The following is a 57,671-nucleotide window of genomic DNA, read 5'->3' on the forward strand; positions in this document are numbered from 1 at the left end:
CACCACGACATAAAACACGATGCACATCACCTACCATGGCTGCAATCCAACGCATGTTGAAGTTACGAGCGCGTGGGCCTGTTTCGCCAGCCATTAAGTCATCAATGTAACTTTGCATAGCTGGTTGCCAATGGCGTTGGTTTGATGCGTTAATAGCGTATTCGTTGGTGTCTTCAGGTACTTGTGCAAAATCTTGAGTAAGTAAAAATGTGCCGTGCGTTTTATCAAGGGTGAAAAAACGTGTACCTTTACCGGTTGTTAGCGCAAGAGTAGTGCATGGGCCATATAAAACATAACCCGCCGCAACTTGATTTTTACCCGGCTGCATAAAGATGCTCTGATCTGCTGCATCTGAACCTTCAGGTGCTTTCATGATAGAGAAGATAGTACCGACTAATGAGTTGATATCGGTATTTGATGAGCCGTCAAGCGGGTCGAATGCGACGATATATTCAGCGTCAGGGTTACCCGCAACGGTGTAATCTTCTTCTTCAGAGGCAATCGCTTTTACGTAGCCTGATTCCAGTAATATGTCTTTGAGGAGCTGGTTGGTTACTACATCAAGTTTTTTTTGTGTTTCGCCTTGAATGTTTTCATCAAGTGTTGAACCGAGTACGCCTGAAAGTGCACCTTGGCCAACACGAAAAGAAATTTCTTTACATGCAGCTAAAATGGTTCGGATCAAAGAAATTAATTCTCTTGGGCAACCGTCTTCAAGTAAAACCGGTGGAAGTCTACGCATTCTATTTTCCTGATAACGTTATGGGCTGTAATAATCTTTTTATGTGAGAGCGACTATGACAGCAAGCGCTGAATTTCGTCTTAAATAACTGTATTTTAGATGTAACATCCTATACTGGAAGTACCCATACAATCTTAAAACGCGAATAACAAAGATAAGATTATGCAAAAAATACCATTGATACGTTACATACTCTTTACTGTGTTGCTAACTATGATAACCCAAGCGCACGCAGCAATTAAGTCTATAAATGATTTTACTGAACAAATGAATCATTTTCCGGGCTATTTCTCTTTTTACTACGATAATGAAAACGGTAAAATTTACTTAAAAGTAGATAAACTGAAACAGCAATTTTTACTACAGCAAAGTTTACCTTACGGTGTTGGCTCTAACGATATTGGCCTGGACCGAGGCCAACTTGGCAATACACATTTAGTGCAGTTTGAGCGCTTTGGCGACAAAGTGATGCTCAGAGCAATCAATACTTATTATCGTGCAAATACCACAAATAAAGCTGAACAAAAAAGTATAAAAGAAGCGTTTGCATCAAGTATTTTAGCGGGTTTTAAAGTTGTTGCACAAAACCCACAAGCCGTATTGATTGATTACACTCCTTATTTATTGAGTGATGTACATGGTGTAAGCCGAACACTCGCTGCGCGTAAACAAGGTAACTTTAGTTTAGACGAAAATCGCAGTGCTGTGCTTGTTGAACGTTCAAAAGCGTTTGTTAAAAACACTGAGCTTGAGGCTGTACTCACTTTTAAAGGCTCTCAACCGGGGGAATTTATACGTCAAGTAAGTGCCGACCCTTATGCATTAACTGTGCATATGCATCATTCATTAATTCAATTACCTGATGATAATTACACACCGCGTAAATTTCACCCTCAATCTGGGTATTGGAGTATTGAACACAAAGACTATGCAGCGCCTTTGAGCGAGTCAATGCTGGTACGGTATATACCGCGTCATCGTCTTAGTAAAAAAGATCCCTCATTACCGATAAGCGATCCTGTTGAGCCGATTACTTATTATTTAGATCCAGGTGTTCCTGAGCCAGTAAAAACCGCTTTATTAGACGGTGCTAAGTGGTGGGATGATGCGTTTGCTCAAGCGGGTTATAAAAATGCTTTTATTGTAAAAGTGTTACCAGATGATGCGGATCCGATGGATATTCGCTACAACGTTATTCAATGGGTACATCGTGCTACACGCGGATGGTCTTATGGAAGCTCCGTAATTGATCCTCGCACCGGGGAAATTTTAAAAGGCCATGTAACGCTTGGCTCGTTACGCGTTCGCCAAGATATATTAATAGCAGAAGCCTTAGCTGCGCCTTACTTAGAGGGTAACGAAGTTGCTAAAACCCTACAAGCAATGGCTTTAGATCGTATTCGCCAGCTTAGCGCTCATGAAATTGGTCATACCCTTGGTATAGCCCATAACTTTTCAGCATCAGTGGCCGATCGCGCATCAGTGATGGATTACCCACACCCATTATTAAGCTTTACAGATAAAGGTGAACTTGATGTTAGTCGTGGTTATGCACATGGTATGGGGCAGTGGGACACGCAAGTTATAAAATATGGTTACAGTGATTTCACTAATCTTGATGAAGACGCTGAACTTGCTGCTATTTTGGCTGATAATAAAGCCAAGGGGCTTGAGTTTATTTCTGATACCGATGCGCGTGCAAAAGGCGGTGCTCACCCAACAGCACACCTTTGGGATAATGGGGCATCGCCAAGTGATGAGTTAACGCGTGTACTGGCTGTGCGAAAACTCGCTTTGGCTAATTTTGGTATTAAAAATATTAAAACGGGCGTGTCGATTTCACAGTTAGAAGAAATGTTAGTGCCACTTTATTTATTTCATCGTTATCAAGTTGAGTCTGCGGTTAAATTAATTGCAGGTGTTGATTATGACTATGAAGTACGGGGTGATACCGCGATAAAAGGTGCGCAAGTTGTTGAAAAACGAACTCAGCAGCTTGCTCTAACAGCTATCTTTGAAACATTACATGCAGATAATTTAGTGTTGCCTGAGTCTATTTTAGCGCTGATCCCACCAAAGGCGTATGGTGAGTCTAAAAATCGAGAAAGCATTGTAGGTCGCACGGGGTTAACGCTTGATGCCATGGCACTTCCTGAAGTGGCGGCGCAACATAGCTTATCTTTATTGCTTAATAGCCAGCGTTTAAACCGTTTGGCGCAACAACAAGTGCGCAGTGATGCATTTTTTAGTCTGGATGAATTACTTGCAAAAGTGTATCAGCAAGTGTTTTTAATTCAGAGTAAAAAAGGCATGGCAGGTAAAATTGACCAGCGAGTACAACTTCTTACTGCCAAACAGTTCGCTGACTTAGTGGCCAGTGATAAAGTAGCGCCAGAAGTGCAAGCTCAGCTGCGTTATTACTTAATAAAATTGAATAAAGTCTACCAGCAGGATTCACTACTAAGCAGTGCCAGGGTAGGCGATAGTGCGTTTAAACAGTATTTAGCTGATCAAGTAAGTCAATTTTTAAAAACAGGGCAATGGCCTGAAAACTTTAAAGCATTACCAATTCCACCGGGTTCACCTATTTAAATGTAGGCGCGGGTTTATCCCGCGCACTTGAGGCACCCATGCGCGATGTAAAATCGCGCCTACCATTTTTCTTGCATAAAACTGGTTTTTTGTTAACCTAGCCACCTTCCATTTTTAGTCTTTTTGAGGTGTTTATGGCGTTTTTATCTCGGTCGATATTGGCGTTATCTATAGCACTTTCAAGTCTGCATCTTTCTGCCCAAGCTCAGTGTGAAGTTGAATTAGGTCATGGTTTAATCATCACCGACGATATTATTCGTATTGTTGATAAAGGCCAAACACGCGTCCAAATTAATAATGATAATCAATTGTTTATCCGTGGTTATTGGATTGACTTAAGTAATGAGGAAAGTTTGGTTTTAGCCCAGTTTAGTGCCGGTATTCGCGATACTGTGCCTGAGTTAGTTGAGCTGGCTACTGATGGTGTTAATCTGGGTTTAAGTGCGATTGAGCAGGTTGTTGAAGGTATGTCTGATAAAGAACCTGAAGTACTAAAAACACAACTGCAGTACGTAGAGCGTGCATTAATGGATAAATTTAAACGCGGTGATGACTTCTTTTTCATCGCGCCGCAATCATTATCTAAAATTGATGATTTTTTTACCGAAGAGATCAGTAAAAAAATTCACTCAGCGGTACATGGCTCATTAGGTGCAATTTTGGTTTCACTTGGTGATGCGTTTAAGTCACGTGAAGGTAATATTGAAGATCGAATCAACGACATGGGTTTACGTATGGATATTATTTCGAAAGAAATTGATAAGTCACTCCAGAAAAAAGCGCACCAACTTGACTTAAAGGCCTCTGAATATTGTGAATGCTTAAACTCGTTAGATGTAACAGAATCGCGTTTGCAAATGATTGTACCAAGCTTAGCTGATTTTGATTTAGTGCAAATAAAATCCTAAGCACGGGATGCTAAATAGCTAAAAAAAGCCCGCTTTTATTTTGCGGGCTTTTTTATGGGAAGTAAATAAGTGCTTATGATCTAAACTTACCGGCTTCAGCTTCAAGGTTGCTGGTGAGGCCTTTAATTAAATCAGTTGCTGCGTGCGCTTGATGCGATACATCAGCTGTTTTTGATGCCGTATCAGATATTGTCACGATACGCCTAGCGGTGTCTTCTCCTGCGTCAAGCTGCTCTTTAGCTGCTGTGGCGATTTGGTGGCTCATTTGTGCAATGGCACTAAGGGATGATGCAACGCGTTGTAGTTCTTCACTGGCATTTTTAGACTTCGCAACCGTTTGTTCGCTAGTCGCAATACTCAGGTTTACAGATGTTTTAGCGTCTTGCGTAGCCGTTTGTAGTTTGCCAATCATATTACGAATTTCTTCGGTGCTGGTTTGCGTGCGTTGTGCGAGTTGGCGAACTTCATCGGCCACAACGGCAAAACCACGGCCTTGCTCACCGGCTCGGGCCGCCTCAATTGCAGCATTAAGTGCAAGTAGGTTAGTTTGTTCGGCAATACTTTGAATGACACTCAGTACATTGGCAATGTTGTTAACTTCGTCATCAAGTGTTTGGATATTATTACCAGCGCTGTCAATTTGCTTTTCAAGAAGTACAATTGTTTCCGCCGCTTCGGTTGTTAAATCGTTGGCTTTTTGCCCTTGATTTTCAGCTTCTTGAACAGAGTAAGCTGCTTGTTCTGCATGCTCAACAACAGTTTGCGCAGAGGCCGTAAGCTCAGTGATAGCTGATGCGACCATATGCGTTTCTTCATTTAGGCTCAGTGTTAGTTTATCAAGTTCAGTTGAGCGTGACTCGTTATCAAAGCTTTGACTTTTAAGGCTATCAGTGACGTCTTTAATACTGCCTACTACACCACGTAAACCTTGCTGCATATATTGCATGGCTGCAATAATGCTCTCAGGTGGCGCGTCTGTACGAATATGTGAGTTTAAATTGCCACGAGACACTTGTTTTACTATATCTATAACTTCAGTGACCTCGCCGCCAAGTGCATTGCTCAAAGCAATACCAAAGCGAGCAATTGCAATAGTTAAAACAATTGCAATAACAAGGGATAAGCCTAGTAACCACTTTGCGGTATTCCAATAACGCTCGTCGACTTCTTTAGCACTAATGCCAGTACCTACATACCAACCAAAGTAGGGCGTTTTCTGTACTACTGAGGTCAAATCAACTGTTTCGCCATCACGGACTGAATCCCAGTGGTAAGTAATAATTTTATTCGTTTGACGACCAACTAATTGCTCAACCATACGACCAATACTTTTACCGCTGGCATCTTTAAAATCATTAAAGCTCGTACCATGCAGTTGGGGATCGTGAGGAGTGGCAATAAAGTCAAGCTCGTCATTTACCACGTAAACATATTCAGAATCATGGTATTTGTTTTCACGAAGCATGTTAGTTGCAAATTCGCGGGCTTGTTCTTGGGTTAATTGTCCATTTTGAGCGAGTAACTCAAATTGTGCGACAATATTGCTGGTACTTTTCATGAGCTGATTTATACGCGCAATATTATCGGTTTCGCTAGCATGGCGCAGCGACTGTAAGCCAAGTAATGCAATAGCATTAAGTGCTATAAACATCGCCCCAGCAAATAGGATAGTTTTTGTTCTTAATGCTAAACCTGACAGCACATTGAGCCCCTTATTTATATTATGACCCTAAATTTCTACCATGTTTATCGACCCGTTGTCAGATTTAATTAATGATTATTAGGGAGTTTTACGTGATTTTTACTCAAGTTAAAAAACTTGCTGAATTAAAGATTAACCTCTTCAGCCGTTAATTGTCGATACTCACCACTTTTTAAAGAGTGCTCTAGTTCAATACCGTCTATTTTCTCTCTATGTAACTCAACAACTTTATTGCCTACGGCTGCAAGCATTCGTTTAACTTGATGGTATTTACCTTCGCTAATTGATAAGCGTAAGCTAAAAGTAGCAAGTTGCTCTGCAATGGCTGGCCTTGTGATTTCTTTTTCGTTATGTAGTTGTATACCTTGACGAAGTTGTTCTAGTGCATCTTCAGTTATTGGCTCTATTGTTTCAATTAGGTAAGTTTTAAACTTATTGTGTTTTGGTGAGGTAATTCTATGAGACCAATCGCCATCGTTGGTGATCAAGACTAATCCTGTTGTATCGATATCAAGGCGACCGGCAACATGAAAATCACTCATGTTAGGTTCATCAAATAAATCAAATACGGTGGGATGCATGTCATCTTTGTTGGCACATATATAACCCACCGGTTTATTTAGCATGAAATAGCGCTTACCCAAAAATACAAGAGGCTTGCCTTGCCAGGTTACTTCATCTGTTGCTTTGATTGATAGATCAGGTGCGGTCGCGAGTTCTCCATTAACTAATGCAAATTTGCTTTTAAGCCCGGCTTTGACTTTTGTACGTGGGATCTCAGCAAGGTGGCTAATGAATTTATCTAAGCGGCAAGGGAATTTCATTGGGTTCACATTTTTAGTCGGCTACAATGGCGGCGATTATAGCCGATAGTGATATACCATGACAGTATCAAGCGGACAAATATTACAGTATTACAATACACAAATCACCATGGGTGAACTTGAGCTTGATACTGCGCAGTTAAAGGCTGTAACGGCACTTGATGAGTTAGCAAACGCTTTACAGACACCCCTAAAATGGTGGCAGCCACCACTTGTTGTAAAGGGGGTTTATTTGCATGGGCCTGTCGGGCGAGGCAAATCGATGTTGATGGATGTATTTTATACTCGCGTGATGATTTCACAAAAAACGCGTCTACACTTCCATCATTTTATCGCGCAAGTACATCAGCGTTTAGCGCAATTACAAGGAATTAAAAACCCGTTAGATCAAATAGCCAAAGAGTGGTCAGCCAATCTTAAATTAATATGTTTTGATGAGTTTTTTGTTTCTGACATTGGCGACGCGATGATCATGGCTGGGTTATTTAAAGCATTATTTGCAAGACAGGTCGTGCTTGTTGCAACTTCTAACTGTCAACCAGAACAGCTTTATTACAATGGCCTGCAAAGGGCGCGGTTTTTACCTACGATAGAATTAATTAAGCGGCATTGTCATATTATAGATGTAGCGGGAGAGGTCGATCACCGTTTTAGATTTGGCCAATTGGCGACGCATTACTTTGTTGGGGCTTTAGGGCGCACATTGATCTCGCACTTTAAAAGTTCTGAAAACCATATAAGGCAAGGCTCAAATATTAGCGTCTGTGGTCGTAATCTGACGTACTTAGTGCGCAGTGAAAATGCCATTATGTTCGACTTTATGGCGCTTTGCTCAGGAGCTCGTAGCACCGCAGATTATATTTATTTAGCGCAACATTTTACGCGTATTTATATTGCAAACGTGCCAGTTATGGGAGCAAGTGCGACAAATAAACAAATAGTGCATGGTATTGAAGATAGCTATCAACGTGAGAAACAAGATTTACAAGAGCATACACTCGATGACGAAGCGAGACGTTTTATTGCGTTAGTGGATGAGTTTTATGATCGTGGTAAGCTATTGGTGATTGGTGCCGATGTTGCTATTGCACAGCTCTATCAAGGTAAAAAATTGGCTTTTGAATATGCACGAACTGAATCTCGATTGGTTGAGATGCAAAGTTGGCCACTTATAAATTAAAAAAGTTGGCCATTTATAAATTAAAAAAGGCAGGCTTTTTCAAGCCATGCCTTTGGTAACAACCTAGTAGGAATATAATCTAGCTCAATTTAAATCGAGCTAGGTATAAATTTATAAAGCTAATTATATTTTTAATATATTTAGCTATCCATCGATAGTCACAATGCTAGACATTCACTTCCACTAAAAAGGATGAGAATTATTTTATTATCTAAGGCTGTGACTGTTAGTACGCTCACTACTTTGGACGGGCAGAACAAAGATTTAGTTAACGTTTTAACGAATAGATTTGTACAGGCAATGTTTTATGCAATTGCGGACAAAAACTCAATAAAGAATGGCTCGTTTATTTCCCTATTTTATATCTATTTTATATCTATTCATTAAAAAACAAATGGTTACCTGTTTATTTTTTTGGTAGCTCTTAAAACACGTTTATTTAATTTGTTGAGTAACTTTGCTTTTTGTCACTATAAAAGGGTATCCTTTCTGGTATCTAAATTGGAGGTGTTAATAGCCGTTTATGAATATGAATCAGCCGTTTCTGTTAGGACCTTGTCGAGTTTTACCCTCTGAGAATAAATTAGGTTGTGCAAATGTTGAAGTGGTCTTACAACCAAAGTTCATAGAGCTATTGTGTTTTTTAGTTTCTCGCTACCCAGAAGCCGTTACTCGTGAAGAGTTAATTGAAAATGTATGGAATGGTAATAGCTATGTAGGTGAAAAAGCACTTACGAATGCTATTTGGCACCTGAGAAAAGCATTTAAAGAGCTTGACCCCGATACTATTTATATTGAAACACTTCGTAAAACAGGGTACCGAATTACGCTAACGCCATGCTCTTTAACCCAAAATGAATTTGTACCAATACCCACTAAAAAAAGTATATTTTCTCGTTTTTCATCAATGCAAGTTATATGTGCTGTTATTACAGTTATTGTGTTTGTTACTAGCCCCTTTTATTTCCTACATGATAACTCTAGCAAAACTCGCAATTACAAAACACGCTTAACTGATCATATTGAAACACTAACTACAAGCCCAGGGCGAGAGCTGTTTCCGGGGGTATCAAACGACAACCATTTATTAGTGTACTCATGGGGAGAGCCGGGTGAACTTGCCAACCTTTATTTACAGGATTTATTTTCTCCCGAGCAAGCTGCTATTGCTTTAACAAATAGCGATGGTATTGAAGGGCGTGCCGTTTTTAGTCCTGATCAGCAACGTATTTATTATTATCGGCGTTCAGATGGTGGTAAATGTGACATTATTGAACAAACACTTAGTGGTGCAGCTACAAAGTTGCTCGGTAGCTGCGCTGTAAATTTTACGACAGATTTAGATATTAGCGCTCAAGGTGATAAGTTGGTCTACATCAGCGAGCGAACAGTTGACGGGACGCTCAGTTCAGAGCTCAATATTATTAACTTATCATCAGATAAAGCCGTTAGCCAAGTACCGTGCAAACAAGCGTGTAATATTCAGGATGAATCAGTGGCTTTTTCTCCAGATGGTACAAAATTGGTTGTTTCACGCAATTTACCCGATGGCCACGAAGAATTATTTTTAATCGATATTAGTAGCGGTGATACACAACAACTCACATCAGGCTTTTTGGATCTTCGAGGGGTAGATTGGCATCCCCAAAAGAGTCAGCTGGTATTCTCTGCGGTAGAACATGGGCAGCGCCAAGGCTACTTTTATCATTTAGATACAAATATTATTCAGGATTCAAAGGTTACAGGGCTAAGTTACCCTGAATATGCAGACGATGGGACTTTATATTTTCATCAGTGGCATACAGATTCAACGCTTATGCGGGTTGAGTTGGGGGACAATGTTGCCAGCTCTCCATTTCCAGTGCTATCCACTGATTTTAATATGCGTTATGCAGATTTTAATGAATTAAAAAATAAGTTCACGTTTATCTCTAATGAATCTAATGAAAGTGAATTATGGATAGCGGATCAAGATGGTACAAATCGACGGCAGTTAACTGATTTTAAGTCGGGTATTTTTAATCCTATTTGGTCACCTGATGGACGTTACATTGCTTTTACGTTATTCATAAAAGGCAAAAATCAGCTTTATATATATGATTTTGAAAAACAAGTAAGTGAGCAGTTAAAGACCGGTTTTAAGTACCATGCAAAAGTGTCATGGGGGAAAGACAGTCAAACTGTTTTAGTGTCGGATAGTAAATATGTGCATCGTTTTAACCTTAATGGTAAAAACTTAGGCAAAATGATTGAGCAGCCTGCTTATTATGCTTATGAAACGCAGCAAGGTGATTTAATTTTTGCTAAGCCGAGCGCTAAACAGCTTTGGGTTAAATATGCAGATTCAGGTAGGGAAGAAGTGCTAGTGCCAAATATAAACTTGTCGAATGATTTGGCATGGCATTATGTTAAAGCGGATGAAACAAGCCTTGCGCGGATTTATTATTTTAATGTAGATCGGGCTGATTACCGTTTGAGTTATTACGATTTAGCAAACCAAAGCCATCATGATGTTATGCGCTTACCCGAGCGGGCATTTAGCCGAGCATCAGGGCTGACTTATATAGCTCAATCTGGTTGGTTAGTTTACAGCGCTTATAAATCACCACAAATAGATATAAAGCGCATTAAAGCTCAGTATTTACCTTGAGCTATATCGATTAAAAAGTACCGCTAAGTGCATTTGCGGTAGATATCGTCAGACATATCATGAACATTGACGCTTAAACTATCTGATTCTCGGCAATAGGTTTTTAGGCATGCTAGTAAGTGTTCACTCAATTGTTGTTTTTGCGCTACGGTACGACCTTGCATAATATGCGCCCCAACATGGATAAAGCCTTCTTTCCCGTCTCCTAATTGATAATGGGTATAGGCGATTGCCCGCGTCTTTATTGAGTCGAGTTCGAATAGATTACTTTCAAACGCGGCTTGGTGAATTTTTTCGACCAACACCTGTGGTAAAATGGGTAAGTCTTCAGAGTGTTCAATAACAATATGTGGCATTACTGGTTCCTTTAAATGATCGTTGAGTTTATCTTAGCAGAATACAAATGCATAAAGACACACAAGCTAGCTGGTGGGCAATATCATTGTAAATTTGTTTTATAGTTACAAATACGTTTAGTGTTAGTATTGAAAAATAGTTGAAATGAAATAAATACCCAAACTACCTCAAGAAGCTGAATTCAGCGTTTCACAGGGGCTTAATATCAAGGCGTTACTTTGCAACAATGGCAGTCCCTTTTAAGAAGTAACAACGAGGAGAGTAAGTGCCTGTGAAACGCCCTACGGGTTGGTTTAAAAGCGATTTATACTGCGTTACTTTTATAAGGGATTGATTTTAATAATAGAGCCACTATTACTTGTAATCAATGCCTTGCCTAAATCGCTTTTAACTCCAACTGAAACTGGCATCTTGAGGTGGTTTGGGTATAAAAATCCTACTCTTTGAATTACGTTAAGGAACAGTATGAAATACTTAAAAATGGGTTGCTTACTGGCTGTTATTTTTACAGTGTCGGGGTGTTCTGATGATGCCGCGTCAGTCAGCTTAGGCTTATTTACCACGAAAGACATTAAAGTTAATTCGCAACAGGATCCTCTTGTTAAAGGTGTTACTTGTCATATCAGCCATATTGAGGCTAATTTAGATTTTGCAGATCCTTCCGATATGTCTATTGCATGTCGTCAGACGGGACCAATCACCGCCGACCAATTACAAGCAATAGATCGTAGTAAATCAGGTGAGGTGGTTTTTAAGTCATCAAAGAGTATTTTATTTAAATCATTAAAAGTCCGCCGTGTTTATGATGCACAAACGCGTACTTTGATGTACTTATCATACTCAACAAAAGAGTCGACAGGCAGTCACCATCACGCATTATCTACTGTGCCGCTGTATAACACACAAGCGTGGACGTGGGCACAAGCGCAACAATAACTAAAAGAGCAGATTATGTTAGCCTTATTTAAAGCAAAACCATTATTAGATGAGCAAGAACAGCAGTGGCTGATCGATACTTTTGTATGGGCAATTGAAAATTTCGACAGTGATTATTTTATAAATAATACAGATATAGTATTGCCAAACCATCAGTTCTTTCCCGATGCGGTATCAAGCATTGAGGAAATGGCGAGTAACGTTTTTGAGCGTGTAACGAATTATGCGGGAATGCACGTTTGGCCGATTCAATTGGTGGGGCCTGCGCAATTACAACCTCAAGTATTTCCTCATTTTGAGCTTTCTAACTCGCTTAGAGGTGCACAAAGTAAATTAATGGTGACGCCTGCGCACCGTGTTAATGTGTCATTTAATCCAAATCAAATTAACCAGCCACAAGATTTAGTAGCAAGCTTTGCCGGTACTTTAGCGACTATCATGATCCACCATGTTGGTGTGTTACCACCTGGGGGAAAGGAGTTTTTACCTCAGGCCAGTGATGCACTTGCGTGCTTTTTAGGCTTTGGTGTCATGATGAGTAATACGGTGTATCAATTTAAGGGCGGATGTGGATCATGTTACAACCCCTATGCTAATAGACAAGCGGCCTTGAGTGAATCGCAAACGTTATTTATGCATGCACTTATTTGCCACTTTAAAGGCCATCAAGAGTCTAAAAAATATCTAAAATCGCATTTACGTGGTCAATTTAAAAAAGCGCAAAAAGAAATTAAAGCATTGGTAAATGACACTGCTAATCCACTGTTACTCGCGCTTGATGAGAAAAAGGCAGGGTAATTAACGTGGCTTATCTTGATGAATTTTTACTAATTGCATTGGCACATTTTTTTGCGGTAGCAAGCCCGGGTCCTGATTTTGCGATTGTGCTCAAGCAGAGTATTCAGCAAGGGCGGCGAAATGCTTTGTGGACTAGTTTTGGGGTTGGCTTAGCAATATTATTACACGTTACTTATTGCTTGTTAGGGGTTGCTGTTTTACTCGCGCAATCACCGACTATTTTTATGGCATTAAAATATTTAGCCGGGGCTTATTTGGCTTATATTGGTGTGCAAGCACTAAGAAGTGCCAAACCGGCCACAGCAGAGCAGGATAATTTAGTACCATCTGCCTCAACTGAATCTGACTGGGTAGCATTTCGCCGTGGCTTTTTAACAAATGCATTAAATCCAAAAGCAACGCTATTTTTTATGTCGTTATTTACTTTGGTGATCAGTCAATCAACACCGTTAATTGTTCAAGCTGGTTATGGCCTTTATATGGCTTTAGCAACGTGGGTATGGTTTTCGTTTTTATCCTTGGTGTTATCAAAGCAAAGTGTACGAGATTTCTTTCAAAAAAGTGGCCATTGGTTCGACCGTGGTATTGGTGTGATTCTTATCGCGTTAGCAATAAGAATAGTGGTGTAAAAATCATCAACTAATACGCCAATACAAGAGCAGGTAAATATGACTATATATAATTTTTCTTTTGGTTCCAATATGTCTTCTAACCGTTTACTCGCGCGTTTACCTAATGCTAAGCGTGTTGGTACGGCGATCCTAGATGGCTATGAACTGACTTTTGATATGGTGAGTCTTGATGGGTCAGGCAAAGGTAATGTTCGTCCAAGCAATGACCAAAATACGCAAGTATATGGTGTTGTTTATCAACTTAACCATGATGAAAAGAGCGTTTTAGATGATATTGAAGGCCCGCGTTACGATTGTGTGGATGTTCAAGTAACGCTGCTTGATGGGCAAGTTCTCAATGCTCATTGTTATATTGCAAATACTACTAATGAGGACATATTACCTTATGACTGGTATATGCAGCACGTTCATCGCGGGGCGCTTGAAGCTTGTGTGCCAAATGAGTACAGTGAAGCCATAAAATCACGACAAACATGTCGAGATAGTAATAGTGAACGTGCTGCAATTGAGTTTGCCGTGCATCAACAATAATAAAAATTAAACTAGGACTGTTATGAAACTAACTAAATTAGCCATTGCCGCCACGTTATTTACAGGGTGTGCATTTAACAGCTACGCTGATATTGATACGAACAATATTAACCAAGTAATCGAAAACTCGATGGCGCGTTTTGATGTGCCTGGCATGGCTGTGGCGATAGTTGAAAACGATAACGTGGTGTTTGCCAAAGGCTTTGGTGTAAGCCATTTGGAAACTGGCAACAAGGTAAATAAAGACACGTTATTTGGTATCGCATCAAATACCAAAGCATTTACGGCTGCGGCATTAGCTAAATTAGTTGATGAAGAGAAGCTAAGCTGGGACGATAAAGTGATTGATCACTTACCTGAGTTTCGTCTTTATGATGCATATGTAACCCGTGAAATGACCATTCGAGATTTACTTAGCCACCGTAGTGGTTTAGGTCTTGGCCAAGGCGATTTAATGATTTGGCCAGATACGAATAAATCAATTGAAGAAATTTTTGCCGGTTTAAAGTATTTAAAACCCGCCAGCAGCTTTCGCAGTAAATATGCTTACAACAACTTAATGTTTGTTACTGCTGGTGAGGTGGTTGCTCGAGTGTCAGGTATGAGCTGGAACGATTACATCGAAAAAAATATTCTACAGCCACTTAAAATGGGTAACTCACGAGCGGGGTTTTCGCGTATCCCAAGTAACAATAAAAACTGGGCAACGGGGCACATCCCAATGGATGGCAAGTTACACCCTTTCTTTGTTAACTACTTAGAGGACTTTCGTGGAGCTGGCGCAATAGCATCAAGCGTGAGTGATATGAGCCAGTGGTTACGTACTCAACTTGCTGGTGGCACAATGCCTAATGGCGAACAATTATTTAGTGATAAACAACAAACACAAATGTGGCACCCGCATATTACCTCTGTTGCCTCTAAATCGGCTTATGAAGCGTATCATCAACAGTTTAGAGGATACGGCTTAGGTTGGAGTATTGAGGACTATCACGGTGTTAAAAAGCTTGCACACGGTGGCGGGATTTTAGGCATGGTATCGCAAGTGACATTAGTACCAGAGAAAAACCTCGGTATTGTCATTTTAAGCAATCAGCAAGCATTCGGTGCGTTATCGGCAATTACTCATGAGGTGCTCGAAGATGCACTTGATCTTGAAGATAAAGACTGGGTTGAAGAGCTCGCTAAAAAGCACTTTGAAGGCAAGCAAAAAGCGTACGCAAATGCTAAGCCAGAAGCGCCTGCTGACTACCAGCCACAGCTACCGAATATTAGCTACACAGGTACATTGAAAGACGATTGGTATGGTGATGTTATTATTGAAGAGTTAGACGGTAAACTGCGTATTGACTTTACTCACACCAAGCGTTTAAAAGGCCAGCTAGAGCACTACACAGGCAACACATTTATTGTTAAATGGGATGAAAAACTACTTGAGGCTGATGCGTTTATTACGTTTGATATGACGACTAAAAATCGTGTTGAAAGTGCCAAAATGAAAGCTGTTTCAACGGCTGTTACAGATTTTAGTTTTGACTTTAGAAACTTAACACTAAAAGCAAAAAAATAATTAGTTAGAATTTTTATTTTAGAATAGTAAACCAAAGTCGCAAAGCCACCAATCGGTGGCTTTGTTATATACCCAAGCCACCTCAAGATACAGACTTCAGCGTTTCACAGGTGCTTAATATCAAGGCGTTACTTTGCAATAATGGCAGTCCCTTTTAAGAAGTAATAACGCTGAGAGTAAGTGCCTGTGAAACGCCCAAAGGGTTGGTTTAAAAGCGATTTATACTGCGTTATTGATTTTAGCAAGGGAGCAACCATTATTTGCAATCAATGCCTTGCCTAAATCGCTTTTAATTCCAACTGAAACTTGCATCTTGAGGTCGCTTGGGTATAGTTGCCACTTGCTGATACAGATGGAGCTTTTATGCGTACCGCGATTATTTCACATCCTTTTTGCCGCAAACATAAAATGATTGAAGATCACCCTGAATGCCCTGAGCGTTTAGATGCGATATCAGATCGCTTATTAGCCAGCGGGTTGGATATTGCAGTACAGCAAAAACAGGCCCCAAAAGCACTTAGAGCGCATTATTTGTTAGCACATGATGAAGCACTGGTAAAACAAGTTGAAAGCATTATTCCAGTTCAAGGGCTTGCATCACTTGATGGTGACACTTGGTTATGTCCAGAATCACTTATGGCGATTGAGCGCGCAGTAGGGGCTGGCATATTGGCGGTAGATGAAATATTAGCAGATAAGCTCGATGCTGCTTTTTGCTCAGTACGTCCGCCAGGGCATCATGCGAATAGAACCACCTCAGCTGGTTTTTGTGTGTTTAATAATTTAGCCATTGGCGTTAAATACGCACAAAGCAAAGGCGTAAAGCGCATTGCGATAGTCGATTTTGATGTGCATCATGGAAATGGTACACAGGATATTTTTATTGATGATGACAATGTATTATTTTGCTCGTTATTTCAGTATCCGTTTTACCCTAATACGGCAATAGAAAATAACGCAACACTCATCAATTCGCCTTTACCGATTGCCAGTGATGGCAATGATTTAAAAGCGCTGTATAACCAACAGTGGCTGCCTAAATTAACGCAGTTTAAGCCTGAACTTATTTTTATTAGCGCCGGTTTTGATGCTCATCTTGAAGATGATATGGCAAGCTTAAAATTTGTTGAAGATGACTACGCATGGCTGACTGATCAATTGGCAAAGTTAAGCAAAGAGCTCGGTTGTAAAGGAATTATCTCTTATTTAGAAGGAGGGTATTCACTTTCAGCACTTGGGCGCAGTGCAATTTCTCATGTAAAAGCGTTAGTTGATAGCGAGTAAATCAAACGCTTGTTGTGGGCTTAATTGTTGAATTTTACTCAAGCAACATTGCCCTTCATTTGCTAAATAATGCTTTACATATACACCTAACTCATCAGCACTTAATGGCTGGCATGCTTTTCCTAAAAGTGTGTGGTAGGTACCACTTTCCTCTAGTACTCTCACATTTTTTTGTTCATGCTCGCTGATCCCATATAAAAAGTAATCTACGTCACTTTGCTGATGCGCAATTTCTATTTCCTCATTATAAATGATGATTTTTGGGTATGACATGCTGGTTTATTGTCCTAAATCAAATGGTTGGTAATAAGCTTTATTATACTTTTCGGTTCGTGCCAAACAAGGGAGCTATGATGCCAAAAAGTAGCCGTTACCAAAAAGTATGTGATGTGTTTACAAATAAGGTTATTTCGTGTGTTAAGCACACGCATCTTATCGAAGCTGTGAGGTTAATGCGAGCACATAATGTCAGTGCTATTTTTGTTCAAGAGCATCGCTCTATTTGTGGAATATGGACAGAAGCTGATTGTATGAAGCTTGATTTTAATAATCCACAAATAAAAAGCGTGGAAATAGCATCAGTAATGTCGAGCCCCGTTATTAGTATTTCGAGCCAGCGATTGCTTAGCGATGCCGCTTTAGTTTTTCATCAATACAGTGTACGACACCTTTTAGTGACAGATGAAAGCGCTCTACCATGTGGCGTGATTAGCATCACGGATATTGTCCGCAATCAAGGTTTGGATCACTATTTACAATTTCGCCCTGTGAATGAGCAATACAGTAAAAATATATCAATAGTGCCTGCAAATATGGGCGTGAGTGAAGCTGTAAAGCTAATGTATGAGCGCAACGAAAAAGTTATTTTGGTATTCAATAAGCAGCAAAACGAGCATGGCATTATTACCCAGCGTGATTTACTGCATTTAATTATTGAGCATGAAAGTAAGCATTTTTGTTGGGATTTTGCGAGTTGGCCACTTTATCAAATTAGCCCAAAAAATAGTTTGTTCGATGCTTATAGATTAATGTCAGATAACAATGTGCGTCATTTAGTGGTGACTGACACTCAAGAAATTAAAGGGGTTTTATCGCTTGAGCACTTAATTAATGAAATCGAAAGCGCATATTGTAGCGAACTTGAAAAAGTACTCGCACAACGAGACATCGCTCTACAGCATTCACAGCGTAACCTATACCTTGCTAATAAAATAATCGACGCTTCGCTTGATGGCATAATGATCACTCAACAAGATGGCGTAATCATTCAAGTTAATCCGGCCTTTACGACGTTAACAGGTTACCAAGAATATGAGGTAATAGGTAAACAGCCAAAAATCCTCAGTTCAGGTAAGCACGGTAAAAGTTTTTATATAAAAATGTGGCAATCTATTGCGGATAAAGGTGTTTGGCAAGGGGAGATATGTAACCGTAAAAAAAACGGTGATTTATATACTGAATGGCTCAGCATTATTCAAATAAGAGAGCCAAATTGCAGTGAGGTTGTGTATGCAGCAATTTTTAGTGATATTACAGAGCGAAAAAATGCAGAGGAGAAGATAGTTCAACTCGCTTACTTTGATGAGCTAACGGGTTTACCCAATAGACGCTTATTTAATGATAGGTTAAGCATGGCATTGGCAGCTGCACATAGAAATAACGACATGCTTGCCGTAATGTTTATTGATTTGGATCGTTTTAAAGAAATTAACGACAGCTTAGGGCACAGCGCCGGTGATGAATTATTAAAAATGGTGGCTAAACGTTTACAAGCATTGCTATGTGAAGGGGATACGCTAGCACGATTAGGAGGCGATGAATTTGTGGTGTTATGCGAGGTTGATAATATCGCATCGGTGATTAGTTTGGCTGATCAGATACTTAACCATTTGAATATCCCTTTTCAGCTGGAAGGATTGGAGGTGGGCGCAACCGCTTCAATTGGCGCAGCAATTTATCCGGAGGATGGACTCGATAGTGAGACCCTTTTAAAACATGCAGACATCGCAATGTATCGCTCTAAAGAAATAGGGCGTAACTCTTTTCAGCTGTTTAAGTCATCAATGAATGCGCGTTCTTTAGAGCGTTTAGCCATGATGAGTCGTTTTCAGCATGCGCTAGAGAATGATGAATTTGAGTTATACTTTCAACCTAAGCAATGTTTAAAAACACAAACAATAAAAGGCGTTGAAGCATTACTTCGTTGGTATGATCCTACATTAGGGATGATTTCTCCCGCACAATTTATCCCATTAGCGGAAGAGTTAGGCTTAATTGTAAAACTTGATTTATGGGTGCTAAATAGTGCCGGCATGCAACTGGCATTGTGGCAGCAAAAAGGTATAAAAGCAGGGCGGCTTGCAGTCAACGTTTCTGCGTGTCATTTGAGCCAAGGGAAGTTATCAGAAAGTGTTGAGCAGATGCTAAAGCGTTATAATTTGTCTGGGGACTGTCTTGAAATAGAGTTAACTGAAAGTAGTTTTATAAGTTCCTTTAGTCAGGCGAAAAAACAATTGCAGCAGCTAAAAAAAATGGACGTGCACATTGCGCTTGATGATTTTGGTACAGGGTATTCGGCACTGAGTTACTTAACTAAACTTCCAATAGATACCTTAAAAATAGATGCCAGTTTTATTGCCAAAATACCTGATGAGTATGGCAACAGTGAAGTCGTGGCTGCTATTATAGCGATGGCTACGAGCTTAAATCTATGCGTTGTAGCGGAAGGAGTAGAAAAGCAAACGCAGTATAATTATTTGCAAAGTTTAGGTTGTGATGTAATACAAGGTTATTATTATTGCCGCCCTTTAGCACAGCGGCAATGGTTTGAGTTTTATGCCCAGCTTACCCCAGCGTAACATCGTAAGAGGTGAACTTACGGATGTTTATTACGCCTGTATCAAAGATTAAATACTGCCCTTTGATACCATTTAAAATACCACTGACAACGGGCTCTTTATCGAAATTAAAGGAGCTAATCTTGGTTGGGTACTCTGTAACAGGGAACTGTAAATCAACAACGTCCTCATTGAGTTGCTCAATGGCTGTTGCGCCAAATAGCTCAGCCAGTTCATTGAGTTTATCTGCAATTTGCGGAATAAGCTCAGCGGCGGCTGCTTTTAAGTCGAGTACATCATTTTGCCCTTTAAGCATGTTGCGCCAATTTGTTTTATCAGCAATAAACTGTGCTAACGCGACTTCGACTAAACCAGATTGTAAGCGTGTTTGCACTTTAAAAATAGGCAGTGCTTGGGTTGCCCCTTGATCAATCCAGCGGGTTGGAATTTGCGTGTGGCGGGTTATGCCGACTTTTAAACCCGATGTATTCGCGAGGTAAACATAGTGTGGGATCATGCAGTTTTCTTCCCCCCATTGCGGCTCACGACAGGTGCCTTGATCAAAATGACAGGTTTCAGGTTTCATAATGCACATATCGCAGCTAGCAAGCTTGCGCATACACACGAAACAGTGTCCTTGAGAGTAACTTTTTTTGGTTTTTTTACCACAACTCGAACATAAAATAGAGCCGTTAAAAGTCAGTGTTAATTGTTTGCCAATATAGGCATTGAGATCAACTAACTCATCACCAATTGGCAGATGATATTGGATCGGCTGAGTTAGCGATGATTTTAATTTTTTAATTGTGCCTTGCATCTTTACGCCCCTAAAGATGTGAAAAGGGGATTTTAACATGTAATTGCACTGACTGATTATTTAATGTGAATGACAAGGGCGTGTTGATCTTTGTGGATTAAAATTTGTTCAATCTCGGGGCGATTTAATCGCGGCGCGAGGTTTGAAATCGAGTGGGCTAAGTAAAAACCGAGCAAAGCTTCCGCGTCCTGCTCACGCCCCTTACCTACATCCGTGTAGGTAACAAAGAGTTAATCGCCCCTAGGAAGAACCCTTTGGGCAGCGCATATTTGGCATTTATACTGCGTTATCGCCTATTAATGGGGAACAAACACACAGCATAGGCGCTGCCTTGCCTAAATACCAAATAGACTGCTGCAAAATTAATCACGAAAGGTCAACATGCCCTAAGCCACTGCAAATAATCTGTGATGGGTATGGCTTTGGAATAATAGTAACCTTGGGTATTATTAGCACCCATTTCAATTAGTAATTGATGGGTTCCTTTATCTTCAACGCCTTCTACCGTAACACTTAGCCCTAGATTGTGCGCCATATCAATTGCGGTTTTGACAATCACTTGATGGGATTGATTCGTTGTGAGATCCAATACAAATGATTTATCAATTTTTAAGTTTGAAAAGGTGTAATTAACTAAATAATTTAGTGAAGAGTATCCAGTACCAAAATCATCAAGGATGACGTGAACACCGAGCTTTTGTAGCTGCCCCATAAAACTTTTCATTTGTTGTTGATTCTCAACGAGTGCCGTTTCGGTCAACTCAAATTTAAGCTGTTTAGCAGGTATGTTATACGTTAATAAAGCGTTTTCAATTTTTTCGGCGAGTTTATTAATACTTAAGTTTTTAGCGCTTAAGTTTACACTAACAGTGTGCTCATTAAAGCCATGCTTATTTAGTTCTACAATATCCTGACACGCTTGTTCTATCACCCATAAAGTAAGCTCATTAATAAGTCCGGTCCGTTCAGCTAATAAAATGAGTTCTTCTATATTAATATGTTGATGCTCAGGCGTTGGCCAGCGCAGCAGTACTTCACTACCAATAACTTGATTGGTACGCACGTTTATTTGTGGTTGATGGTACATTGCTAATTGATTGCTTTTAATTGCTTGTTGTAGTTTTGCAGCAAGCCCTATATCCATCGTGATGTGTGTATTTTGTTGTGAGTTGCTGATATTGCTGGTGCTATTTTTAGCTTGTTTTAAAGTCAGGTAGCCGCGTTGTAAACTAGCTTCAAAATTGCCGTTCGTTTTTGAAAAACTGATCCCTACAGCGTATTTAAGTTGTAAATTTAATCCTTGAACCTCATATTGCTTTGGTAAGCTTTTTACGGTTTTATTTAAATAAAGAGAGAGGCTTTCTCCACTTTGTGTTTTTGTTGAGATACACGCAAATATACCCGTGCCAAGATCGACAATTTTAGAGCTGCTATCTAAATTAAAATCTAGGTTAATAAACTGACGCTCATTACTTAACTGAAGCTCGAGTGCTTTTGCAACGTGGATAATTAGCCCGTTCGCTTGAGATGGGCTTAATATAGTATTAAGAGAATTAAAATAGCGCAGTTTAATTAAACAGATCGTGTTTGGTCGTTGTTCTTGCTCAAGGTTCATATAAGCTTGCTTTAACATTGCACTATTAAGTAGTTTTGTTTGTTGAGTATGGGTTGCATGATACAGCGCTCGCTCACGTTGATAGCGGACACGATCTGCTAACGCCATTGCCATGAGTATTACTTCACATAAAATAGCCGCTAAAAAAGCATGGCGCGTTGCAAAGCTATAGGGCAATACACCTGTTAACTCTAATGGTTGGATTGCTGCACCAATAATTAGTGGGATCCAAGAAATAACATAAAATTTAGCCCAACGAAAACCACTGCGTAGCTTTTTATAAATCAAAATAATACATACGATATACAGTAAGACTAAAATACCAAAGAACACAGGGGCTGCAATGCTTTCAATAATAAAAAAGCAGCTTACAGCTAAAATAGCCATCAAGCCCAGCAGGAGTAAACTTAGCTTATAACGCCAGCATTGCTCTTTGTGGTAACGTAAAAACATGGTACAAAATGAAAGTGTGAAAAAAGCAATGGCGTAGTTGCTAACAACAATATATTTGTGAAAAAACAACTGCCAAGAAAGTGGCCATAAATAAAAGCCAAAACCTAGTACGGCACCCATTAAGATTATTGCGCTAATAATGTAACCAATATAGACAAGGTAAACGCGATCACGAATACCAAAAAATAAAACAAGGTTGTACAGTGCTGCCATAATCAAAACACCAACAAAAATTCCCCATATCGCGGTTTGTGAGCGAGTTAACTCCTGAAACTCTGCTTCACCATATAAATTTACGGGGGTTTTACTTATTCCCGTCGTATCAATTTTTAAAACTAGCTTTTGCTTGCTTTGCGCCGGTAGTGATAGGCGAATATGGGGTACGCTGTATTGAAGTAAACTCAGTCCAAGCTCGGTATCACCTAATGTAGTTTGGTGAATAATATTATTGTGTTTATCTAAATGGTAAACGTTTAGCTGATCAACCATGGGGTTATCAAAGTGAGCAACAATTTTCTCTTTGCTGGTATTACGATTATCTAACTCGATAATTAACCAGTAATTACGGCTTTCGAAGTTCCAATCGATCTCAGTAAAAGGTTTATAAATCATCGCATCAGGCTGAGTTATTACTTGCTCTAAAGAATGTTTTTTAGTGGGATCAATGAAGTAAGCATATTTTAAATAAATGGCAGTGGTTTTATCTATTGTGTATTTAGTGGGAGTTGCTAGATGGGATGCGTAATTACCTATAACAAAAAGTAGCACGAACAATATAAAAATGGCAATAAAGTGATAGCTAAGAGAATGATGTTTCAATTGTTCGGTTCTTAGAAGGTTTTTGTATTTTTAGTGTAGCATTAAAAAAAGCGCAGTAAACCGCGCTTTTTTTTTAAACAAACTGGTTAGACCTATTTTAGATCTCCCTAGCTTTGAGTTTCGCGGGCAATTGCACGATAAGCAATGTCAGTACGATATTCCATGCCTTCCCAGCTGATATCATCAATCAGTTGATATGCACGTTGTTGTGCTTGTGTAACTGTATTTCCAAGTGCTGTTGCACACAACACACGGCCACCGGCAGTCACTACGTTGTCACCGTCTTGTTTAGTCCCAGCATGAAATACTTTTTCATCAGCAGGGTAGCTAACTTTAAGACCATTGATTACATCACCTTTCGGGTAGTTATCAGGATAACCTTTGGCAGCAAGAACAACACCTACAGCAGCGCGAGGGTCAAACTCAATGGTGGTCTTATCAAGCTCAACACGGTTCGCAGCTTCAATCAACTCAACGAGATCTGATTGTAAACGTAACATCATTGGTTGTGTTTCAGGGTCACCAAAGCGACAGTTATACTCGATAACTTTAGGCGTACCAGAGCTGTCGATCATCAATCCTGCATATAAAAAGCCAGTGTACGGATGGCCTTCGCTTGCCATTCCTTCTACCGTTGGAGTGATCACTTCGTTCATAATGCGCTGGTGGATTTCGTCAGTAACGACAGGTGCAGGTGAATATGCACCCATACCGCCGGTATTAGGACCAGCATCGCCATTGTAAGCACGTTTATGATCTTGGCTGGTAGCAAACGGTAATACGTTTTTGCCATCAACCATAACAATAAACGACGCTTCTTCGCCGTCTAAGAACTCTTCAATCACTACGCGACTGCCAGCCTCGCCAAAAGCATTCCCCGCAAGCATGTCGCGGATTGCATCTTCAGCTTCAACTTCAGTCATGGCAACAATTACGCCCTTACCTGCAGCAAGGCCGTCAGCTTTAATTACAATTGGCGCGCCTTTTTCTCTTAAGTATGCAAGAGCAGGGTCTATTTGTTCGAAGGTTTGATAATCACCCGTTGGGATCTTGTGACGTGCTAAAAAGTCTTTTGTGAATGATTTAGAGCCTTCAAGCTGTGCAGCGCCTGCCGTTGGGCCAAAAATAGCTAAGCCGTGCTCTCTAAATTTATCAACAACACCCAGTACTAGAGGAATTTCAGGGCCAACAATCGTAAGCTCAACGTTATTTTGTTGTGCAAAGGCGAGTAGGCCATCTAAATCTTCTACTTTAATAGCTACATTCTCAAGCTTTGGCTCAAGAGCAGTACCAGCGTTACCAGGGGCAACAAATACAGTGTTTACTTTGGTGTTTTGAGCAGCCTTAAACGCAAGTGCGTGTTCGCGGCCGCCGCTGCCAATGACTAATACATTCATGGCGAATATCCTATTTAAAGCGGTTTTTTAAATTTCAGCGTCATGCGGTCACTTTCACCAATGGCTTTATACTTGGCGGCATCTTGCTCGCCTAGACGTAAGCTTGGTGGTAGTGTCCATACACCTTTAGGGTGATCAGCTGTATCAAGTGGGTTTGCATTAATATCACTGTCTGCTACCAGTTCAAAACCGGCTTGTTTGGCGATTTCAATAACATAACTTTGCTTCATATAACCTGATGATTTTTGCATTTCATCAGCGCGGTCTTCAGGTAAGCGGTGTTCAACTACGCCTAATGTACCACCTGGTTTTAGAGCTTTATAGAAAGATTGAAATGCACTTACTGCGCCGTCTTTATCTTTACCCATATACCAGTTATGAACATTACGAAAAGTTAATACCATATCGACACTATCTGCTGGGGCAATGTCTAAGTGAGTAGTAGGGGCAAACTCAGTGATTTTTACTTTACTGAATCGCTCATCTTCGGCTACTTTCTTTTTAAAGCCCGCGAGTGAACGTTGGTAGTAACCAACCGATGAATCAGCAGGGAAATGTGCGGCATAATACGTGCCTTGTTCTTTCAATGCTGGCGCTAAAATTTCACTGTACCAGCCGCCGCCAGGTGCAATCTCAACGACTGTCATTGTTGGTTTGAAACCAAAAAACTCCAGTGTTTCTACAGGATGGCGATATTGATCACGCTCAGAGCTGCGCTCACTTGATTTAACAGCATGACTTAATGCTGATTCACTGGCATGGTTATGAGCCAAGGCCATTGTTGAGCTGATCGTAAGGGTGGCAACAAGTAGCGTTTTTAGTGCAAGTTTCATCGTCTGTTCCTTCATATTATAATTTTATAGAGGTTATAGAATAGGCAGAATACGTGAATTTGGTGCAAACAAAAAGAGCTAACTTATGCAGTTAGCTCTTTGTGTGATTAATGGCGGAAGTGACGCATGCCAGTAAACACCATTGCCATACCAGCTTCGTCAGCTGCAGCGATAACTTCTTCATCGCGCATTGAACCACCTGGTTGGATAACAGCTGTAATACCAGCCTCTGCTGCAGCATCAATACCATCACGAAATGGGAAGAATGCATCTGATGCCATAACAGAACCTTTTACTTCAAGGTTTTCATCAGCGGCTTTAATGCCGGCAATTTTAGCTGAGTAAACGCGGCTCATTTGACCTGCACCTACACCAATAGTCATGCCGTCGCGGGCATAAACAATCGCGTTTGATTTAACAAACTTAGCCACTTTCCAGCAAAATAATAAGTCTTTGAGCTCTTGCTCAGTAGGCTGGCGCTTTGACACAACTTTTAAGTCGCCTTGCGTAACCATACCTAAATCACGGTCTTGAATTAGTACGCCGCCGTTAACACGTTTAATATCGTGACCGGTTGCTTTACCCGACCATTGACCGCACTCAAGTAAGCGTACATTTTGTTTAGCTGAAATAATTTGCGCTGCGGCTTCAGACACTTTAGGTGCAATAATTACTTCAACAAACTGACGTGAAACAATCGCTTCTGCGGTGTCTGCATCAAGCTCTTGGTTAAAGGCAATAATGCCACCAAATGCTGAAGTAGGATCTGTTTTAAACGCACGATCGTAAGCTTCAAGGATGTTTTCACCGATTGATACGCCACACGGGTTTGCATGTTTTACGATAACACAGGCTGGCACATCAAATTCTTTCACACATTCAAGCGCAGAGTCTGTATCGGCGATGTTGTTGAACGAAAGCGCTTTACCTTGTAATTGAATCGCCGTTGCTACTGATGCTTCTTGCACATCGTTTTCAACATAAAAAGCGGCGTCTTGGTGTGAGTTTTCACCGTAGCGCATATCTTGTTTTTTAGTGAACTGCATATTGATAGTGCGTGGGAATTTAGTTTCCTCTGCTGCTTCCTCAGTATAATCAGGAACCATTTTACCAAAGTAGTTAGCGATCATACCATCGTACTGTGCAGTGTGCTCGTAAGCGGCAATGGCAAGATCAAAGCGTGTTTTATACGTTGTTGAACCATTATTGCTTTGCATTTCATTGATCACACGGTCGTAATCTTTCGCGTTTACTACGATAGTCACGTCTTTATGGTTTTTAGCCGCGGCACGAACCATTGTTGGTCCACCAATATCAATGTTCTCAATGGCATCTTCAAGGCTGCAGTTTTCTTGAGCGACAGTATTCGCAAAGGGGTATAAGTTAACTACAACGATATCGATAGCTGAGATATTGTTCTCAGTCATTACGCTTTCATCTTGACCACGACGCGCTAAGATGCCGCCATGAATTTTTGGATGAAGAGTTTTAACGCGACCATCCATGATCTCAGGGTGACCTGTGTGGTCAGATACTTCAGTGACTTTAATGCCATTATCAGCAAGTAATTTACAAGTACCGCCAGTTGATAAGATGTCTACGCCTTGTGATTCAAGAGCGCGAGCAAATTCAACAATACCGGTTTTATCTGACACACTTAGTAGTGCGCGACGAATTGGACGATGTGTATCCATTGTAGTTTGATTACCTCAGTGTTTGAGCTAGCTTAGAAAGGCACTATTTTAACTGAATACCGCTTAAAAAACGATGTTTAAAGAATGAGGATTATGTAATTAGGTGCTTTTTTGAGGATTTTTAAAGATATAAAAAAAGCACCCTAAGGTGCTTTTTTGAACATATGCTGTGATATATCACAGCATATGTATTAGTTCATGCCGTATTTCTTTAGTTTCTTACGTAAAGTACCGCGGTTGATACCTAATAAGATTGCCGCACGTGTTTGGTTACCACGTGTGTAAGTCATTACTTCTTCAAGTAATGGCGCTTCTAGCTCTGAAAGAACAAGGTCGTAAACGTCTTGCACATCTTGACCGTTAAGCTGTTTTAAATAATGATGAACAGCTTTTTTCACTGCATCACGCAATGGCTGCGGTTTCTCGTGTGACTGAACATGAGGGTTAGTGATAAATGGAGAAGTCACGTTTTGTTCGAACATTGTTTATATCTCTTTCTTTCTTAGTTAGCTGCTAGTGTTATAAAGTATTGCTCTAAAGCCTCGATTTGTGCCTGTGGATTCTCGAGGACATTAAATACTCGCCTAAACTGACCATCACTGTCATGGGTTTGCAAATACCAAGATACATGTTTTCGAGCGATACGCGCTCCCATTGGTTCCCCGTAAAACGCATGAAGGTTCACTAAGTGTTCCATCAAAATACCGCGTACTTCCTCAATTGGAGGTACTGGTAAGTGTTTACCAGTTCGCAAATAGTGGTCTATCTCCCTAAATATCCAAGGGCGACCTTGGGCGGCTCGACCAATCATAATGGCATCTGCACCCGTATAGTCTAAAACCTGCTTTGCCTTTTCAGGTGATGTAATATCACCATTAGCAACCACAGGTATCGACACTGAACGTTTTATATCCCTAATAGTAGCGTATTCAGCTTCACCTTTGTACATACATGCGCGTGTACGCCCATGTACGGCCAATGAAGCTATGCCATAACGTTCAGCTATTCTCGCAATCTCTACACCGTTACGGTTGCTCTGATCCCATCCTGTACGGATTTTCAGTGTTACAGGTACATCAACAGCGCTAACCACCGCATCAATAATCTCTTCCACTAAATCAGGAAACTGTAATAGCGCTGAGCCTGCGAGTTTCTTGTTCACTTTCTTAGCTGGGCACCCCATATTAATATCTATGATCTGTGCACCATTACTTACATTGAATTGTGCGGCCTGAGCCATTAGCTCAGGATCAGCTCCTGCGATTTGCACTGCACGTATTCCCGATTCACCGCTATGATCCATACGGTTCATCGATTTTTCGGTTTTCCATACCAAAGGATTTGACGATAGCATTTCAGACACAGCTAGTCCCGCACCTAAGCGGCGACAAAGTTGTCTAAATGGTCTGTCTGTAATTCCCGCCATTGGCGCCACAATTACATTGTTCTCTAACTGATATGATCCGATACGCACTGTATTCAATAGGCCTCTTTTCAAGGGGCGCTAAGTTTACGGTTTTTTTAGCAAAAATCAAAGGCTATAAATTGAACAAAAGTGACTTTTTTTTGACTTTTGTGTATTGACATTTGATAACAGTTTGACGAACGGCTTTATTTGTCTGAATTTCATACAAAACTAATTTGCTGCAAGAAAATCATTCTGTTCAGGGTTGTGTAAATAATAGGTAAAGCCTGTTAATTACAGGCTTTAGATGGTGGTTTTGGGTTAATGCTCTAAATGGAGTGATTGCTTCAAATTAAGCTTTTTTAATACCACTTACACGAGTCCACTCACCTTCAACGGCTATTTCATCAAGCGCTAAAAAAGGTGCATAAACATCAGCAACTGACTGTGCCTGTTCTTCTAAGATACCTGACATCGCAATTTTACCGCCTGGTTTTAACAAGCCTAAAATCACACTGTGTAGTTCACGCAGTGGTGCGGCTAAAATATTTGCTACTACTATATCTGCTGAAAATTCAGGCTGATTTTCTGGTAGGTAAACTTCGAGTTTGTCAGCAACGCCATTGCGCTGTGCATTATCAAGGCTTGCTTCGAGCGCTTGTGGGTCGATATCAATACCAATCATGCGCTCTGCACCCAGCTTTATCGCTGCAATACCTAAAATGCCTGAGCCACAACCAAAGTCGACGACGGTTTTACCTGTTAAGTCTTGGCTTTCAAGCCATTTTAAGCATAAAGCGGTTGTAGCATGGGTGCCAGTACCAAATGCAAGACCTGGGTCTAATAGAACGTTTACAGCGTCTGGATCAGGAATATCACGCCAGCTTGGGCAGATCCATAACTTTTCACCAAATTGGATTGGGTGGAAGTTATCCATCCATTCACGTTCCCAGTCTTTGTCTTCAAGCTGCTCAATTTTATAAACTAACGAGTCGTTTATTTCGTCATGGCGTTTTAATAATGCAATCACCGCATTCATATCGTGAGTCGCTTCGAATAAACCAATTACAGTGGTATCGGCCCAGAATACAACAGTGCCGATTTTTGGTTCGTAAATAGGGGTGTCTTTAGCATCAATAAAGGTAACAGACGCACTGCCTGCTTCCATTAATAAGTCACTTACTGCATCAGCTGTTGCAGCATTGGCATTGATACGGATTTGGATCCAAGCCATGATTCTTTCCTGTAAATAGAAAAAAGGCCGCTACAGCGGCCTTTTAAATTTTAATCTGTATTTTTAGCTACTAATTATTTAGCATCTAAGAAGCTTTTCAGTAAGTCAGAGCGAGAAGGATGGCGTAATTTACGCAGTGCCTTCGCTTCGATTTGACGAATACGCTCACGGGTAACGTCAAATTGCTTGCCTACTTCTTCTAGAGTATGGTCGGTGTTCATATCAATACCAAAACGCATACGTAATACTTTTGCTTCGCGGGCGGTAAGGCCGGCTAGTACATCGTTCGTTGCGCCACGAAGGCTTTCCATTGTCGCTGAGTCGATAGGCGAATCAATAGTAGTATCTTCGATAAAGTCACCTAAGTGCGAATCTTCATCATCACCAATTGGCGTTTCCATTGAAATTGGCTCTTTTGCAATTTTAAGTACCTTACGGATTTTATCCTCAGGCATCATCATGCGTTCAGCTAATTCTTCTGGGTTTGGCTCACGACCCATTTCTTGTAACATTTGACGTGAAATACGATTAAGTTTATTAATCGTTTCGATCATATGCACAGGAATACGGATTGTACGTGCTTGGTCAGCAATAGAGCGGGTGATTGCTTGACGGATCCACCACGTAGCATAAGTTGAGAACTTATAACCACGGCGATATTCAAACTTATCAACAGCCTTCATCAAACCAATGTTACCTTCTTGAATCAAGTCCAAGAATTGTAAACCACGGTTGGTGTATTTTTTTGCAATTGAGATTACAAGACGTAAATTCGCTTCAACCATTTCTTTTTTCGCACGGCGGGCTTTCGCTTCACCAATACTCATACGACGGTTGATGTCTTTAATTCGCTCGATATTTAACCCCGTGCTTTCTTCGATCACACGTAGTTTATTGATACAGCGAATTATCTCAGGCTTCACTTCTTCAAGTTTTGCAGAGTGCTTTTCGTTGGCAGCGATTTCTAAATCAATCCACGATGCATCTGTTTCGTTATTAGCAAAATGCTTAACGAATGTTTTCTTTGGTAATTTGGCAATTTGTACAGCTTGCTTCATGACGATACGTTCTTGAATACGAACGCGATCCATCATTTCACGCATGTTATTTACCATGCGATCAAACTGTTTAGGTATTAATTTGAACGTTCGGAATAATTCGCCGATTTCAAAAATAGCAGCCTGAGAATCAGGATGTGAACGGCCTTTCTTATCGAAGGTTTCACGTGCTTTATTGTAAAGATCGCGAAGATTTTCAAAGTGAACGCGGGCCTCTTCAGGATCTGGGCCGGTATCGACTTCTTCTTCGTCTTCATCATCGTCTTTATCATCATCGTCTTCATCATCAAGCTCTTTTTCGCTTAATTCAGAACCGATATGAGTCGCAGATATAGGCGCTTCATCTTCATTTGGGTCAAAGAAACCAGAGATAATGTCGCTTAGGCGCATTTCTTCGGCTTCAAACTTGTCCCACTGTTCAAGAAGATAAGTAATTGCTTCAGGGTATTCTGCAACCGAGATTTGAACCTGGTTGATCCCTTCTTCAATACGCTTGGCAATAACGATTTCGCCTTCACGGGTTAACAGTTCAACTGTTCCCATTTCACGCATGTACATACGTACCGGATCCGTTGTACGGCCGATCTCTTTATCTACAGTGGCAAGCGCAGCAGCAGCCGCTTCAGCAGCGTCTTCATCTGTTGTCGTTTCTTGCATCATCAATTCATCGGCATCAGGTGCGTTTTCACTAACCTTAATACCCATATCATTGATCATACTAATGATATCTTCTACTTGATCTGAATCGATAATATCTTGTGGAAGGTGATCATTAACTTCTGCAAAAGTTAAATAACCTTGCTCTTTACCTTTTTGAATCAGAAGTTTTAATTGTGACTGAGGAGTTGGATCCATAGAGATTTTTTCTTCCACTCTGATAAGTTGATACAACAGGCGCCAGCTTGCTTATTTAATAAGCCAAGCTAAGTATAATTTGACGCAGTGAATAGCACAGTATAACAGCAAAAATCGTTTTTGACTAGTTGTTAGTCCCTTTTAATGCTTGAGTCAATAAGTGACATTCAAGCCGCTCATCGCTATTTAAGCCTTGAGTCTTGTCCTTTATTAATAGGGTTTCGAGACGATAATTTAAACACTGATCTTCAATAAATTTGAAAGTATTTTTAAATTCATCTTCTAAACGATCTTCATTTATCTCATGTTGCCACGTTGCGAGCTTGATTAATGCTTCATACTCTGGAGCTTCACGAAATGATTCAAGCAATTGTGCCGTAGTAAGGGGGGCCTTTTGTAATGCGTCATGCTGCAAACGAATTAGTAGCGCAATTCCGGCAATATTCATCTGTGCCAAATCAGGTAAATAAGGCACTGTTGATGCAAGTTGCGGGTGCTGGACTAATAAGCCAATAGCGCGGCGCATAGGCGTAATTTTAAACTTACGTTCAATTGAATGCTGTTGCTTTGGTGTTTTTAAACGGTTATTTAATTGCTCTTTGGTGCGGCCAATTAATCGGCCTAAGTGCTCTAATAGGTTCTCTTGATAAAACTCACTGGGTATTTTTTCGACCAATGGCAGCACTGCACTGAGTAGTTTTGCTTTACCAGCGTCAGTGGTTAAGTCAATTTCTAGGCTTAGCTTATTAAACAGTACTTTAGTAAAATCATCAGCTTGAGCTAATCGAACTTCAAAGGCTTCTTTGCCCTCTTGTTGGACTAAGGAATCAGGATCTTCGCCATCGGGTAAAAATACAAACTGTAATGCTTTACCATCACTTAGGTAGGGGAGGGCATTTTCTAACGCACGCCACGCCGCGTCACGTCCCGCACGGTCACCATCGTAACAACAAATTACTTTGTCTGTGGTTCTAAATAAAGTATGCATGTGCTCAGCTGTAGTCGCAGTACCTAAGGCTGCGACTGCATACTCAATACCTTGCTCACTCAATGCCACTACATCCATATAACCTTCAACAATGAGTACATGGTCGAGTTTTTTATGGGCTTGTTTTGCCTCATATAAACCATATAGTTCAAAGCCTTTATGGAAAATACGAGTCTCTGGTGAATTTAAATATTTTGGCCCTTGATCTGCTTGCATGACACGTCCACCAAACGCGATAACCCGACCACGTTTATCGCGGATAGGAAACATTAAGCGGTCACGGAAAAAATCAAATTGACGACCTGGTGTTTTCTCAGAGGCCAGCTTTAGCTCAACGAGTTGCTCTTTTTGTTCTTTATTACGACCAAGTTGTTGGCACAAGCCTTCCCATTCACTGGGGGCATAGCCAATCATAAACTTTTTAACTGTTTCGCCAGTTAAGCCTCGGCCTTTGACGTAATCAATGACTGTTGCTGAGTTACTATGGTGTTTTAATTGATGTTGATAAAAACGTGCGGCATGAAGCATTAAATCATAGTCTGAGCGTTTTTGTTCCGCTGTACGTTCAGGACCACTGCTTGTGCCTTGTTCGCGAGGAACATCAAGATTCATCAGGCTAGCGAGCTCTTCAATAGCATCAACAAATTCAAGTTTGTCGTATTCCATTACAAATGAAATAGCATTGCCATTTGCGCCACAGCCAAAGCAATGATAAAACTGTTTATCTTGCGACACTGTAAATGAAGGTGACTTTTCATTATGGAAAGGGCAACAGGCTTGGTAATCTTTACCGGCTTTTTTAAGACCTACTTTAGAGTCAATTAGCTCAACGATATCGGTTCTAGCGAGTAAATCGTCAATAAAATTTCGTGGGATCTTTCCGGCCATTAGTAAAGTGTAGTCCTGAAATAAATAGAAAAAGGTGAACGAATTAACTTTCGTTCGACAAATTTAGATTTGAACACAAACGCTATTTTTATAAAAGCTAAAAACGAAGAAACCGAGCACATGGCTCGGTTTGCTTAAATCATACGTCTGTATGTGGGTGTATTAGGCAGTTAATCGTTGCTTAATTAAACCAGAAATCTTACCTAAATCGGCGCGACCTTCAGCTTTGCTTTTGATTATACCCATTACTTTACCCATATCTTGCATACCTGCTGCGTTAGTATCAGCAATAGCCGCATCAATGAGGGCAATGATTTCATCTTCACTCAATTGTTGAGGTAAGAATTCTTCAAGTGCCGTAATCTCATTGGCTTCAATTTCGGCTAAATCTTCTCGACCAGCATCAGTGTACTGGGTATAAGAATCACGGCGCTGTTTAACAAGCTTCACTAAGACTGCGGTAATACCGTCATCATCAAGTGTTATTTGCTCGTCAATTTCACGCTGTTTGATAGCAGCAAGTACCATACGAATTGGGTTAAGACGTTGTTTGTCTTTCGCTCGCATCGCATCTTTTTGTGCATCTTTTAGCTTTATTAAAAGGCTCATTTATACAAGACCAATACGGATCAATATAATTTAACGCGACGTGCGTTATCGCGAGAAAGCTTCTTCATGTGACGCTTAACTGCAGCAGCTTTTTTACGCTTACGCTCAGCTGTTGGCTTTTCATAGTGCTCGCGACGACGAACTTCTGAAAGGATACCTGCTTTTTCACATGAACGCTTGAAGCGACGAAGTGCTACGTCAAACGGTTCGTTCTCTCTTACTTTAATTACTGGCATTAAAAATTCACCTACCTAAATAATGAGCGTTGCTCAAGTTGATCAGACAATGATCAAGTGGTTCAAAAATGGTGCGGTATTGTAATCCGAAGCCACACCACATGTAAAGGATAAATATTGACTGTCCCGACAGGAAACTGAAAATATTTCTATGTTATTAATTTTACTGTAATTGATAGAGCCTACATAATACTTGCCCAGCAACTTTCTCTTTTAATAACAGCCAATTGCTTGGTGTTTGTAAAGGGCTAAGTTCGTTTTCGACTTCAACATAAATGAGTGCATTTTTACTTAGCCACTCATTTTCACTCAGTAAATCACAGCATTTTTTTGCCAGATTCTGACGAAACGGCGGGTCAACAAAGACTAAATCGAACTGCTGTTGTAACGTATTTTGGCTCAAATACACTAAACTATCAGTACAATTTATCTGCGCATTTGTGAGCTTTAATGTCTCAGTATTGGCTTTTAATTGTGCTGAAGCAAGTTTATCCCTCTCTAAAAATACAGCTGAGTTGGCAAAACGCGACAATGCTTCGAACCCTAACCCACCAGAACCGGCAAAACAATCAAGCACATTTGCACCGTGAATATCTTGCATTAACCAGTTAAATACAGTTTCTTTTATGCGATCTGTGGTTGGACGAAGCCCTTGTACATCTTTTACTGGTAGCTTGCGGCCACGAAATTGCCCACTGATGATTCTGATGACACCATCATTTACTTTGTTATTTATCTGTTTTTGTGATGATTTATTTCTCATTTAGCTCACTAAAAAATGGTATCTAGAACTTAGCTCAGATAATATTGTAATCATATAGTAGCGTGTCATTTTTCAACTGCGCTAAAAGTGTTACTATGAGCATCTTAGACAATATATTGTGGTTATTGGCAGTTTGGTATTAATACAATACCGTCAGTACGCAAATTATTTCCGTTAGTTTATCAGATTTTTATAAGTGGTTATTAGCAAGTATGGCAAAAAAAAATAAATTCCTGTCTTGGTTAGGTTTTGGTAAGTCAGATAAAAACCAGCAAGTAGAACAAGCAGCCGAAGAGGCTAATAACCAACAAGCAGAAGCTGAGCGTTTAGAGCAAGAACGTATTGCAGCAGAGCGTCTAGAGGCTGAGCGTGTAGAACAAGAGCGTATTGCAGCAGAGCAGCAGGCAGAAGCCGAACGTGTAGAGCAAGAACGTATTGAAGCAGAGCAGGCTGAAGCTGAACGTGTAGAGCAAGAGCGTATTGCAGCAGAAGCTCGCGATGCTGAGCGTTTAGCGATTGCAGGTGCTGAATTAGCCGCAGCTGAAAAAGCAGAGCAGCAACGTCGCGACGAAGCAGCTCGTTTAGCTGAACAACAAGAAGCTATGTTATTACAACAAGAGCAACAGGCAACCGAGCAAGCGCAAAGTGAAGCGAAGCGTATTGCAGCTGAAAAGGCCGAAGCTGAGCGTGTAGAGCAAGAGCGTATTGCAGCAGAAGCTCGCGAAGCTGAGTGTTTAGCGATTGCAGATGCTGAATTAGCCGCAGCTGAAAAAGCAGAGCAGCAACGTCGCGACGAAGCAGCTCGTTTAGCCGAACAACAAGAAGCTATGTTATTACAACAAGAGCAACAGGCAACCGAGCAAGCGCAACGTGAAGCGGAGCGTATTGCAGCTGAAAAGGCCGAAGCTGAGCGTTTAGAGCAACAACGAGTTGCAGCAGAGCAGGCCGAAGCTGAACGTTTAGAGCAACAACGTATTGCAGCAGAGCAGGCCGAAGCTGAGCGTTTAGAGCAACAACGAATTGCAGCAGAGCAGGCCGAAGCTGAGCGTTTAGAGCAACAACGAATTGCAGCAGAGCAGGCCGAAGCTGAGCGTTTAGAGCAACAACGTATTGCAGCAGAGCAGGCCGAAGCTGAGCGTTTAGAGCAACAACGTATTGCAGCAGAACAGGCCGAAGCTGAGCGTTTAGAACAACAACGAATTGCAGCAGAGCAGGCTGAAGCTGAGCGTTTAGAGCAACAACGTATTGCAGCAGAGCAGGCTGAAGCTGAGCATTTAGAGCAAGAACGTATTGCAGCAGAAGAAGCTAAAGCAGCAGAAAAGCCGAAAAAAGAAGGTTTCTTTGCTCGTCTTAAAAAAGGTTTATTAAAAACGCGTGTAAATATAGGCTCAGGTTTTGCGTCAATTTTTACAGGTAAAAAGATTGATGATGAGCTGTTTGAAGATCTTGAAACGCAGTTATTAACAGCGGATTTGGGTGTTGATACCACCATGAAACTGATCGACAGCCTTACTGATGCGGCTAACCGTAAACAGTTAAAAGATGGCGATGCACTGTATGAATTAATGAAGCAAGAAATGGCTGCTATGCTTAAAACCGCAGAGCAACCTTTAGTTATACCTGCAGATAAAAAACCATTTGTTATTTTAATGGTGGGCGTAAATGGTGTTGGTAAAACAACCACCATTGGTAAATTAGCTAAGCAGTTTCAAGATGAAGGCAAATCAGTCATGTTAGCGGCAGGGGATACGTTCCGTGCAGCAGCCGTTGAGCAACTACAAGTATGGGGTGAGCGTAATAAAATCCCAGTAATAGCACAGCACACCGGTGCCGATAGTGCCTCAGTGGTATTTGATGCATTTCAAGCAGCAAAAGCGCGTAATGTTGATGTGTTAATTGCCGATACAGCAGGACGCTTGCAAAATAAAGATAATCTAATGCAAGAGCTTGAAAAGATTGCGCGTGTGATGAAAAAGATTGACCCAGATGCGCCACATGAAGTCATGCTAACAATTGATGCGGGCACAGGGCAAAATGCAATTAGCCAAGTAAACTTATTTAATCAGTGTGTTGGTCTTACAGGGATAACTTTATCTAAGTTAGATGGTACGGCTAAAGGTGGGGTTATCTTCGCCGTAGCTGATAAGTTTAATATTCCGATCCGTTATATTGGTGTTGGCGAAGGCATTGAAGATTTACGTGCATTTAATAGCAATGACTTCATTGATGCGCTATTTAGCCAAGATGAGGACAACGCTTAATATACCCATTGGTATTAATAAAAGGGAGCAAGCTCCCTTTTCAGCTGCAGATGATTGATAATTAAAATGATAAATTTTCAGCAAGTGAGTAAAACATATCCCGGCGGCCATCGTGCACTGGAAAAAGTGAGCTTTCATATTAAGCCCGGAGAACTGGCTTTTTTAACTGGTCATAGTGGTGCAGGTAAAAGTACCTTACTTAAACTAATTAGTTTAATGGAACGTCCATCAGCGGGTCACGTATTTATAAATGGTGTTGATTTAAATACAGTGAAACCAAGACAAATCCCTTATGTACGCCGAGATATCGGGATTATCTTTCAAAATCATCGTCTATTAGAGCGTCATACAATTTTTGATAATGTTGCTTTACCCTTAATAATAGAAGGCACACACCATAAGCAAATTGAAAAACGAGTTCATGGTGCACTTGATAAAGTTGGCTTGCTTGATAAAGTAAAGTGCCACCCATCAACGCTTTCTGGTGGCGAACAACAGCGAGTCGGCATTGCACGCGCCATTGTCAATTCACCTCCATTGTTACTTGCTGATGAGCCAACCGGTAATTTAGATCCTGAACTTTCAATGGATATTTTACGTTTGTTTGAAGAGTTTAATAACCATGGGACTACGGTCTTAATTGCCACTCATGATCTTGGTCTCATCTCGAGAATGAAATATCGCAGCTTAACGTTAAAAGATGGCCGAATGAGTCAAGACCCATTGGCTGAGGCATCATTATGAGTTTGTTATTTAAAGGCCGAAAAAGCCAAAATGAACGAGTGAAAAAATCTATTTTTTCGAATAGTTACTTTTTTGTTTTAAATATTTTTCGCCAAGGAATTCATAGCTTAGGTGAAATGTGGCGCACGCCAATGGCTTCAATGATGACAATTGCCGTATTGGGTTTAAGCTTAACCCTACCAGCAACTCTTTATTTGGTTGTTAAAAACGTCCAGCAAGTTAGCAGTGGATTTGAAGAAGCTGCAGAGATCTCATTATTTGTAAAAGAATCCATGAGTGAGCAGGAAACGCAGACCTTAGTAAAACGTTTAGCTTTGTATTCAGAAATAGATACGGTCACTTTTATTTCAAAGCAACACGCATTAACTGAATTTAAAGAGGTGTCAGGGTTTGGCCAAGCACTTGAATATTTAGATTCGAACCCATTGCCAGATGTTGTAATAGTTACACCAACATCAAAACATCGCCAACCAAACGCAGCACAAGCACTATTAAAAAAACTAGAAGCTGAACGAGAAGTGGATTTTGGTAAGCTAGATATCGCATGGTTAGAGCGCTTAAATGCATTACTTAGCTTATTAAAGGAAAGTGTGCTCACCATTACACTGCTTTTACTTACCTCAGTAACCTTGATTATTGGCAATACTATTCGATTATCTATTATGGATAAGAAAGAAGAGATCCAAGTAATGAAGCTCGTGGGTGCAACAAATACGTTTATCCACGCACCTTTCCTATGGACAGGTATTTGGTATGGCATTATAGGTGGTTTGTTTGCCTTTATATGCGTAGCTTTAATGATGTGGTGGCTTGGGGCCGCGGTTACGCAGGTCGCAGGCGTTTACCAAACAAGTTTTAATTTAGTTGGGCTAAGTATTGGCGAATTTGCCGCACTGGTAATGCTTGCAACTAGTTTAGGCTTTGTTGGCTCATATTTATCAGTTAATCGCTACATTAAAGAAATAGAGCCCGATAAAGTGTAACAATTGTTGTTTATAATCACTAGTTACGTTGGTGGTAGGTAATACAGCTAATGCTACCAACGTACCGCAAAGCTAGAATTCATCGCTTATTCAGGCGTTTAAAGTACAATAAAAAACATCAAAAAAACCACTTGCTTCAATCGAAAAAAAGTTTTACATTGAAGTTAGCACTCTAAGTTAAAGAGTGCTAAGATAGTTTCAAATGTTTATCACTGAGGTGAAAAATGAGTAAAGATATATACGCAATGGCACTCACAGTTGGACAGCAAAGCGCAAGTATTGATGGTTACCTTCAAGCGGTAAGTACAATACCAATGCTAGGTGCTGAGCAAGAAAAAGAGTTGGCGACTCGTCTCCAGGAAGATGGCGATCTTAGTGCTGCAAAGCAACTCATCATGTCTCATCTTCGCTTTGTTGCACACATTGCTAAAGGTTATTCAGGTTATGGTTTACCACAAGCCGATTTAATCCAAGAAGGCAACATAGGCCTAATGAAAGCAGTAAAACGTTTTGACCCTACCGTGGGTGTACGTTTGGTTTCATTTGCAGTGCATTGGATTAAAGCTGAAATACACGAATTTGTACTTAAAAATTGGCGCATCGTAAAAGTTGCGACAACAAAAGCACAGCGTAAATTGTTCTTTAACCTTCGTAAGAACAAAAAGCGTTTAGGTTGGTTTAACCAAGCTGAAGTAGCAACCGTCGCGAGCGAGCTAGGTGTGAGTGAAAAAGAAGTTCGTGAAATGGAATCGCGCATGAGTGGCCAAGACATGGGCTTTGATTTAACCGGTGACGACAGTGATGACGCGCCAACAAGCACATACTCACCAGTGCAGTACTTAACAGACGGCAGCAACGATTTAGCTGACGAGGTTGAACAGCAGCAATGGCAAGAGCAATCGCACACACGTTTGTTCAGTGCTTTAAAAACGCTTGATGAGCGTTCACAAGACATTGTTAGCGCACGTTGGCTATCAGACGACAAAGCAACACTGCAAGAGCTTGCGCAAAAGTACAGCGTATCTGCAGAGCGTGTTCGTCAGCTTGAAAAAACAGCGATGAAAAAGCTACAAGCTGCAATGAGTTAATCACAGCTTAGTAAGAATATTAAAAGCCCCGCATGAAAATGCGGGGCTTTTTGGTTTTAAAAGTAAGCATCAATTCTTTAGCGGTGTTATTACTGCCAGCCATTCAGTCAGTAAAGCAGGGCATATTTAGAAGATTTGGGAACATATGTTCCTTTAGTTGAAAAAACAGCCTAATTTATATATTCTGATTGTCAGCCACTGTTAAAAGGAATTAATGTGCGACTCTACCATTTTTCACTTGTAATTATTGCTGTGATAATTTTGTTTATCCAGCTTGATCCCACCTATTACGTTATTAACTATGTCACCATACCTGCATCGGTATTATGTTTATTTGGGTTAATTTACCAGTACACGCAAAAAAATATTTTTGGTTATATCGCAATGGCAGGATTTGCCGTTTTTTTACCCATTGGCGCTTTAGGTATTTTGTCTATCAGAGAGGCAATGGATAAAAAAATGAAACTTGAATTTATAAGGAAGTTAAATAATGACTGATATGGTAATCGAAAAACCAACCACAATAATTAAAGTAGCCACTGAAAAATTAACACCACAATTAATCATCGGTATTCTTATCGTTATTGCAGGTTTTGTGCTGATCCCGAATATAATTGGCCTAGGTTTCATGCTGATTATTTTTTATTTCGTAAATAGTAGTATCGAGGTGGTAAGAATTTACCCAAAATACTCAGAAATAAAATTGGCAATTATTCGCCCTCGTTGGCTTATTTTAGATGCCAGTGTAGAAAGCGCTGAAGTGGACGGTAAAAACTTGCTGCTAAAAATTAACGATGAGGATAAGCAACTCACCAGAAAGATCCCGTTAAATGCGCTATCAGAGGCTGATGGTGAAAGCGTTATAAAATACTACCAATCTCAAGCGAACCATAACGCCAAAAAATAACGCCCCTCTACATTCGCACTAACGCTTCACGCTAAATAACTAATGCAGGTTGGTTATTTAGCGTGAAGCGAAACCCAATGAAAAAATACCCAATAGAGGTAGAAATTAGATTGCTTTGTGCCGTTAGTGATTTTGATGTATGAAGAGAAGATCTGACCCCCATTACTTCTTTTTGAATACACCATAAATGAATATTCAAAATGTGTTGGGGAAAGCAGAGCGCGACCCTATTATTTCTCGGCTACCCGATTAGGCAACCTTAGTCTTCACAATCAGGGTATTGTTCAGGTTTAACACCAACTTCAGAGATGACTCTAGGGTACTCTGCGCCAGCAACTGGTTGAAACGGTTTTTTACGGCTATTTGCAATTTGAAATAACCAACTATCGCCATAATCAAAAAAATAAAAAGCCTTTTTACCTTTTGATTTAAGCATGAATTCACTAATGCTTGTCTCCTCTATTTGCTCATCGTCACATTCAAAACGAGTTATAGGCACTCCTCGTTCAGAATTGGCAATATAAAATTCATACATATGATCATCGTCAAAATTTAACAAATCTTGAAGAACTAGATGAAAATCATCTAAAGTTAAGTCTGATGGAATTTCAATATCACATTTCCAATCGTCAGAAGCGTATATTCCATAAACTAATTTTATTTTTACTGTAAGTATCATTATGTACCCAAAACTAATTTAGTTGCCTAACAAGCCCGTATAATAACTCGTTTTTAAGCTATTTTATATTGATGGTTCAACCATAGCTGGGTTCCTATTTTGGTTCAATCAGTTACTTTGATTTTACGTAAAATATAAAAAGAGGACTTGGTGTTGTTTTAATGCTAAGAGCTTGGTAACAGAAGCTAAGACGCGTGTTATGTTGTAGGCGGGAGTTTATCTCGCGCTTCGGTTGGTACATTTTTTAATAAATAACCTTGGTGAAAAAATTAGGTGAATTATTCACAAAGAGACTAAGTGATTAATAAAGCATAAAATATATAAATAATAGAGGTAAAAATTAGATTGCTTTGTGCCGTTAATGCGGAGTTAGTGATTTTGATGTCTGAAAACAAGATCTGATCCCATTACTCTATGCTGAAACAGTCGAGCAGATCGAAGCACTGCACCATGGAATATCAACAGAAATTAACCAGCTTGTGCGTGTCAATATACGCGGAGAATTGAGCGCTTACTATTAATCAATTTTAAAACTAACAAAATTACTATCTAAATATTTATTCTTTTTCCAATCCATATACCTAAATTTTATTTTATATTCACCTTTTTTAAGTTTATGCCATTCCTTAATCCAATCCAAATCTACCTTAGAACCATATACATTGAATCTAGGTGTTTTTACAACTTTACTATGTGACATATCGAAATTCGCCAAAGATAGGAGTGTATCGACTACATTACCATTCTTATCTATCACAATTGGGCATATATTGGATTTTTGTTTACATGAACCAACAATGAATGCATATGGATAATATTTTTCCGGCATATATTCACCATTATCAAAAACAAAATATATACTACTCTTATTTTTGAAAGCAATTAACTCTTCAGCTTGAGTAGCAAATACCGGCAAGAAGAAAAATAATGATATTAATTTTAACATGTAATTCCCCTAGAAGTTTTATTATCAATGTGAATATTTACACAATTATCAGAACAGAAAACATCCATCTTAAACAGACATTGATCAGACCGTTTGTGACTCATCAGCTGTAATTGTATATTCGAAAAACTTACCGTCTTTTTTGTAGCAAGTTCTCCAGAGAGCAGTTTGAGAAAAGTGATAAAATGTAAGTTTTCCTAAGCCATTCTTTCCATGAACTAAAGTGTGCTAAACCTCACTATCTCGTTTTTCTGAAGATAAAACTGGTTTCAATTTATTGTAAACTTCTTTGAGTGGCATACCTTTGTCATTATCAGAAATTGAAAAATCATAAATATCTCCAACCTCTGTAGCAAGATAATCAATTTCTATTGTATTAGCACCAGCATCGAAACCGTTCCAAATATACTCTGCAATTGCTCGATGCTTTTAAGCCTATTCTTAATCCCTTTAGTATTAACTTCTGCTTTGCTCATTTTAATCCTTTATGAATAAACTCATATACTTGATGGAAAATTTAACGAGCCTGTAGAATAACTCGTTTTTAAGCTACTTTATATTGATGGTTCAACCATAGCTGGGTTCCTATTTTGGTTCAATCAGTTACTTTGATTTTACGTAAAATATAAAAAGAGGACTTGGTGTTGTTTTAATGCTAAGAGCTTGGTCACAGAAGCTAAGACGCGTGTTGTGTTGTAGGCGGGAGTTTATCTCGCGCTTCGGTTGGTACATTTTTTAAGAAATAACCTTGGTGAAAAAATTAGGTGAATTATCCACAAAGAGGCTAAGTGGTTAATAAAAAATAAAAATAGATAAATAATAGAGGTGGAAATTAGATTGTTTTGTGCCGTTAATGCGGAGGTAGTGATTTTGATGTCTGAAAACAAGATCTGATCCCATTACTCCAGCGAAGCGAAACCAAATGAAAAATCTCCAAGCATGATATCTGATCGTTGAGTTGTCGATTGTTCTGAACGCGTCATAAATGAATATTTAAAATGTGATAAGCAAAAAGTAAAACGCAATCTCATTATTTTTTTACAACAGGCGCGTTATAAAAAACAAACACTTGCCCAAATGAATTACAAGTGTAATACTTGTGATTACATCTGTAATCAATTCTGTATTTAACAATTTACAGGCTAATAATGAGAGGGCAAAGCTTGTGAAAAAGCATATTATCATAGGTTTCTTTTTGGCCATATATACCTTAAGTGCACAAGCACAAGAGTCAAAGTTCGAGGCTGTACTCGCGTGTCATAATTCAGCTGACGCGCCGGGTATGGCGATTAGACTAGAGCAATCGGGTTCACTTGCTTATAGTGGTGCTATTGGTTTGGCAAATATGACTACATTGAGAGAGCTTCATGTAGATGACGTATTTCAAATTGGCTCAGTGACAAAAACATTCACCGCAGCGGCTATTTTAAAGCTTTCTGAGCAAAAGAAATTGTCACTACAGGATCCATTGGTAAAGTATATTCCCGATATTAATCCAGAATATAAATATTTAAGTATTGAACGAATTTTAAGTCATACATCAGGCCTACCCGATTACTTAGGTGACCCTCACGTTACTGCACTTTATGATCAATATGCACCATTAGATCAAGTTATAAAGAGTATCAGCAAGCAATCAGTGCTTTCGAAACCGGGAATGGAATATAGCTATTCAAATTTGGGCTATGTGCTTTTAGGTAAAGTGATTGAAGCCTCTTCGGGTGTTTCTTATGAGCAGTTTCTATCTCAAACCTTTTTTACACCACTAAAAATGAATAACACGTTTGTTATTACTAAAGGAACAACGACAGGTGAGGTCAAGGGTTATACAAGCGAACCAAATAAACCCGATCAATACCTATCACCTGAGCAATCCATACAGAGAAAATGGAATGTAGACCGTAGTTGGATTGCTTCAGCTGGAGCAATTGCCTCTACGCTTGCAGATATGAGCTTATGGCAAAACGCATTAAAATCGGGGCAAGTTATTTCAGCGCACAACTTCCAATTAATGACGACCCAAGCAGCATTGATAAATAAAGACAGAATAAACTACGGGTATGGTGTAGATGTATATCCCATAAGTGGATTAAATAGCTTTAGTCATCAAGGAATGGTGCCTGGTTTTTTTACATGGCATGTTTATTTTCCAACTGTAGATTTAACAGCTACAGCATTTGCCAATATTGATAGTAAGCACCCTGGTCCAGCTTTATTAGATATGATCGCTTTGCAATTGAATTTATCGCCTCAGCCTGTAAAAGGGGAAAAAGCAGCCCGCACAGCTAGATCTTTAATTGGACGCTATCAATCAGCTGACATGAAAATGTTGACTATATCATATGAAAATAATGTTCCTTATTCTCATTATGAGGGAGAAGAAAAACGAAAGATTATTCCACGAGAGAATAATGCCTACTCTTACGAATGCACTGAAAACTATTTTCAGCTTAGAGATAATAATGGCACAAATGAAATAGTGCCAGTGTCATTATATCATGGCGAACAAGCCCCTTTGATAAAGTTGTAAGTATAACTGCTTAACTTTAATGCTTTATTTTTGTTGGGTTTAAAGCATGAATAGCTAACGTAGGTTGGTTTGAGCGCAGCGAAACCCAACGAAAAAATACCCAAGCAATGAGCATCAGCTCTTGCATTATCGGCTGTCTTCGATGTGCCAATTGCAGACAGTGGTAACGTCCATATTTAGTGCGGAAAGCATCGCAGCGGCTTGACGTCGCAGTCCACGCTTTTTGCTGGCTGGCGATAAAATTTGTTTGTTATACGCCATCAATAAAACCTAATAATGCACTAATAGAGCTTAAAAACAGAAGCTTGTTATCATGTGGTACGTTATGACCAGTTTGATTAGTAACCATATGGATAGAATTTGCATTATTGATGATCATTGACTGGTGCAAATCCCGCCAAATCTTTTTACCCTGCACACTATGACCAATCCACCAGTCACTTTCATTTAACTTTGATGAAGTAACTATAACCACAGGAATTTTATTAGCAATATCGTCATCAGCAATCATTTTCTGATGATAAATACCCTGTAGGAGATCCCATTCAGGCTGATTATTCATCATTTCGTTTAATTTAGTAGTATCGCGTTTCGCCCACGTTGCGTCGTATTTATTTAATTCACTATCAAACAGCTCATGACTTGGATCGATCAAAAGTAACCCTTTTACCCGCTCGGGATAAGCGGCAGCAAATGCTCTGACATGCAAGCCACCAAAGGAGTGACCAATTAAAATTAGATTTTCTTTTGCGTCAATAGTCGAAAGCAGTTTTTCGAGTCGTTGATTTGAACTAGCTAAACTAACGTCTTTGGCAGCCTGAGATTTTCCATTCCCAGCACGAGAATATATAACTGTCCTGATATTTAATTTTGAAAGGTCTGTTAATAACGATTGCCAGTAAGCTAAGCCCATTCCGATACCTGATTCAATCACCAAAGTTTTACTTCCAGCACCGATATCGATGTATTCCATTTGAATGCCATCAATAGCTAAGACTCTTGGTTTCTGAATTCCCGCAACGGCTGGACTGGCATATAAGAAAAATAACAAAAATGTTAATCGAAAAATCAAGCGCAACTCCTGAGATATTTAGACTGACACTCATCTTAATTTCAAAATTTAAGATGGGTGTCTTGTTAATTCGTACGGGCGATCTTTGATTGTATTGTTAAATGTATTTTCATTGAACTAAAACAGCTCATTAAGCGCTAAACCCACATAGATAAGAAACATTACTAAAAAAGGTACTACACAAACATGCTTTAGCAGTTTTGACGCACTTACTCTTGGCCAAATATAATATGCAACAAAAATTAACCACAAAGGCGATGAGTATAAAGCGGCATATGAAACAAGATACAACCCCTCATAATTAAGCACATTTTCCTTATCCATAAAGATACTTATGCCTGCCAATGCCAGGAACACCGCTAAAACCATTAGAAACGAAGATATAGCCAATACTATTTTCTTTATATCCATATTATCGGCAAACACTCCATCGTTTTGACTTATACATTTAACGCCGCATTCACCGGCTTGTCCGGTGCAATGCTTTGTTAGCCTTTTTATGTTTTCGATTAATGAAGTAGAGCCGGATATTACTCCAAATAGTTAGCAGTTTTCCGATAACAACATAAAAAAACCAGCTGTAGTACTTGGCTTCAAACGATTTATCGAAGTCATGGCCATAATTGTCTTTTCTAAGTTGACTGGCATCAATTACTTCAACATCAACGCATTGGAGCTTTCCGTTTATTGCTTGATCTATTAGAAACTCTTGAAGAGTTTCACACGACGAAAGAGACTCTTCAGTTAGCCTGAATTTATCGAACCGAGGATAGTTGTAGTCGTTAGCATAAATAGGAACTGTCTTTTTATATCCATCTTCGGTGTGCAATTTAGCTAAATACTTAACATCTGATCCATAATATCCTACGCCTTCTTTTGGACGCATTGGAATTATCGACGCCGTCATATGGTTATTGAAAAAATCAAAAACAGGGTCCCACCTATCTATCCACTCTTCAACTACATACTTTCCATGAGAAGTTGATAGAACGAGATTCGTCTTTACCTTTTTAGAATCGAGCAACTTGTTGAGTTTAACTCGATTCATGTTCACACAATAGAAATCGACTGGCCCATAATGATTTGTGAATGATTCATATGATTTTAAAATTTTTGGTTCATGCTCAAAATCATCTAGTTCGATATAGTAGTTAGCTCCAACCCGCAAAAAGATCTTAAATATAACTACTGATCTATCCTTGAAGTTCTCTATAGTAATACTACTCACATATTTATCTTCTGCGTATGCACTCGAACTAATGCAAAACTGCCCTTTAATATGTGTTCCAGACTTCCGTCGGTAATTCCTAACCGCAAAATACAAAGCTGTAAGCGAGATCGCCAAAGCTATGTAAGGAATAAAATCCTGGATGCTCAAATCATGCTCCCTTATGAGGCTAACATTTAATAGTGCGCTCATCGCGCATATTTCTGCCGACGCTACAATCATTTATCTACTTTATATAGTTTTAACAAATAACCTAAGGTATTACTATTACTAAGTTTTCTGAAACTTTAAAGAAAAGGTAAATAGAACAGTATGCGCTCAGTAGGGCGATTGCATTAAAAAACAGCTTGACGGCGATCCTCTAATTTGATCTATTACTTCGCTTTAAGTGCAGTAAAATGACAAAACAGAAGCCCACTCTTATCGAACACTTTAAAGATATCCAAGATCCTCGCCTTCAAAGAAAGCAATTGCATAAATTAGATGACATCTTTTTTATTACCTTATGCGCAGTTATTTGTGGCTGCGATGGCTGGGTTGCTATTGAAAAGTTTGCAAATATGAAGCGAAACTGGTTTGATCAATACCTATCTCTTGAATACGGAATTCCATCGCATGATACTTTCGGCCGCGTCTTTTCACTGATTGAACCTGAACAATTTCAAGCCTGTTTTTTTAATTGGATCAAGGCGGTAGTGAAAAGCGTTACAGGTGATGTGATTGCTATTGATGGTAAATGCCTTAGGCGCTCACATGATAAATCGAGTAATAAATCAGCTATTTATATGGTGAGTGCATGGTCGCATGATAACCAACTAACACTAGGGCAAGTTAAGGTAGATGAAAAATCGAATGAAATAACCGCACTACCCGCTTTACTCGAAAATTTAGATATTACTGGTGCTATTATCACCACGGATTATGTATCAGCACTTAAAGGAAATCAAAGTACACTGCATGATGATGTGACTTTATTTTTTGAAAACACACCGAGAAGTTATATTGAAAGCCTAGCTAGCCATAAAACCGTTGAAAAAAATCATGGACGCATAGAAGAACGAGAAGTGACCACATGCAATGACATTGACTGGTTAACAAAAGAGCATGGACACCCTTATCTGGCGAGTATTATTAGCGTAAAATCAAGGCGGTTTCACAACAATGAATGGTCACAGGAAATTCGATATTTCATCAGTAGTGTGAAACATAATGATGCTGAGAAATTTGGTCATTATGTTCGAGCTCATTGGGGTGTGGAGAATAACCTGCACTGGGCATTAGATATGGCATTTGATGAGGATAGTTGTAGGATCCGTAAAGGTTTTGCAGATCAAAATATGGCAATATTACGGCACATCTCTTTAAACCTTCTAAAGTCAGAAACAGAGCATAAAGTAGGCATCAAAATTAAGCGGCGAATGGCAGGTTGGGATAATGACTATTTACTCAAAGTGCTACAAATATTTTAATGCGATTGCCCTGATGCGCTCAGTGCTCATTTTCATGAATATATGCGCAAGGAGCAGTTTAACCAATCAATTAACGACGATATTTAGCCAACCTCAATGACCGCTTCTCGCTCAAAGCTGTCTATTAAATCATGCCTTTAGTCGTTGGGTTTCGTTGCTCTCAACCACAACCTACGTGGTTAATTTAACGACGGACTATGCTGTTTTCCTAGAACCTAGAACCTTTTCCCTTGCAACTTGTAGCTTTCAACTTAAAATTTACCGCTTACCGCTTACCGCTTACCGCTTACCGCTTACCGCTTACCGCTTACCGCTTACCGCTTACCGCTTTATCTTGCACTAACCTCTTTATGCTCTGCCTGTGCGAGCTGTATATACTTACGCTCTACCAGTTGTGATAGCGGCACAAGCTCAAAGCCTTGTTGTTCAAGCTCGGGTAGCATGCGCTGTAAAAATTCTATGGTTTCAGGGTGAGGGTGGGCGATGGCAATGGCGAAGTTATAACGATCTGCCTTATACTTAAGTTCGTTAAAGCGAAATTGTAACTGCTGTTCGTTGAGGATATTGTCTAAAAATACATGGCGGCCAACATTTTCTACGCCATATAAATTAGCCACGTTTTGCGCTTGGCTTAAGCCGGTGGTGCGGCTGTCTAAAAAATAGAGGTTACGTTTTTTAAGCACTTCCATGGTCCACTTCATGGGTAAGCTCTCTTGCGTAAGTGCGGAGCCCATATGGTTATTAACCCCTTTCACTTGCGGTAAGCTGGCAAGTGCATTCCCTAAAGTATATTGCAGTTGTTCTTTGCTCATATCGCTGGTGAGTGCACCTGGGCCGAGAGCTTTACTAGTATCGAGCGCTTGCATTGGAATGTGCAGTAATAATTCTTTATTTGCTTTGCTTGCTAGGCGAGCAAAAATTTGTGAATAAGGGGTATGAGGCAAAATCGAGTACGATATTTTACCGGGTAAATTTAGGGTATTTAAGTCGCGCTGATGATTACCAATATCATCAATCACTATGGCTATTTGCTTACCTAAGGCAAGCGAGGGTAAGGTACAAATAACCAGTAATAACCAAGTCAGTTTTTTCACGTTTATAATTTTTATTATCTTTTTATGTGAGCTAAAACACTTATTTCATCGTGAGTAGCTGCTGCGCTTTTAATAGTAAAGGATCGCCTGGGCTGAGAGCAGGCCACATGCGATTGCCGTTTCCTTGTTCGTTTTTTATTATAACGACTTTATCTATTTGTGAAAGTGCTGTTTGATTTATCGCCCAATCGGGAGTGATACCTATCCCGTCAATAGATTGTCCTGAAGGGGTGAAGTACTTTGCCGTTGTTAATTTGAGGGCGGTATTGCCGTTACCCAGCGGGATTAATGACTGCACTGAGCCTTTGCCGAATGATTGGCTCCCGATCAGGGTCGCTCTATGATTATCTTTTAATGCGGCGGCCAAAATCTCTGCCGCTGACGCGGAGTTTTCATTAATCAGCACAACGATTGGTGCGCCATTTAAGATATCACCTTTTTTTGCGCTAAAGCTTTGGTTAGCATCGTAAAATCGACCACGCGTAGTGACTATTGTGCCACTTTGCAAAAATAGATCTGAAACGGCTACTGCACTTTGTAATGTCCCGCCTGGGTTATCGCGTAAATCAAGCACTAAGCCTGTAAGTGAGTTGCCGTAATTACTTTGTAGTTTGGTAATTTGACGTGCTACCTCATGTAAAGTGTTGTTGCTAAAGTTATTAATTGCTAAGTAACCGATGCCAAATTCAGACAGTGAGCTGGTGACGCTCTCTAAACTGATCTCTGTACGAGTGAGTGCAAAGTCAATGGGTTGTATAGCATCGTTGCGTTTAATGGTTAATATTACTGTGGCTGTGTCGCTATTTCTAATCATGCTAGTGACTTGATTAATATCTTTATTCACGACTGACTGCTGATTAACAGCCAGAACAATATCGTTTTTTTGAACGCCAGCAATGGCCGCAGGGGAGTTTTTTATGGCATTTAAAATGATTATTTGCTTTTCTTGCTCTTTTACTTCAATACCGAGCCCTGTGTAACGACCATTGGTACTGCTAAAAAGGGCTTCGAGTTCTTTTTCGTCAAGGTACTTTGAGTAAGGATCTAATTTGGCTAACAGGGCTTCAAACGGTTGCGTTGTTTCAAAGCTTTGCTGCAAAGCGAGATCTTCAACGTAGTATGCGTGAATATTAAAAAGGATTTCGTTTTTTTGCTGGCTTTTTAAATCATTAACAGAGGTGACGGCAGCACTACTAAAGCTGATGCACAGTATACAGATAAGTAAAAAGTAACTTATTGAACAGTTAATAGCATAATGTTGTAACTGTTGTGAGATAGAGTGTATTTTTGTATTAAGCATCAGCTGCCTCCAGAGAGGGTGCAGCTGTTTAATCAATTAAATGCGTCTGCACCATTTTACAGGATTTACTGCGCGTCCTTTGTGGCGTATTTCAAAGTATAGACCAGAACTGGCTTGTCCGCCGCTTTGTCCTACTAATGCAATGGTATCGCCTTGGCGAACCATATCGCCTACGTCTTTTAATAAGGTTTGGGTATGGCCATATAAACTCATAAACCCTTCGCCGTGGTCGATTACAATAACCCAGCCATAACCTTTCAACCAATCAGCAAATACTACTTGGCCGTTATGTACACTGTGTACATTGTTGCCTTCGTTAGCGCCAATAAGTACGCCTTTCCAGTCAATACCGCCATGTTTCTTTTGCCCAAAACTATGCTTAAGCTTGCCCTTTGTTGGCCAATTTAATTTACCTTTGCTAGTGCTTAAGCCAAGCAGCTCTACTTTTTGAGTTTTTTCTTGTTCGAGTGTTTGTAGGGTACTGAGTAGCGTTTTTTCATTTTCTTTTAAATAATTGATCGAACTTTTAGTGGAGCTAAGTTTATTTTTTAAATCACGAATATTTTTTTTACGTTGTTGTTGCGCGGTAATAAGCGCTTGTTGTCGGCTTGCTTGCTCTTTGTGTAAGGTAACTAAGTGCTGGGTGGTTTTTTCAAGCTCAGTTTGTACTTTTTCAATTTCAATGAGGAGTTCTTTTAACTCATCGATTTGTTTAATGCGGGCCTTATTTAAGTAATTGTAATAACTTAATGTTCGCTCCATTTGTGCGGTGTTTTCTTGATTTAAAAGCATTTTAGAATAGTCATGACCGCCAGACATATAGGCGCTTTTAATTTGTGCGGCGAGAGCTTGTTGCTGTAATTTATGCTTTTTTTCTAAGGTATTAGCTTGCTGCTGTTGCTGTTTTTGTTGTTTTTTGGTTTCACTAATGGATTGTTCGGCAATGTTGAGTGCTTTGGCGCTTTTAGCTATATCGAGTTCGTGCTGTTGTAGGTTTTTTTGTAGTTTTGCAATGTCGCTGCGCTGCGCTTGTAGTTGCGCTTCGGTTTGTTTGATTGCCGTTTGAATTTCAGATAAATCTTTTTTAGTACGATCTTCATTAGCAGTGGCAGGAGCCACCACTAATGAAGTGAATATTAACGCAGTAAAAGCGAGTGCACTAAACGTTAACGGGCTAATACTTTTTATCATGGTTTATTTCAGTGTCATGATTGGTGTGCCAGTCATTTCAACTGGCTGTTCCATGCCCATTAAGTGTAACATGGTTGGTGCTACATCACTTAATGCTTTACCTTCACTTGGCGTGGCATCGCGACCTACATAAATAAACGGCACTGGTTCGCTGGTGTGTGCGGTATGAGCTTGGCCAGTTTCAAGGTTAGCCATTTGCTCTGCATTACCATGATCGGCTGTAATAAGTGCTTCTCCGCCAAACTCGTTGAGCGCTGCAACAACACGGCTAATACAGTGATCAACCGCTTCACAGGCTTTAACAGCAGCTTCAAATACACCTGAATGACCGACCATATCACCGTTTGGATAGTTACAAATAATTGCGTCGTATTTGCCGCTTTTAATTGCGTCTACTAGCTTATCGGTGAGCATTTCTGAGTTCATTTCTGGTTGTAGGTCGTAAGTTGCAACTTGCGGTGACGGGATCAGCTCGCGTGTTTCGCCTTCAAATTCATTTTCACGTCCGCCACTAAAGAAAAACGTAACGTGTGCGTATTTTTCTGTTTCAGAGATACGCAGTTGGGTTTTACCGTGTTTTTCAAACCATTCACCCAGTACATTGGTTAAAGGCACGGGCGCGAATGCTGCTGGTGCGTCGATGTCAGCTGCGTATTCGGTTAACATCACAAAGGCACTTAACTGTGGTGCTTTTTTCTTGGTAAAACCGGCGAAATCTTTATCGACAAATGCGCGGGTCATTTCACGGGCGCGATCGGCTCTAAAGTTTAAGAATATAACGGTGTCGCCATCATTAATTTGTACGGCGTCTTGGTTTTGTGGTGCAATGGTTGTTGCAGCAACAAACTCATCGTTTTCATCACGTTCGTAAGCTGCGGCTAATGCATCAACAGCGTTTTCGTAGCTGTATTGTGAAATACCACTTACCATTAGGTCGTAGGCTTGCTCTACGCGGTTCCAGCGATTATCGCGGTCCATCGCGTAATAACGACCGATGACTGATGCTAAGCGCCCACAGTTTAATTCACTAAATAGAGCCTCTATACGCTCAATCGATGTTTTTGCGCTGCGCGGCGGGGTGTCTCGGCCATCTAAAAACGCATGAAAGTATACTTCTTTAGCACCACGTGCAGCGGCCATCTTGATTGCGGCAACAATGTGGTCTTCATGACTATGAACACCACCTGGGCTTAATAAACCCATTAAGTGCACTGCTTTACCTGCATTTACCGCTTTGTCGATATTCTCAACTAGCGTTGGGTTGTGTTCAAATTCACCATCATCTATCGATTTAGTAATACGGGTGAAGTCTTGATAAACCACGCGCCCTGCGCCAAGGTTTACATGGCCAACTTCTGAGTTGCCCATTTGACCATCAGGAAGACCAACATCTAAACCAGAACCTGAAATTAGAGTGTGCGGGCGAGTTGCCCAAAGTTCGTCTAAAACGGGCGTATTTGCCGCTAAGATTGCATTACTTTGTTCATCTTCACGGTATCCCCAACCATCTAAAATCATTAATACCAAAGGTTTTTTATGTTGTGTCATTTTTGCTCCTGAAAATTAGCTCCTGCCTAGCCTTAGCATACCGTGTTTTGTATTTATGATCAGCAATCAATGGGTGATATTAAAATATTTCACTCTCTGGTAATTTTTAATCAAGCACGTATACTTGCGTGGCTAGGGCAGTGCCCTTACGTTTAACCCCAGCGCTAAAGGCGCGGGACAATTTTCATAGTGGAAGACGCATGGATCAATATATAGAGTTTGTTAGTAATCACCCAATATTAAGTGCTGCTTGGGTAGGTTTGGTTGCGCTGATTGTGGGCGGCTGGTTTAAAAGTAAATTTTCAGCAATTCGCCAAATAAATCCACAGCAATTAACGTTATTAATTAACCGTGAAGACGGTCTTGTTGTCGATATTCGCGCTCAAAAAGAATTTAATAATGGCCGGATTGCAGGTGCTGAACACTTAAGCCCTGAAAAAGCGAAACAATCTGACTTCTCAAGCCTTGAAAAGTCTAAGAGTAAACCCATTATATTGGTATGTACCACAGGCATGACAGCCTCAGGTATCGCAACCGCTATGCATAAAGCGGGTTTTGAATCGGTTTATGTATTATCTGGTGGTATGGGTGCGTGGCAAAATGCGGGCCTTCCAACGACAACGGGTCGCTAATTTATTTAGTTAGGCCGATAGAGGAATTGTTATGAGTAATGTTGTTCTTTACACCAAAGCGTATTGTCCTTTTTGCCAGCGTGCATTGGCATTGCTAACAAGCAAAGGTGTGCAATTTACAAATATAGATATTGGTGTACAACCGCAATTACGCGATGAAATGATTGCCAAAGCTGGTGGCGCAAGCACAGTACCGCAAATTTTTATTAATGATGAGCATATCGGCGGTTGTGACGACATGATGGCTATAGAAGCCCAAGGCAAACTTGACGCTAAGTTAAACGCTTAAGCACTTATTATAAAAACGATTAAAAGTTAGGATTTATCATGAACGAAGAAAACCAAAACGTAGCAGCACAAGAAGAAACTGGCGCACAATTTACTATTCAACGTATTTACACAAAAGATGTGTCTTTTGAAACGCCAAATTCGCCTGCTATCTTTCAAAAAGAGTGGACACCGGAAGTTAAACTTGATCTTGATACACGTTCAAACAAATTAGACGAAGGTGTTTTTGAAGTTGTATTGGCGCTAACTGTAACGGCTTCTATCGGTGAAGAAACTGCGTTTTTATGTGAAATTCAACAAGCGGGTATTTTTACCATTGCTGAAGTTGAAGAAGTGCAACTTGCGCACATGCTTGGTGCATTCTGCCCTAACGTGTTGTTCCCATATGCACGTGAAGCGGTATCTAACCTAGTAAACCGTGGTACGTTCCCACAGCTTAATCTTGCACCTGTAAACTTTGACGCGTTGTTCGCGCAATACATGCAGCAACGTGCAGCACAAGCTGATCAGGCAACTGCAGACGCATAATTTATGAGTACAGCCAATTCAGCTGTTACTGTATTAGGGGCGGGGTCTTATGGCACCGCCCTTGCTATTTGCTTAGCCCGAAATGGTCACCAAGTGACTCTTTGGGGACGCAATAGCGACGACGTTGCCACGCTTGCAGCTGAGCGGAAAAATCAACGTTACCTTCCTGATGTCGCATTTCCGGACACCCTATTACTCGAAGCCGATTTACACACAGCCGTTACTGCTAGCAAAATTGTACTAGTTGTTGTGCCGAGCCATGCATTTGGCGATACGCTGCAGCAAATAAAACCTTCGTTGCTTGATGGTGCTGAAGTTGCGTGGGCGACCAAAGGGCTTGAGCCTGATACTGGGCGATTATTACAAGAAGTTGCTCAGCAAGAGTTAGGTGATGAAATACCGTTAGCGGTTATATCGGGTCCTACCTTTGCAAAAGAAATGGCAATGGGTTTGGTTACTGCTGTATCTGTTTCATCAACGTCTCCAAGCTTTGCTAAACAACTCGCTGACTTATTGCATTGTGGCCGCTCGTTTAGGGTGTATAACAATGATGACTTTATTGGAATTCAGCTCGGTGGCGCGGTTAAAAACGTGATTGCAATTGGTGCGGGTATGTCGGATGGTTTTGGCTTTGGTGCAAATGCACGTACTGCTTTGATCACTCGCGGTTTAGCCGAGCTATGTCGCTTAGGTTGCGCGCTGGGTGCAAAGCCTGAGACCTTTATGGGAATGGCTGGTCTTGGTGACCTTATACTAACTTGTACAGATAACCAGTCTCGTAATCGTCGATTTGGTATTGCGCTTGGAAAAGGTGAAACGGTCGACTCGGCCATGGAATCAATTGGCCAAGTTGTTGAAGGCTATCGCAACACCAAAGAGGTTTATTTACTCGCCCAGCGAACAGGTATTGAAATGCCTATCACTGAGCAAATTTATCAGGTTCTTTATCAAAATAAAGACGTGAAAGAAGCTGCAATGGCCTTATTGGGTCGAGAGCAAAAATCTGAGTAATGACTGATAGATAAGATAAAAAGCGCGATATTATCGCGTTTTTTATCTTCGTTTATAACTCATCAGTAAAGTCTGTGTCTTTTGGGGCGTTACTTTTGTTTACGAACTCCGCTACCTTATCTACATGTAATGGCCGACTGTAATAGTAGCCTTGCATATAACTACATCCCATTACATGCAGCATATAGGCTTGTGCTTTTGTTTCAACGCCCTCAGCGATAACATCAATATTTAAGTATTTAGCCAGACGAATAATTGTGGCCGTGATATTACGATCTTGTTCATTGTCGACGATGTCTTTAATAAATGAGCGATCTATTTTTAGTGTATCAATCGGAAAGCGTTTTAAGTACCCAAGGGATGAGTGCCCTGTACCAAAGTCGTCTAATGCAATTGTAAAGCCCAGTGCTTTCAAGCGGTTCATTTGTTGTTGTGCGAATTCAGGATTATCCATCATCGCACTTTCGGTTATTTCAAGCTCTACACATCGTGCCGGTACATCATAATTGGTTAGGCATTCGGTGAGGGTTTCAACTAAGCTGGATTGTTGAAAATGCAGGGCTGAAATATTAATGGCAACCTTTCCAAAGTTAACGTCTTGACTACGCCAAATCTCGAGTTGTTTAAACAACTGTTTCATTAGTAATAAAGTAAGTGGAATGATGGCACCATTTTGTTCTGCAATAGGAATAAACTCTGCAGGACTAATAATATTACTCCCTTCTTGGGGCCAGCGAACAAGCGCTTCAAAACCGTGAATTTGATCTTTATTTACATCATATTTAGGTTGGTAAAATAATTGAAAATCATCATTTTCAATTGCTCTAAATAGCGCACTTTCTTTACTGAGTGTATTTGGGTCGATGGTGTGTTTTGATTTATCAAAAAATTGGTAATTATTGTGTCCCATTTTTTTTGCGTGGTTAAGCGCGCTATTGGCACTGCGCATTAATGCGTCACTGGTG

50 protein-coding genes (2 of these 50 only partly in view) are annotated in these 57,671 nt (G+C 40.2%); 23 read left to right on the top strand and 27 right to left on the bottom strand.

All coding sequences use genetic code 11. The features are described from left to right. Positions 1–742: the 5' portion of a class 1 fructose-bisphosphatase gene (locus tag HH219_RS12060; protein WP_054203031.1), read on the bottom strand. 227 nt of this gene lie to the left of the window's left edge; the window shows 742 of its 969 coding nt (coding positions 1–742); the start codon lies at positions 740–742; the stop codon falls past the left edge of the window. Between the two features lie 162 nt (positions 743–904). Here HH219_RS12060 and HH219_RS12065 point away from each other — a divergent pair, with 162 nt between their 5' ends. Both HH219_RS12065 and HH219_RS12070 read left to right on the top strand, forming a co-directional pair. Then, entirely contained in the window at positions 905–3,334 is a 2,430-nt protein-coding gene (locus tag HH219_RS12065) for a zinc-dependent metalloprotease (RefSeq protein ID WP_169327587.1), read from the top strand. 134 nt (positions 3,335–3,468) lie between these two features. Further along, a complete protein-coding gene (locus HH219_RS12070) occupies positions 3,469–4,242 on the top strand; it encodes a YggN family protein (RefSeq protein ID WP_054455901.1) in 774 nt (257 codons plus the stop codon). 73 nt (positions 4,243–4,315) lie between these two features. On the opposite strand, the gene HH219_RS12075 is transcribed toward HH219_RS12070, so the two are convergent. Both HH219_RS12075 and rsuA read right to left on the bottom strand, forming a co-directional pair. Continuing rightward, entirely contained in the window at positions 4,316–5,944 is a 1,629-nt protein-coding gene (locus HH219_RS12075) for a methyl-accepting chemotaxis protein (RefSeq protein WP_170174179.1), read from the bottom strand. A gap of 125 nt (positions 5,945–6,069) precedes the next feature. After that, positions 6,070–6,768, bottom strand: coding sequence for a 16S rRNA pseudouridine(516) synthase RsuA (gene rsuA / locus HH219_RS12080; RefSeq protein WP_169327588.1), 699 nt, complete (start codon positions 6,766–6,768; stop codon positions 6,070–6,072). A 58-nt stretch (positions 6,769–6,826) separates the two neighbouring features. Here rsuA and zapE point away from each other — a divergent pair, with 58 nt between their 5' ends. Beyond that, the gene (gene zapE, locus HH219_RS12085) at positions 6,827–7,948 is read left to right on the top strand and encodes a cell division protein ZapE (RefSeq protein WP_169327589.1); all 1,122 of its coding nucleotides are present in this window, start codon (positions 6,827–6,829) and stop codon (positions 7,946–7,948) included. Positions 7,949–8,477: 529 nt separating this feature from the next. Then, on the top strand, positions 8,478–10,598 hold the full coding sequence (locus HH219_RS12090; RefSeq protein WP_349251620.1) for a winged helix-turn-helix domain-containing protein: 2,121 nt from the start codon (positions 8,478–8,480) through the stop codon (positions 10,596–10,598). 23 nt (positions 10,599–10,621) lie between these two features. Here the strand turns inward: HH219_RS12090 and HH219_RS12095 are convergent, their stop codons facing one another. Next, positions 10,622–10,954 (bottom strand): 5-carboxymethyl-2-hydroxymuconate Delta-isomerase, encoded by a 333-nt coding sequence (locus tag HH219_RS12095; protein WP_054203038.1) that lies wholly within the window; start codon positions 10,952–10,954, stop codon positions 10,622–10,624. 466 nt (positions 10,955–11,420) lie between these two features. Here HH219_RS12095 and HH219_RS12100 point away from each other — a divergent pair, with 466 nt between their 5' ends. The 6 genes from HH219_RS12100 to HH219_RS12125 all read left to right on the top strand — a co-directional run bounded on the left by HH219_RS12100 (position 11,421) and on the right by HH219_RS12125 (position 16,706). Continuing rightward, positions 11,421–11,891 (top strand): CreA family protein, encoded by a 471-nt coding sequence (locus tag HH219_RS12100; RefSeq protein WP_054203039.1) that lies wholly within the window; start codon positions 11,421–11,423, stop codon positions 11,889–11,891. Positions 11,892–11,906: 15 nt separating this feature from the next. Continuing rightward, positions 11,907–12,689, top strand: coding sequence for a hypothetical protein (locus HH219_RS12105; protein WP_054203040.1), 783 nt, complete (start codon positions 11,907–11,909; stop codon positions 12,687–12,689). 5 nt (positions 12,690–12,694) lie between these two features. Next, a complete protein-coding gene (locus HH219_RS12110) occupies positions 12,695–13,318 on the top strand; it encodes a LysE family transporter (RefSeq protein WP_169327591.1) in 624 nt (207 codons plus the stop codon). A 39-nt stretch (positions 13,319–13,357) separates the two neighbouring features. Further along, on the top strand, positions 13,358–13,852 hold the full coding sequence (locus tag HH219_RS12115) for a gamma-glutamylcyclotransferase family protein (protein ID WP_169327592.1): 495 nt from the start codon (positions 13,358–13,360) through the stop codon (positions 13,850–13,852). Positions 13,853–13,874: 22 nt separating this feature from the next. Beyond that, positions 13,875–15,422 carry a serine hydrolase gene (locus tag HH219_RS12120; RefSeq protein WP_054203043.1) on the top strand — a complete coding sequence of 516 codons (1,548 nt, stop codon included), beginning with the start codon at positions 13,875–13,877 and terminating at the stop codon, positions 15,420–15,422. A 363-nt stretch (positions 15,423–15,785) separates the two neighbouring features. Next, positions 15,786–16,706, top strand: coding sequence for a histone deacetylase family protein (locus tag HH219_RS12125; RefSeq protein WP_169327593.1), 921 nt, complete (start codon positions 15,786–15,788; stop codon positions 16,704–16,706). On the opposite strand, the gene HH219_RS12130 is transcribed toward HH219_RS12125, so the two are convergent. After that, entirely contained in the window at positions 16,689–16,979 is a 291-nt protein-coding gene (locus HH219_RS12130; RefSeq protein WP_169327594.1) for a DUF4144 family protein, read from the bottom strand. The two genes, HH219_RS12125 and HH219_RS12130, sit on opposite strands and share 18 nt — an antisense overlap. 80 nt (positions 16,980–17,059) lie before the next feature. Here HH219_RS12130 and HH219_RS12135 point away from each other — a divergent pair, with 80 nt between their 5' ends. Further along, a complete protein-coding gene (locus tag HH219_RS12135; RefSeq protein ID WP_169327617.1) occupies positions 17,060–19,564 on the top strand; it encodes an EAL domain-containing protein in 2,505 nt (834 codons plus the stop codon). On the opposite strand, the gene HH219_RS12140 is transcribed toward HH219_RS12135, so the two are convergent. The 13 genes from HH219_RS12140 to rsmD form a co-directional block, all read right to left on the bottom strand. After that, on the bottom strand, positions 19,551–20,360 hold the full coding sequence (locus HH219_RS12140) for a DUF2797 domain-containing protein (protein WP_054203047.1): 810 nt from the start codon (positions 20,358–20,360) through the stop codon (positions 19,551–19,553). The genes HH219_RS12135 and HH219_RS12140 overlap by 14 nt on opposite strands. Before the next feature lie 376 nt (positions 20,361–20,736). Next, positions 20,737–23,247, bottom strand: a complete 2,511-nt coding sequence (locus HH219_RS12145; RefSeq protein WP_169327595.1) for an EAL domain-containing protein — start codon at positions 23,245–23,247, stop codon at positions 20,737–20,739. A gap of 107 nt (positions 23,248–23,354) precedes the next feature. Continuing rightward, positions 23,355–24,644: a phosphoribosylamine--glycine ligase gene (gene purD / locus HH219_RS12150; protein ID WP_169327596.1), complete on the bottom strand. Its 1,290-nt coding sequence runs from the start codon at positions 24,642–24,644 to the stop codon at positions 23,355–23,357. Positions 24,645–24,658: 14 nt separating this feature from the next. Beyond that, on the bottom strand, positions 24,659–25,477 hold the full coding sequence (locus HH219_RS12155) for a class I SAM-dependent methyltransferase (protein ID WP_169327597.1): 819 nt from the start codon (positions 25,475–25,477) through the stop codon (positions 24,659–24,661). Between the two features lie 107 nt (positions 25,478–25,584). After that, the gene (gene purH / locus HH219_RS12160) at positions 25,585–27,171 is read right to left on the bottom strand and encodes a bifunctional phosphoribosylaminoimidazolecarboxamide formyltransferase/IMP cyclohydrolase (protein ID WP_054203051.1); all 1,587 of its coding nucleotides are present in this window, start codon (positions 27,169–27,171) and stop codon (positions 25,585–25,587) included. Between the two features lie 191 nt (positions 27,172–27,362). Beyond that, positions 27,363–27,653: a DNA-binding transcriptional regulator Fis gene (fis, locus tag HH219_RS12165; protein ID WP_002957804.1), complete on the bottom strand. Its 291-nt coding sequence runs from the start codon at positions 27,651–27,653 to the stop codon at positions 27,363–27,365. A 20-nt stretch (positions 27,654–27,673) separates the two neighbouring features. Continuing rightward, positions 27,674–28,645, bottom strand: a complete 972-nt coding sequence (gene dusB, locus HH219_RS12170) for a tRNA dihydrouridine synthase DusB (RefSeq protein WP_170174191.1) — start codon at positions 28,643–28,645, stop codon at positions 27,674–27,676. A 283-nt stretch (positions 28,646–28,928) separates the two neighbouring features. After that, the gene (gene prmA / locus HH219_RS12175) at positions 28,929–29,810 is read right to left on the bottom strand and encodes a 50S ribosomal protein L11 methyltransferase (RefSeq protein ID WP_169327598.1); all 882 of its coding nucleotides are present in this window, start codon (positions 29,808–29,810) and stop codon (positions 28,929–28,931) included. Positions 29,811–29,884: 74 nt separating this feature from the next. Beyond that, positions 29,885–31,723, bottom strand: a complete 1,839-nt coding sequence (rpoD, locus tag HH219_RS12180) for an RNA polymerase sigma factor RpoD (RefSeq protein ID WP_054203054.1) — start codon at positions 31,721–31,723, stop codon at positions 29,885–29,887. A gap of 124 nt (positions 31,724–31,847) precedes the next feature. After that, positions 31,848–33,599 carry a DNA primase gene (gene dnaG / locus HH219_RS12185; RefSeq protein WP_054203055.1) on the bottom strand — a complete coding sequence of 584 codons (1,752 nt, stop codon included), beginning with the start codon at positions 33,597–33,599 and terminating at the stop codon, positions 31,848–31,850. A 162-nt stretch (positions 33,600–33,761) separates the two neighbouring features. Next, complete coding sequence (locus HH219_RS12190; protein ID WP_054203056.1) at positions 33,762–34,208, bottom strand: GatB/YqeY domain-containing protein; 447 nt, start codon at positions 34,206–34,208, stop codon at positions 33,762–33,764. Between the two features lie 20 nt (positions 34,209–34,228). After that, positions 34,229–34,444 carry a 30S ribosomal protein S21 gene (gene rpsU, locus HH219_RS12195; RefSeq protein ID WP_002957797.1) on the bottom strand — a complete coding sequence of 72 codons (216 nt, stop codon included), beginning with the start codon at positions 34,442–34,444 and terminating at the stop codon, positions 34,229–34,231. A gap of 163 nt (positions 34,445–34,607) precedes the next feature. Further along, positions 34,608–35,207 (bottom strand): 16S rRNA (guanine(966)-N(2))-methyltransferase RsmD, encoded by a 600-nt coding sequence (gene rsmD / locus HH219_RS12200; protein WP_054203057.1) that lies wholly within the window; start codon positions 35,205–35,207, stop codon positions 34,608–34,610. Positions 35,208–35,419: 212 nt separating this feature from the next. Between rsmD and ftsY the strand changes: the two genes are divergently transcribed. The 6 genes from ftsY (at position 35,420) to HH219_RS12230 (ending at position 41,190) form a co-directional block, all read left to right on the top strand. After that, entirely contained in the window at positions 35,420–37,468 is a 2,049-nt protein-coding gene (ftsY, locus tag HH219_RS12205) for a signal recognition particle-docking protein FtsY (RefSeq protein WP_169327599.1), read from the top strand. Positions 37,469–37,534: 66 nt separating this feature from the next. Beyond that, complete coding sequence (gene ftsE / locus HH219_RS12210) at positions 37,535–38,212, top strand: cell division ATP-binding protein FtsE (RefSeq protein WP_054203058.1); 678 nt, start codon at positions 37,535–37,537, stop codon at positions 38,210–38,212. Beyond that, entirely contained in the window at positions 38,209–39,195 is a 987-nt protein-coding gene (gene ftsX, locus HH219_RS12215; RefSeq protein ID WP_169327600.1) for a permease-like cell division protein FtsX, read from the top strand. The genes ftsE and ftsX overlap by 4 nt, the downstream gene beginning before the upstream one ends. 224 nt (positions 39,196–39,419) lie before the next feature. Further along, positions 39,420–40,283: an RNA polymerase sigma factor RpoH gene (gene rpoH, locus HH219_RS12220; protein WP_054203060.1), complete on the top strand. Its 864-nt coding sequence runs from the start codon at positions 39,420–39,422 to the stop codon at positions 40,281–40,283. A 216-nt stretch (positions 40,284–40,499) separates the two neighbouring features. Further along, positions 40,500–40,781 carry a hypothetical protein gene (locus tag HH219_RS12225; protein WP_054203061.1) on the top strand — a complete coding sequence of 94 codons (282 nt, stop codon included), beginning with the start codon at positions 40,500–40,502 and terminating at the stop codon, positions 40,779–40,781. Next, positions 40,774–41,190, top strand: a complete 417-nt coding sequence (locus HH219_RS12230) for a hypothetical protein (protein WP_064435822.1) — start codon at positions 40,774–40,776, stop codon at positions 41,188–41,190. The genes HH219_RS12225 and HH219_RS12230 overlap by 8 nt, the downstream gene beginning before the upstream one ends. A 259-nt stretch (positions 41,191–41,449) precedes the next feature. Here HH219_RS12230 and HH219_RS12235 read toward each other — a convergent pair whose 3' ends face one another. Together HH219_RS12235 and HH219_RS12240 are read right to left on the bottom strand one after the other, a co-directional pair. After that, positions 41,450–41,869 carry a hypothetical protein gene (locus tag HH219_RS12235; RefSeq protein WP_169327601.1) on the bottom strand — a complete coding sequence of 140 codons (420 nt, stop codon included), beginning with the start codon at positions 41,867–41,869 and terminating at the stop codon, positions 41,450–41,452. 517 nt (positions 41,870–42,386) lie between these two features. Continuing rightward, positions 42,387–42,815: a hypothetical protein gene (locus HH219_RS12240; RefSeq protein ID WP_169327602.1), complete on the bottom strand. Its 429-nt coding sequence runs from the start codon at positions 42,813–42,815 to the stop codon at positions 42,387–42,389. 1,165 nt (positions 42,816–43,980) lie between these two features. Here HH219_RS12240 and HH219_RS12250 point away from each other — a divergent pair. Beyond that, the gene (locus HH219_RS12250; RefSeq protein ID WP_349251621.1) at positions 43,981–45,345 is read left to right on the top strand and encodes a serine hydrolase domain-containing protein; all 1,365 of its coding nucleotides are present in this window, start codon (positions 43,981–43,983) and stop codon (positions 45,343–45,345) included. 250 nt (positions 45,346–45,595) lie between these two features. On the opposite strand, the gene HH219_RS12255 is transcribed toward HH219_RS12250, so the two are convergent. Next, complete coding sequence (locus tag HH219_RS12255; protein WP_169327603.1) at positions 45,596–46,417, bottom strand: alpha/beta hydrolase; 822 nt, start codon at positions 46,415–46,417, stop codon at positions 45,596–45,598. A 460-nt stretch (positions 46,418–46,877) separates the two neighbouring features. Beyond that, a complete protein-coding gene (locus HH219_RS12260) occupies positions 46,878–47,837 on the bottom strand; it encodes a hypothetical protein (RefSeq protein ID WP_169327604.1) in 960 nt (319 codons plus the stop codon). 206 nt (positions 47,838–48,043) lie between these two features. Between HH219_RS12260 and HH219_RS12265 the strand changes: the two genes are divergently transcribed. Continuing rightward, complete coding sequence (locus HH219_RS12265) at positions 48,044–49,114, top strand: ISAs1 family transposase (protein WP_169327605.1); 1,071 nt, start codon at positions 48,044–48,046, stop codon at positions 49,112–49,114. Positions 49,115–49,443: 329 nt separating this feature from the next. Here HH219_RS12265 and HH219_RS12270 read toward each other — a convergent pair whose 3' ends face one another. From HH219_RS12270 to gpmM, 4 genes are read right to left on the bottom strand one after another with little or no spacing between them, the layout of a single operon-like run. Next, complete coding sequence (locus tag HH219_RS12270) at positions 49,444–50,208, bottom strand: divergent polysaccharide deacetylase family protein (RefSeq protein WP_099459006.1); 765 nt, start codon at positions 50,206–50,208, stop codon at positions 49,444–49,446. Positions 50,209–50,248: 40 nt separating this feature from the next. Further along, positions 50,249–51,508 (bottom strand): S41 family peptidase, encoded by a 1,260-nt coding sequence (locus tag HH219_RS12275; RefSeq protein WP_169327606.1) that lies wholly within the window; start codon positions 51,506–51,508, stop codon positions 50,249–50,251. 36 nt (positions 51,509–51,544) lie between these two features. Further along, positions 51,545–52,699 carry a peptidoglycan DD-metalloendopeptidase family protein gene (locus HH219_RS12280; RefSeq protein WP_169327607.1) on the bottom strand — a complete coding sequence of 385 codons (1,155 nt, stop codon included), beginning with the start codon at positions 52,697–52,699 and terminating at the stop codon, positions 51,545–51,547. Between the two features lie 3 nt (positions 52,700–52,702). Next, positions 52,703–54,247: a 2,3-bisphosphoglycerate-independent phosphoglycerate mutase gene (gene gpmM, locus HH219_RS12285; RefSeq protein ID WP_169327608.1), complete on the bottom strand. Its 1,545-nt coding sequence runs from the start codon at positions 54,245–54,247 to the stop codon at positions 52,703–52,705. A gap of 200 nt (positions 54,248–54,447) precedes the next feature. On the opposite strand from gpmM, the gene HH219_RS12290 reads away from it, so the two are divergent. The 4 genes from HH219_RS12290 to gpsA are packed head-to-tail and all read left to right on the top strand — an operon-like array spanning position 54,448 to position 56,706. Then, positions 54,448–54,879: a rhodanese-like domain-containing protein gene (locus HH219_RS12290; RefSeq protein WP_054203069.1), complete on the top strand. Its 432-nt coding sequence runs from the start codon at positions 54,448–54,450 to the stop codon at positions 54,877–54,879. Positions 54,880–54,910: 31 nt separating this feature from the next. Beyond that, complete coding sequence (gene grxC, locus HH219_RS12295; RefSeq protein ID WP_054203070.1) at positions 54,911–55,168, top strand: glutaredoxin 3; 258 nt, start codon at positions 54,911–54,913, stop codon at positions 55,166–55,168. Positions 55,169–55,206: 38 nt separating this feature from the next. After that, positions 55,207–55,695 (top strand): protein-export chaperone SecB, encoded by a 489-nt coding sequence (secB, locus tag HH219_RS12300; protein ID WP_054203071.1) that lies wholly within the window; start codon positions 55,207–55,209, stop codon positions 55,693–55,695. A 3-nt stretch (positions 55,696–55,698) separates the two neighbouring features. Beyond that, on the top strand, positions 55,699–56,706 hold the full coding sequence (gpsA, locus tag HH219_RS12305) for an NAD(P)H-dependent glycerol-3-phosphate dehydrogenase (RefSeq protein WP_064436064.1): 1,008 nt from the start codon (positions 55,699–55,701) through the stop codon (positions 56,704–56,706). A 52-nt stretch (positions 56,707–56,758) separates the two neighbouring features. Here the strand turns inward: gpsA and HH219_RS12310 are convergent, their stop codons facing one another. Then, positions 56,759–57,671, bottom strand: the end of a protein-coding gene (locus HH219_RS12310) for a GGDEF domain-containing phosphodiesterase (protein ID WP_169327609.1). The gene runs 2,948 nt beyond the window's last position; 913 of the gene's 3,861 nt are visible here — the last part of the coding sequence; its start codon lies off the right edge, out of view; its stop codon occupies positions 56,759–56,761.

The organism is Pseudoalteromonas sp. NEC-BIFX-2020_015 (genome assembly GCF_012952265.1).
Classification (GTDB): Bacteria; Pseudomonadota; Gammaproteobacteria; order Enterobacterales; family Alteromonadaceae; genus Pseudoalteromonas; species Pseudoalteromonas neustonica.

What these genes read in the sequence shown, in the direction of transcription:
- rpsU (WP_002957797.1), bottom strand. Translation starts at nt 34,444, where the DNA reads ATGCCAGTAATTAAAGTAAGAGAGAACGAACCGTTTGACGTAGCACTT.
- HH219_RS12290 (WP_054203069.1), top strand. Translation starts at nt 54,448, where the DNA reads ATGGATCAATATATAGAGTTTGTTAGTAATCACCCAATATTAAGTGCT.
- gpsA (WP_064436064.1), top strand. Translation starts at nt 55,699, where the DNA reads ATGAGTACAGCCAATTCAGCTGTTACTGTATTAGGGGCGGGGTCTTAT.
- HH219_RS12155 (WP_169327597.1), bottom strand. Translation starts at nt 25,477, where the DNA reads ATGAAACTTGCACTAAAAACGCTACTTGTTGCCACCCTTACGATCAGC.
- HH219_RS12235 (WP_169327601.1), bottom strand. Translation starts at nt 41,869, where the DNA reads ATGATACTTACAGTAAAAATAAAATTAGTTTATGGAATATACGCTTCT.
- ftsE (WP_054203058.1), top strand. Translation starts at nt 37,535, where the DNA reads ATGATAAATTTTCAGCAAGTGAGTAAAACATATCCCGGCGGCCATCGT.
- HH219_RS12105 (WP_054203040.1), top strand. Translation starts at nt 11,907, where the DNA reads ATGTTAGCCTTATTTAAAGCAAAACCATTATTAGATGAGCAAGAACAG.
- HH219_RS12140 (WP_054203047.1), bottom strand. Translation starts at nt 20,360, where the DNA reads ATGCAAGGCACAATTAAAAAATTAAAATCATCGCTAACTCAGCCGATC.
- rpoH (WP_054203060.1), top strand. Translation starts at nt 39,420, where the DNA reads ATGAGTAAAGATATATACGCAATGGCACTCACAGTTGGACAGCAAAGC.
- HH219_RS12275 (WP_169327606.1), bottom strand. Translation starts at nt 51,508, where the DNA reads ATGCTTAATACAAAAATACACTCTATCTCACAACAGTTACAACATTAT.
- purH (WP_054203051.1), bottom strand. Translation starts at nt 27,171, where the DNA reads ATGGATACACATCGTCCAATTCGTCGCGCACTACTAAGTGTGTCAGAT.
- rsuA (WP_169327588.1), bottom strand. Translation starts at nt 6,768, where the DNA reads ATGAAATTCCCTTGCCGCTTAGATAAATTCATTAGCCACCTTGCTGAG.
- HH219_RS12100 (WP_054203039.1), top strand. Translation starts at nt 11,421, where the DNA reads ATGAAATACTTAAAAATGGGTTGCTTACTGGCTGTTATTTTTACAGTG.
- HH219_RS12230 (WP_064435822.1), top strand. Translation starts at nt 40,774, where the DNA reads ATGACTGATATGGTAATCGAAAAACCAACCACAATAATTAAAGTAGCC.
- HH219_RS12115 (WP_169327592.1), top strand. Translation starts at nt 13,358, where the DNA reads ATGACTATATATAATTTTTCTTTTGGTTCCAATATGTCTTCTAACCGT.
- HH219_RS12190 (WP_054203056.1), bottom strand. Translation starts at nt 34,208, where the DNA reads ATGAGCCTTTTAATAAAGCTAAAAGATGCACAAAAAGATGCGATGCGA.
- HH219_RS12090 (WP_349251620.1), top strand. Translation starts at nt 8,478, where the DNA reads ATGAATCAGCCGTTTCTGTTAGGACCTTGTCGAGTTTTACCCTCTGAG.
- ftsX (WP_169327600.1), top strand. Translation starts at nt 38,209, where the DNA reads ATGAGTTTGTTATTTAAAGGCCGAAAAAGCCAAAATGAACGAGTGAAA.
- grxC (WP_054203070.1), top strand. Translation starts at nt 54,911, where the DNA reads ATGAGTAATGTTGTTCTTTACACCAAAGCGTATTGTCCTTTTTGCCAG.
- HH219_RS12130 (WP_169327594.1), bottom strand. Translation starts at nt 16,979, where the DNA reads ATGTCATACCCAAAAATCATCATTTATAATGAGGAAATAGAAATTGCG.
- gpmM (WP_169327608.1), bottom strand. Translation starts at nt 54,247, where the DNA reads ATGACACAACATAAAAAACCTTTGGTATTAATGATTTTAGATGGTTGG.
- zapE (WP_169327589.1), top strand. Translation starts at nt 6,827, where the DNA reads ATGACAGTATCAAGCGGACAAATATTACAGTATTACAATACACAAATC.
- HH219_RS12265 (WP_169327605.1), top strand. Translation starts at nt 48,044, where the DNA reads ATGACAAAACAGAAGCCCACTCTTATCGAACACTTTAAAGATATCCAA.
- HH219_RS12065 (WP_169327587.1), top strand. Translation starts at nt 905, where the DNA reads ATGCAAAAAATACCATTGATACGTTACATACTCTTTACTGTGTTGCTA.
- HH219_RS12120 (WP_054203043.1), top strand. Translation starts at nt 13,875, where the DNA reads ATGAAACTAACTAAATTAGCCATTGCCGCCACGTTATTTACAGGGTGT.
- rsmD (WP_054203057.1), bottom strand. Translation starts at nt 35,207, where the DNA reads ATGAGAAATAAATCATCACAAAAACAGATAAATAACAAAGTAAATGAT.
- HH219_RS12260 (WP_169327604.1), bottom strand. Translation starts at nt 47,837, where the DNA reads ATGAGCGCACTATTAAATGTTAGCCTCATAAGGGAGCATGATTTGAGC.
- purD (WP_169327596.1), bottom strand. Translation starts at nt 24,644, where the DNA reads ATGAATGTATTAGTCATTGGCAGCGGCGGCCGCGAACACGCACTTGCG.
- HH219_RS12125 (WP_169327593.1), top strand. Translation starts at nt 15,786, where the DNA reads ATGCGTACCGCGATTATTTCACATCCTTTTTGCCGCAAACATAAAATG.
- HH219_RS12240 (WP_169327602.1), bottom strand. Translation starts at nt 42,815, where the DNA reads ATGTTAAAATTAATATCATTATTTTTCTTCTTGCCGGTATTTGCTACT.
- HH219_RS12280 (WP_169327607.1), bottom strand. Translation starts at nt 52,699, where the DNA reads ATGATAAAAAGTATTAGCCCGTTAACGTTTAGTGCACTCGCTTTTACT.
- secB (WP_054203071.1), top strand. Translation starts at nt 55,207, where the DNA reads ATGAACGAAGAAAACCAAAACGTAGCAGCACAAGAAGAAACTGGCGCA.
- ftsY (WP_169327599.1), top strand. Translation starts at nt 35,420, where the DNA reads ATGGCAAAAAAAAATAAATTCCTGTCTTGGTTAGGTTTTGGTAAGTCA.
- rpoD (WP_054203054.1), bottom strand. Translation starts at nt 31,723, where the DNA reads ATGGATCCAACTCCTCAGTCACAATTAAAACTTCTGATTCAAAAAGGT.
- HH219_RS12135 (WP_169327617.1), top strand. Translation starts at nt 17,060, where the DNA reads ATGCCAAAAAGTAGCCGTTACCAAAAAGTATGTGATGTGTTTACAAAT.
- HH219_RS12095 (WP_054203038.1), bottom strand. Translation starts at nt 10,954, where the DNA reads ATGCCACATATTGTTATTGAACACTCTGAAGACTTACCCATTTTACCA.
- fis (WP_002957804.1), bottom strand. Translation starts at nt 27,653, where the DNA reads ATGTTCGAACAAAACGTGACTTCTCCATTTATCACTAACCCTCATGTT.
- dnaG (WP_054203055.1), bottom strand. Translation starts at nt 33,599, where the DNA reads ATGGCCGGAAAGATCCCACGAAATTTTATTGACGATTTACTCGCTAGA.
- prmA (WP_169327598.1), bottom strand. Translation starts at nt 29,810, where the DNA reads ATGGCTTGGATCCAAATCCGTATCAATGCCAATGCTGCAACAGCTGAT.
- HH219_RS12070 (WP_054455901.1), top strand. Translation starts at nt 3,469, where the DNA reads ATGGCGTTTTTATCTCGGTCGATATTGGCGTTATCTATAGCACTTTCA.